Annotated in this window: 54 protein-coding genes, 1 riboswitch and 1 other annotated feature (2 of these 56 cut by a window edge); of the genes, 43 read left to right on the top strand and 11 right to left on the bottom strand. The window is 36.7% G+C overall.

Annotated features, from left to right (window positions below; genetic code table 11):
- The 3 genes from IGL28_RS11120 to IGL28_RS11110 all read left to right on the top strand — a co-directional run.
- A protein-coding gene (locus IGL28_RS11120; protein WP_010720818.1) for a ribose-phosphate diphosphokinase crosses the window boundary here: on the top strand, positions 1-56 show its end. 919 nt of this gene lie to the left of the window's left edge; the window shows 56 of its 975 coding nt (coding positions 920-975); its start codon lies beyond the left edge, outside the window; its stop codon occupies positions 54-56.
- A gap of 176 nt (positions 57-232) precedes the next feature.
- Positions 233-1,363, top strand: a complete 1,131-nt coding sequence (locus tag IGL28_RS11115; RefSeq protein WP_081128468.1) for a cysteine desulfurase family protein — start codon at positions 233-235, stop codon at positions 1,361-1,363.
- Between the two features lie 75 nt (positions 1,364-1,438).
- Positions 1,439-1,780 (top strand): DUF1831 domain-containing protein, encoded by a 342-nt coding sequence (locus tag IGL28_RS11110; protein WP_081128470.1) that lies wholly within the window; start codon positions 1,439-1,441, stop codon positions 1,778-1,780.
- Between the two features lie 124 nt (positions 1,781-1,904).
- Here IGL28_RS11110 and IGL28_RS11105 read toward each other — a convergent pair whose 3' ends face one another.
- Entirely contained in the window at positions 1,905-2,681 is a 777-nt protein-coding gene (locus IGL28_RS11105) for a hypothetical protein (protein ID WP_081128472.1), read from the bottom strand.
- A 95-nt stretch (positions 2,682-2,776) separates the two neighbouring features.
- Complete coding sequence (locus tag IGL28_RS11100; RefSeq protein WP_081128474.1) at positions 2,777-6,637, bottom strand: bacterial Ig-like domain-containing protein; 3,861 nt, start codon at positions 6,635-6,637, stop codon at positions 2,777-2,779.
- A gap of 698 nt (positions 6,638-7,335) precedes the next feature.
- Between IGL28_RS11100 and IGL28_RS11095 the strand changes: the two genes are divergently transcribed.
- A complete protein-coding gene (locus IGL28_RS11095; protein WP_081128476.1) occupies positions 7,336-7,947 on the top strand; it encodes a metallophosphoesterase in 612 nt (203 codons plus the stop codon).
- Positions 7,948-8,110: 163 nt separating this feature from the next.
- Here the strand turns inward: IGL28_RS11095 and IGL28_RS11090 are convergent, their stop codons facing one another.
- Entirely contained in the window at positions 8,111-8,272 is a 162-nt protein-coding gene (locus IGL28_RS11090) for a hypothetical protein (RefSeq protein ID WP_164885429.1), read from the bottom strand.
- Between the two features lie 655 nt (positions 8,273-8,927).
- Here IGL28_RS11090 and IGL28_RS11085 point away from each other — a divergent pair.
- The 9 genes from IGL28_RS11085 (at position 8,928) to IGL28_RS11045 (ending at position 17,017) form a co-directional block, all read left to right on the top strand.
- Positions 8,928-9,548, top strand: a complete 621-nt coding sequence (locus IGL28_RS11085) for a hypothetical protein (protein ID WP_081128478.1) — start codon at positions 8,928-8,930, stop codon at positions 9,546-9,548.
- A 478-nt stretch (positions 9,549-10,026) separates the two neighbouring features.
- Positions 10,027-10,557: a hypothetical protein gene (locus IGL28_RS11080; RefSeq protein ID WP_241547366.1), complete on the top strand. Its 531-nt coding sequence runs from the start codon at positions 10,027-10,029 to the stop codon at positions 10,555-10,557.
- A gap of 97 nt (positions 10,558-10,654) precedes the next feature.
- Positions 10,655-10,939 carry a hypothetical protein gene (locus tag IGL28_RS11075; protein WP_081128480.1) on the top strand — a complete coding sequence of 95 codons (285 nt, stop codon included), beginning with the start codon at positions 10,655-10,657 and terminating at the stop codon, positions 10,937-10,939.
- A 38-nt stretch (positions 10,940-10,977) separates the two neighbouring features.
- Positions 10,978-11,256 (top strand): hypothetical protein, encoded by a 279-nt coding sequence (locus IGL28_RS11070; protein WP_081128482.1) that lies wholly within the window; start codon positions 10,978-10,980, stop codon positions 11,254-11,256.
- 110 nt (positions 11,257-11,366) lie between these two features.
- On the top strand, positions 11,367-11,978 hold the full coding sequence (locus IGL28_RS11065) for a hypothetical protein (RefSeq protein WP_128427716.1): 612 nt from the start codon (positions 11,367-11,369) through the stop codon (positions 11,976-11,978).
- Positions 11,979-12,900: 922 nt separating this feature from the next.
- Positions 12,901-13,119, top strand: a complete 219-nt coding sequence (locus tag IGL28_RS11060) for a hypothetical protein (RefSeq protein WP_081128486.1) — start codon at positions 12,901-12,903, stop codon at positions 13,117-13,119.
- A gap of 134 nt (positions 13,120-13,253) precedes the next feature.
- Positions 13,254-14,375, top strand: coding sequence for a tRNA 2-thiouridine(34) synthase MnmA (gene mnmA / locus IGL28_RS11055; protein WP_010720804.1), 1,122 nt, complete (start codon positions 13,254-13,256; stop codon positions 14,373-14,375).
- Between the two features lie 432 nt (positions 14,376-14,807).
- The gene (locus IGL28_RS11050) at positions 14,808-15,935 is read left to right on the top strand and encodes an aminotransferase (RefSeq protein WP_034700652.1); all 1,128 of its coding nucleotides are present in this window, start codon (positions 14,808-14,810) and stop codon (positions 15,933-15,935) included.
- A 380-nt stretch (positions 15,936-16,315) separates the two neighbouring features.
- Positions 16,316-17,017 (top strand): hypothetical protein, encoded by a 702-nt coding sequence (locus tag IGL28_RS11045; protein ID WP_225792577.1) that lies wholly within the window; start codon positions 16,316-16,318, stop codon positions 17,015-17,017.
- 301 nt (positions 17,018-17,318) lie between these two features.
- Here IGL28_RS11045 and IGL28_RS11040 read toward each other — a convergent pair whose 3' ends face one another.
- Positions 17,319-18,620, bottom strand: a complete 1,302-nt coding sequence (locus IGL28_RS11040; RefSeq protein ID WP_081128488.1) for a multidrug efflux MFS transporter — start codon at positions 18,618-18,620, stop codon at positions 17,319-17,321.
- Positions 18,621-18,769: 149 nt separating this feature from the next.
- On the opposite strand from IGL28_RS11040, the gene IGL28_RS11035 reads away from it, so the two are divergent.
- The 3 genes from IGL28_RS11035 (at position 18,770) to IGL28_RS11025 (ending at position 21,842) form a co-directional block, all read left to right on the top strand.
- Positions 18,770-19,336 carry a TetR/AcrR family transcriptional regulator gene (locus IGL28_RS11035; protein WP_010720801.1) on the top strand — a complete coding sequence of 189 codons (567 nt, stop codon included), beginning with the start codon at positions 18,770-18,772 and terminating at the stop codon, positions 19,334-19,336.
- 123 nt (positions 19,337-19,459) lie between these two features.
- Positions 19,460-19,837 (top strand): DUF1033 family protein, encoded by a 378-nt coding sequence (locus IGL28_RS11030; protein ID WP_010720800.1) that lies wholly within the window; start codon positions 19,460-19,462, stop codon positions 19,835-19,837.
- Positions 19,770-21,842 (top strand): DNA topoisomerase III, encoded by a 2,073-nt coding sequence (locus tag IGL28_RS11025; protein WP_081128490.1) that lies wholly within the window; start codon positions 19,770-19,772, stop codon positions 21,840-21,842. The genes IGL28_RS11030 and IGL28_RS11025 overlap by 68 nt, the downstream gene beginning before the upstream one ends.
- Positions 21,843-22,073: 231 nt before the next feature.
- Here the strand turns inward: IGL28_RS11025 and IGL28_RS11020 are convergent, their stop codons facing one another.
- Positions 22,074-22,559, bottom strand: a complete 486-nt coding sequence (locus tag IGL28_RS11020; RefSeq protein ID WP_081128492.1) for a prolyl-tRNA synthetase associated domain-containing protein — start codon at positions 22,557-22,559, stop codon at positions 22,074-22,076.
- 92 nt (positions 22,560-22,651) lie between these two features.
- Positions 22,652-22,882 (top strand) — a binding site (T-box leader).
- A gap of 202 nt (positions 22,883-23,084) precedes the next feature.
- On the opposite strand from IGL28_RS11020, the gene IGL28_RS11015 reads away from it, so the two are divergent.
- From IGL28_RS11015 to rlmN, 6 genes are all read left to right on the top strand, one after another.
- Positions 23,085-23,726, top strand: coding sequence for an amino acid ABC transporter permease (locus IGL28_RS11015; protein ID WP_010720797.1), 642 nt, complete (start codon positions 23,085-23,087; stop codon positions 23,724-23,726).
- 11 nt (positions 23,727-23,737) lie between these two features.
- On the top strand, positions 23,738-24,373 hold the full coding sequence (locus tag IGL28_RS11010) for an amino acid ABC transporter ATP-binding protein (RefSeq protein WP_010720796.1): 636 nt from the start codon (positions 23,738-23,740) through the stop codon (positions 24,371-24,373).
- A 16-nt stretch (positions 24,374-24,389) separates the two neighbouring features.
- Complete coding sequence (locus IGL28_RS11005; RefSeq protein WP_010720795.1) at positions 24,390-25,208, top strand: amino acid ABC transporter substrate-binding protein; 819 nt, start codon at positions 24,390-24,392, stop codon at positions 25,206-25,208.
- A gap of 272 nt (positions 25,209-25,480) precedes the next feature.
- Positions 25,481-26,917 carry a glycoside hydrolase family 1 protein gene (locus tag IGL28_RS11000; protein WP_010720794.1) on the top strand — a complete coding sequence of 479 codons (1,437 nt, stop codon included), beginning with the start codon at positions 25,481-25,483 and terminating at the stop codon, positions 26,915-26,917.
- 346 nt (positions 26,918-27,263) lie between these two features.
- On the top strand, positions 27,264-29,705 hold the full coding sequence (locus IGL28_RS10995; RefSeq protein WP_034700630.1) for a DNA translocase FtsK: 2,442 nt from the start codon (positions 27,264-27,266) through the stop codon (positions 29,703-29,705).
- A gap of 250 nt (positions 29,706-29,955) precedes the next feature.
- Complete coding sequence (gene rlmN / locus IGL28_RS10990) at positions 29,956-31,029, top strand: 23S rRNA (adenine(2503)-C(2))-methyltransferase RlmN (RefSeq protein WP_010737151.1); 1,074 nt, start codon at positions 29,956-29,958, stop codon at positions 31,027-31,029.
- Positions 31,030-31,125: 96 nt separating this feature from the next.
- Here rlmN and IGL28_RS10985 read toward each other — a convergent pair whose 3' ends face one another.
- Entirely contained in the window at positions 31,126-31,281 is a 156-nt protein-coding gene (locus tag IGL28_RS10985) for a hypothetical protein (RefSeq protein WP_164885440.1), read from the bottom strand.
- Between the two features lie 655 nt (positions 31,282-31,936).
- Between IGL28_RS10985 and aac(6') the strand changes: the two genes are divergently transcribed.
- Both aac(6') and IGL28_RS10975 read left to right on the top strand, forming a co-directional pair.
- The gene (aac(6'), locus tag IGL28_RS10980; protein WP_081128496.1) at positions 31,937-32,485 is read left to right on the top strand and encodes an aminoglycoside N-acetyltransferase AAC(6')-Ii; all 549 of its coding nucleotides are present in this window, start codon (positions 31,937-31,939) and stop codon (positions 32,483-32,485) included.
- Between the two features lie 353 nt (positions 32,486-32,838).
- The gene (locus IGL28_RS10975; protein WP_081128498.1) at positions 32,839-34,503 is read left to right on the top strand and encodes a peptide ABC transporter substrate-binding protein; all 1,665 of its coding nucleotides are present in this window, start codon (positions 32,839-32,841) and stop codon (positions 34,501-34,503) included.
- A gap of 79 nt (positions 34,504-34,582) precedes the next feature.
- Here the strand turns inward: IGL28_RS10975 and IGL28_RS10970 are convergent, their stop codons facing one another.
- Positions 34,583-34,927 carry a DUF3899 domain-containing protein gene (locus IGL28_RS10970; RefSeq protein WP_010720788.1) on the bottom strand — a complete coding sequence of 115 codons (345 nt, stop codon included), beginning with the start codon at positions 34,925-34,927 and terminating at the stop codon, positions 34,583-34,585.
- Positions 34,928-35,010: 83 nt separating this feature from the next.
- On the opposite strand from IGL28_RS10970, the gene opp3b reads away from it, so the two are divergent.
- From opp3b to IGL28_RS10945, 5 genes are read left to right on the top strand one after another with little or no spacing between them, the layout of a single operon-like run.
- A complete protein-coding gene (opp3b, locus tag IGL28_RS10965) occupies positions 35,011-35,952 on the top strand; it encodes an oligopeptide ABC transporter permease (RefSeq protein ID WP_010720787.1) in 942 nt (313 codons plus the stop codon).
- On the top strand, positions 35,953-36,996 hold the full coding sequence (locus IGL28_RS10960) for an ABC transporter permease (RefSeq protein ID WP_081128500.1): 1,044 nt from the start codon (positions 35,953-35,955) through the stop codon (positions 36,994-36,996). It abuts the gene before it with no gap.
- A 5-nt stretch (positions 36,997-37,001) separates the two neighbouring features.
- Positions 37,002-38,078: an ABC transporter ATP-binding protein gene (locus IGL28_RS10955; RefSeq protein WP_010720785.1), complete on the top strand. Its 1,077-nt coding sequence runs from the start codon at positions 37,002-37,004 to the stop codon at positions 38,076-38,078.
- Positions 38,053-39,009: an ABC transporter ATP-binding protein gene (locus tag IGL28_RS10950; protein WP_010720784.1), complete on the top strand. Its 957-nt coding sequence runs from the start codon at positions 38,053-38,055 to the stop codon at positions 39,007-39,009. The genes IGL28_RS10955 and IGL28_RS10950 overlap by 26 nt, the downstream gene beginning before the upstream one ends.
- 13 nt (positions 39,010-39,022) lie before the next feature.
- Positions 39,023-40,030 carry an RNA-guided endonuclease TnpB family protein gene (locus IGL28_RS10945; protein ID WP_034700625.1) on the top strand — a complete coding sequence of 336 codons (1,008 nt, stop codon included), beginning with the start codon at positions 39,023-39,025 and terminating at the stop codon, positions 40,028-40,030.
- Positions 40,031-40,341: 311 nt separating this feature from the next.
- Here the strand turns inward: IGL28_RS10945 and IGL28_RS10940 are convergent, their stop codons facing one another.
- Positions 40,342-41,163 (bottom strand): NUDIX domain-containing protein, encoded by an 822-nt coding sequence (locus IGL28_RS10940; RefSeq protein ID WP_010737158.1) that lies wholly within the window; start codon positions 41,161-41,163, stop codon positions 40,342-40,344.
- Positions 41,164-41,265: 102 nt separating this feature from the next.
- Positions 41,266-41,544, bottom strand: a complete 279-nt coding sequence (locus IGL28_RS10935) for a hypothetical protein (protein WP_081128502.1) — start codon at positions 41,542-41,544, stop codon at positions 41,266-41,268.
- A 431-nt stretch (positions 41,545-41,975) separates the two neighbouring features.
- Here IGL28_RS10935 and metG point away from each other — a divergent pair, with 431 nt between their 5' ends.
- The 4 genes from metG to IGL28_RS10915 all read left to right on the top strand — a co-directional run bounded on the left by metG (position 41,976) and on the right by IGL28_RS10915 (position 46,481).
- Positions 41,976-43,985, top strand: coding sequence for a methionine--tRNA ligase (gene metG / locus IGL28_RS10930; protein WP_010720780.1), 2,010 nt, complete (start codon positions 41,976-41,978; stop codon positions 43,983-43,985).
- A gap of 571 nt (positions 43,986-44,556) precedes the next feature.
- The gene (locus IGL28_RS10925; RefSeq protein ID WP_081128504.1) at positions 44,557-45,150 is read left to right on the top strand and encodes a type IV toxin-antitoxin system AbiEi family antitoxin domain-containing protein; all 594 of its coding nucleotides are present in this window, start codon (positions 44,557-44,559) and stop codon (positions 45,148-45,150) included.
- 12 nt (positions 45,151-45,162) lie between these two features.
- Positions 45,163-46,005 carry a nucleotidyl transferase AbiEii/AbiGii toxin family protein gene (locus IGL28_RS10920; protein ID WP_034700623.1) on the top strand — a complete coding sequence of 281 codons (843 nt, stop codon included), beginning with the start codon at positions 45,163-45,165 and terminating at the stop codon, positions 46,003-46,005.
- Positions 46,006-46,283: 278 nt separating this feature from the next.
- A complete protein-coding gene (locus IGL28_RS10915) occupies positions 46,284-46,481 on the top strand; it encodes a P-loop NTPase fold protein (protein ID WP_081128506.1) in 198 nt (65 codons plus the stop codon).
- A 72-nt stretch (positions 46,482-46,553) separates the two neighbouring features.
- Here IGL28_RS10915 and IGL28_RS10910 read toward each other — a convergent pair whose 3' ends face one another.
- Positions 46,554-47,180, bottom strand: coding sequence for a helix-turn-helix domain-containing protein (locus tag IGL28_RS10910; RefSeq protein ID WP_232088600.1), 627 nt, complete (start codon positions 47,178-47,180; stop codon positions 46,554-46,556).
- 344 nt (positions 47,181-47,524) lie between these two features.
- Positions 47,525-47,658, top strand: a riboswitch (FMN riboswitch).
- Positions 47,659-47,767: 109 nt separating this feature from the next.
- Here IGL28_RS10910 and ribD point away from each other — a divergent pair.
- From ribD to ribH, 4 genes are read left to right on the top strand one after another with little or no spacing between them, the layout of a single operon-like run.
- Complete coding sequence (ribD, locus tag IGL28_RS10905) at positions 47,768-48,841, top strand: bifunctional diaminohydroxyphosphoribosylaminopyrimidine deaminase/5-amino-6-(5-phosphoribosylamino)uracil reductase RibD (RefSeq protein ID WP_081128508.1); 1,074 nt, start codon at positions 47,768-47,770, stop codon at positions 48,839-48,841.
- On the top strand, positions 48,826-49,446 hold the full coding sequence (gene ribE / locus IGL28_RS10900) for a riboflavin synthase (protein ID WP_081128510.1): 621 nt from the start codon (positions 48,826-48,828) through the stop codon (positions 49,444-49,446). Before ribD ends, ribE begins: the two co-directional genes overlap by 16 nt.
- The gene (gene ribA / locus IGL28_RS10895; RefSeq protein ID WP_081128512.1) at positions 49,443-50,618 is read left to right on the top strand and encodes a GTP cyclohydrolase II; all 1,176 of its coding nucleotides are present in this window, start codon (positions 49,443-49,445) and stop codon (positions 50,616-50,618) included. Before ribE ends, ribA begins: the two co-directional genes overlap by 4 nt.
- A gap of 18 nt (positions 50,619-50,636) precedes the next feature.
- The gene (gene ribH, locus IGL28_RS10890; protein WP_010720773.1) at positions 50,637-51,098 is read left to right on the top strand and encodes a 6,7-dimethyl-8-ribityllumazine synthase; all 462 of its coding nucleotides are present in this window, start codon (positions 50,637-50,639) and stop codon (positions 51,096-51,098) included.
- A 179-nt stretch (positions 51,099-51,277) separates the two neighbouring features.
- Here ribH and IGL28_RS10885 read toward each other — a convergent pair whose 3' ends face one another.
- Positions 51,278-51,865: a hypothetical protein gene (locus IGL28_RS10885; protein WP_010720772.1), complete on the bottom strand. Its 588-nt coding sequence runs from the start codon at positions 51,863-51,865 to the stop codon at positions 51,278-51,280.
- 172 nt (positions 51,866-52,037) lie between these two features.
- Between IGL28_RS10885 and IGL28_RS10880 the strand changes: the two genes are divergently transcribed.
- The 6 genes from IGL28_RS10880 to IGL28_RS10855 form a co-directional block, all read left to right on the top strand.
- Positions 52,038-53,357, top strand: a complete 1,320-nt coding sequence (locus tag IGL28_RS10880; RefSeq protein WP_010720771.1) for an APC family permease — start codon at positions 52,038-52,040, stop codon at positions 53,355-53,357.
- A gap of 162 nt (positions 53,358-53,519) precedes the next feature.
- The gene (locus tag IGL28_RS10875; RefSeq protein WP_081128514.1) at positions 53,520-54,296 is read left to right on the top strand and encodes a TatD family hydrolase; all 777 of its coding nucleotides are present in this window, start codon (positions 53,520-53,522) and stop codon (positions 54,294-54,296) included.
- Entirely contained in the window at positions 54,289-54,855 is a 567-nt protein-coding gene (gene rnmV / locus IGL28_RS10870) for a ribonuclease M5 (protein WP_010720769.1), read from the top strand. Before IGL28_RS10875 ends, rnmV begins: the two co-directional genes overlap by 8 nt.
- Positions 54,848-55,738 (top strand): 16S rRNA (adenine(1518)-N(6)/adenine(1519)-N(6))-dimethyltransferase RsmA, encoded by an 891-nt coding sequence (gene rsmA / locus IGL28_RS10865; RefSeq protein WP_034700610.1) that lies wholly within the window; start codon positions 54,848-54,850, stop codon positions 55,736-55,738. Before rnmV ends, rsmA begins: the two co-directional genes overlap by 8 nt.
- 317 nt (positions 55,739-56,055) lie before the next feature.
- A complete protein-coding gene (locus IGL28_RS10860; RefSeq protein ID WP_081128516.1) occupies positions 56,056-56,520 on the top strand; it encodes a hypothetical protein in 465 nt (154 codons plus the stop codon).
- Between the two features lie 706 nt (positions 56,521-57,226).
- Positions 57,227-57,671, top strand: the 5' portion of a protein-coding gene (locus tag IGL28_RS10855; protein WP_010720766.1) for a hypothetical protein. 182 nt of this gene lie beyond the right edge of the window; 445 of the gene's 627 nt are visible here — the first part of the coding sequence; its start codon is at positions 57,227-57,229; the stop codon falls past the right edge of the window.

Below are 57,671 nucleotides of genomic sequence, written 5' to 3'. Positions count from 1 at the left end.
ATGAAAATACACCAATGAGTCCATTGTTCCGTCTAGAAGAAAAAGTATTTGATTAATCATTTTTTGTTAAGTGATGAAATAAAATTCGTTCGACAATCGTGGTAGCACGAATTGTGGAACGAATTTTTTTCTAAAAGTTGGGAAACTATCCTGGTTTAGCGATTGTTTCTTTGGTAACTTGCTTATTTTATGCTAGAATGTGCCTAGTTCTATTTGGAAGGGATGAAAGAAGTTGGAAAAAATCTATTTGGATCATGCAGCGACGACGCCCATGCATCCCTACGTCATTCAAGAAATGACCACAATGATGCAAGAAACCTTTGGGAATCCTTCGAGTATCCATGGCTTCGGCCGAATTGCCCATGAAAAGTTAGAAACAGCAAGACAACTTATTGCTGATAGTTTACAAGTCAATGATCATGAAATCATTTTTAATAGTGGAGGGACAGAAGGCGATAATACAGCGATCCTTGAAACGGCTTTTTCACGAAAAAAAGACGGGAATCATTTGATCACTACCGCTATCGAACATCCTGCTGTCTTGAATACAATGAAATATCTGGAAACACAAGGCTTTGAAGTCACGTATTTACCAGTAGATGAAAAAGGCAATATTTCACTAACTGACTTTGATGAAGCATTAAGTGATGAAACGATTTTAGTCTCGATCATGTTTGGGAATAATGAAATCGGGAATTTGATGCCAATCAAAGAAATCGGCGAACGGTTGCGGGAACACCCTGCTTATTTTCATACCGATGCGGTTCAAGCTTATGGGAATCAGACGATTCATCCAAGGGAGTTAGGTGTTGATTTACTTAGCATCTCTGCCCATAAAATCAATGGACCAAAAGGCGTAGGATTTTTATATAAAAAAGATGGCATAAATATTCCTTCACTACTTTTAGGTGGAGAACAGGAAGAAAAGCGGCGAGCAGGTACTGAAAATCTCTCAGGTATTTGGGGAATGGCGCAAGCGGTCAAACTTTTAACTGCCGAAGAACGTGAAGCTCGAAGTGAAAAATATGCTGGATTCCAAGAATTGATTTTGAATACCTTGGAAAAAGAAGGAATTTCTTATCAAGTCAACGGCGATTTAAACAACAAATTACCACATGTGTTAAACCTTCGATTACCTGGTGTTTCGAATGACTTACTTTTGATGAAGTTGGATCTAAATGGGATTGCGATATCTACTGGGTCAGCATGTACAGCTGGTAATATCGAACCTTCGCATGTGCTGGAGGCAATGTATGGGAAAGATACACCAATCCTTAAAGAATCCATACGAATCAGTTTTGGTTACGGCAATACCAAAGAAGAAGTCCAACGTTTTCTTGATGTATTGATCCAATCAATCTAAGTTGGAAAAAACCTAGTAAATGATGCAAGAAACTTTTATAATAAAAGTAGAAATCAATTTACCGAGGTGAAAATCATGGCATTTGAAAAAACAGCCACAGTTTTAGGAGCAAAAACAAGTTATCGTTTACATCCAGATGCAAAACGTTACACTTTGAGAGACAATGGATTTATCGAAACAAATGGCGGTAACTATCAGTTGATCCGTCCGCTAGATGCAACCCCACAAAGCAAAGAAGGGTTTAAACTAAAAATCACTGTTTCGAAGGATATCCAAACACTAAAAATGTCTATTACGACAGCTAACGGATTGAAAGCAGTCAATATTTTTAAAGACGACCGGCAAAAAATGAGTCAAGATAAATTTTATTTTTTGATGGATGGTATGATCAGCCGAGGATTATTTGAAAAAGTCTAAGGAAGTCGAACGTATCTATCATTGTTGCCAGTAAAAAAAGCAAAGAGAACAGCTAGTAAAGCTGATTTCTTTGCTTTTTTACTATCTATTGAAACGGGACAATCGCTAGAGAATAACCATTCCTCTATTCTACTTTTGTCCACTCATCTAAGGATTTACCATTTTCATCAATGATTTCTAACCAGCTGTTTGTTCCACCGAAGTAGAGTAACAGACTTGCTTCATTGACGCTTTTGACGATAATATCTTTGATTGTTTTATTTCCTACAATGCTATCTTTATAATCATCACGTAATTTATCCCCATATTTTGCCGCATAACTGACGGAACCGTCTTTATTTAAAGGAGCTTCCGCTAATAGTATAGCCCCCTTTTTGATCAATAGTTCATTTCGACTGATCCAATAAAGTGTTGCCTGACTGTTTCTAAAATTAACGGTAAAAGGGATCTCACTAACTTCCTTTGTCCAACGATGTCTTGCTTTTGCCGGCTTTTTCTTTTGAGGACTGCTTTTTTCTAAAGAGTAACCAAATACTGCCAAGATTTTTGTGATTTCTTCGACTGGTTCCGCTAACTTTTTGACTTGTACTTGAGGGATCGTTTCTTTTGCGGAATCATCGATTTCTACTGTCAATCCCGTTGATTCTGCCTGTTCTTGAAGTAGGTAGCTTAGATGACTGGCTTCAAGATCCCAAGGAAGTTGAACCAATACGATGTGATCCCAACTTTTAGGTACCACGGTTTGACCGATTGCGATACATTGTTTGTTTTTGAAAAATAGATAAAGTGAATGATCAGGTAGAGCTGGTTTTTCTTTTGTGATAGTCATCTTCCCATGTTCATTTGGTAACGTAATCTCGATTGCTGAAGGAGTCAGAGTAGTATGAAAGCTGATAGGCATAATCAATACCTCCTGTTTTTCCTTAAGTTTACCATGATTCACACGCGCTGTCGGTTTTGACTAACTAATAATGAAGTTTGGATTCCTTTGCTTGTTTACTTTTCTTTCACAGTAACTGTAAAAGTAGAATCCGTTCTTTTGACGAGCCCTTTAAAGGTGTAAGTCAATTGATAGACGCCTGGTTTGCTTGTATCGATTTTAGCGCCATTCGTTGTGATGCGTCCATTTGAGTAAGGAACTGATTTCCCGTCTTCATCTGTCGCGCTCACAAAAGCATCTTGTTTATTCCATTTTTCGCCTACGAATACGACATTATCTTTTGTAACGATAGAAGACAAGTCTTCTTTAATCGTGATTTGCTGTCGGGTACTGTATTTCCAATTATTTGTTGCATCATAATAAGCGATTCTAATCGTGTGTGTCCCAGGTTTAGACGTGTCAAGCTCTTTTGTTTTGATTTCATCAATATAGTATTCTTCCACATCTTTTGCTTCAAGCTTTTGTCCATCTTTATCTGTTACGTTTTTAAATGGAGAATTTGGATCGAATGTTTGACCTGTATATAGTGTTACATCTTTTAACTCCAAGGTCGTTTGGTCTTCTACTACTGTGATTATCGCTGTGTCTTTGAACGTTTTTGATTTTCCTTGCAACGAATAGATGACTTCATAAACGCCTGGTTTAGCAGTGTTAGCGGCTCTGCTTATGAAAATTCTTTCATCATCTGCAGGAATTTCATTTCCGTCAGCATCGGTAGCGTATAGAAGATTATCTGCTTTAGTCCATTGTTGTAAAGTGTAAATACGACTGTCTTTTGTTTTAATCGAAGTCAAGTCTTCCTTGACTGTAACATTTGTGGTAGAAGTTACAGTTTTACCTTTATCAGTAAATTGATAGACAATGGTGTAGTCACCCGGTTTGTGAGTATCGACTGTGCCGTTTACTGAAATCCTAGGGTCATCGAAAGAAACAGTTTTTCCATCCGCATCAGTAGCAGAAAGGAAATTGACTTTTTTAGTCCAAGCTTCCCCAACGTATAAGACAGTATCTTTCGTATGGATGGAAGTTTTATTTTCTTTGACCGTAACTGAAAAAGGAGAATCCGTATTTTTGGCAATTCCTTTAAATGTGTAGGTTAAGTCATAAATACCTGGCTTATTTGTATCAACACTAGCATTGTTCGTTACAATCCGCTCGTCTTCAAAGGAAATCTCATTTCCATCTTCATCCGTTGCGTGAACGAAATTATCTTCTTGGTGCCATTTTTGTCCCTGATATAAGATACTATTTTTAGTTTGGATAGAGGAGTTGTCTTCTTTGACCGTAACTGTAAAAGTGGAATCCGTTCTTTTGGCAATTCCTTTAAACGTATAAGTTAACTCATAAACTCCAGGCTTGCTGGTATCAATACGAGCTCCATTTGTTGTGATACGCCCATCTTTGAATGGGATATCTTTACCATCTTCATCTGTTGCGTGAACGAAATTATCTTCTTTACGCCATGCTTGCCCCTGATATAAGATACTGTTTTTGGTTTGGATAGAGGAACGATCAACTGAGTCTACACTGATCTGTATTCCCGCATGGATCGGATTACCTTGACTATCTATAGGAACGATAACAAAGTGATGCGACATGCCTAAAGTTAAATTGACTAGAGAAGACGTTACTGACCCAGCGACAGATGTCATGCCACCGAATAGCCAACCTCCGCCACCAGAAAACCAACCAAAGATATTAAAACCTGATACGTTGAGTCCGCCGAAAAGGCCAGACCAATTAAGTGTTGCTTGAGAAGATGTGATATTTTCTGCTCTATCTTCATTTTGCTTTTCATCATGCTTATCCTCTGTTCGAATGATAACTTGATTACTTTGTTCTGACTCATTTCCAGCTTCATCAATAGCAGTCATATAGTAGGTGTAAGATTGCCCTTTTTCAACGGTGAAATCTGTATAGTAATTGGTGCCTTCGGGAACAATAAAAAATGTTTCATTTGTTGTTAAGAAAGACGGAGTATATTCGACTAGTAATGAAGAGGAGTGTCTTCGGTATAACCGTACTTCTTTTACTTTTTGATTATCTGTTGGAGGAGGCCAGCTAAACCTTGCGGCACTGCTTACTAAAGGTTGCCCTGTTAAAGGTCCAGTTAGTTTTGGTGGTTCAACGTCACGTGTTGTTACTTTTAGTATAGAACTTTTTTCAGATTCATTCCACGCATCATCAACTGCGACAACATAAAACTCATATTCTTTTGCTTGTTCAAGATCATCAAATGTTACTTTTAAATTTTGCGAGTGTTTTCCAGGATCAGGATAGGAAAGATCATTTGCATCTTTTGGAGCAAGTACAGTTTTAGTAAGTTCTCCATTTTTATAGATCTGATACTTTTCAACACCAGTATTATCTGTAGAATGATCAAAGGTTAAAGTGGCAGAATTACCACCGACTTCGATTGTTTTTAAATGATTAGGCGCTGATGGTGGTGCTTCATCAAATAAAATATCTAACATTCGATTTGTTTTCGGAACTTCCTGTTTAAAACGATTACTTATTTCCTTGTCAGGATTGAACTTTGCTGCGAAAGCTTCACAAATAAATTCTTCCCAATTGCTTTTTGCATAAGAACTATTTAACAATGCTACTAATTCATTTATTTCAGCTTCTTTCAGCTGTTTTATTTTAGTCTCAAAAGCAATGGGATCATCTTTGAAAAGTTCTTTATGTTTAAATCTATCTTTTAAATCAATAAGGTAATGAAAAATTTCGTGTATGACTGTAGATGATAAGGTTTTATTTACATCTAGTTGAGGTAAGTTATCGGTTGGTTCGTAATGAGAAAAAGTAATCACGCTGTCACTGTCACTAAAATAACCTTTATCGTCGTCCCATGATTGTGTAAGTCCCAAATGTTTTAGGTCATAGTTCTGTTCAAAAACTTGTTGCCATTGTTCCGCTGGATAGTACTGGTTTAACTTCTCTAATGCTTCTGTATGAACGAATAAACCATTTGTAAAATGAAGTTTTTCCTTTTCTAGTAAATTCTCAGTAAGAATATGATTCGAGCTTAAAGAATCCAAGGTGTGTGAAATGACGCGAATGCTGTTTGTAAGGACGAGTCCGGCATTTAAGCCTAGTGGAGTCAACTTAACAAGGTTAGAAGGAGTATTGTAAAGCGATTTCATTTCGTGGTTCAACTTATTTTCTAACTCGGTTGTCTCATGTTCAAGTTTACTTCGATCGACCAACAGTGCATTGATGGTGATAGTCTTATCTTTTTGATTAAAATTGGACAGGGTATAATGCAAAGTGCTTTCTCTTGGTAATACGTATTTTGAGTCTAAGAGCGTTCCAACCCTCATCATCTTCGTTCCTTTAGGTACAGTAATTTTCATCTGGATATACTCATTATTTTCAAGATTCAGTTTATTTTTAGTCAAACTGCCCAGAAGGTAACCATGGTCAATACCATAACGGCTATTTTTTAACATGGATTGATAGATTTTATCGGGATTGCTAATAAAATACTCTGAATTGATTCCGAAATCATCCGGTGTAAAGTTTGCGTATAAATTAATATCTTCTGATGCTTGTGTGAGAAACAGATCGTCAAGAAGTTTTATATTTTGCTGTGGTTGGTAGTACTCAGATCTGTTCAGGTATTTTATTCGTAATTTTTTGTTGATACCGGTTATAAATTTAATGTCTTCATTAAAAACTGTTGGAAAATGACGATTGCTCCAAGCTAATGCTGCTTTAGAATCATTAGCTAAATTTAACGCATCTACTGTGGTTTCTAGATTGTTCGAGTCTTTGACTTCTTGAAGTGTCTGTTTGTTGTTTTGGGTATATGAAATAAGCGGTAGAGTGACTTCATTCATCTCGTGTGTAATGACGGAGCTGGCAGGATTCAATAGCATCGTAAGCGGCAGTAAAGATAAGAGTAACTTTTTCATGAATTTTTCTCCTTATACTCAATTAAGTATTATTTATTTTTATTCTTTGGTCATTGATACCTTATAAAAAACATACTCTAGTCCTAAAAACAGAAAGTAAACATGGTACCTTCGCTTGGATTTTGGTTGAAAAATGGTGTTGTCTAAAAAAGAAATAAGCGTTTAATACTAAACTTGCAAGGACAATAGGGAAAGATTTTATAAGGTTATCGCACTAAACATTCAAGAGCACCCCTCCTTTGGTATTTCAACAATATAATAACATATAAAAATGATTTAATTACTTATATTTTATAGTTACAAATGTTTTTTATTCTGTCGGTTGTTATGCATAACAAGAATAAATAAATAGTTAGATCGAACATAGTTATATCAAAATTTAAGGTTTTGAAAAGGCGTTTTTGAATATATTGTGATTGTGACATTGTTTTTTTGACAATAATTAACAATGGCTTTTATATAGAGTGATTATTATATTTATTTGTTATTTTATAAATATTTAAAAATAACTTTTGTATAATTAGGTTTTGATGGTGAAATAATATTCGTTTTGAAAAAATGTGGAGGGGGAAGTGGAAATACGGTAAGAGACATCGTTTAGTTTGGTATGATTTGAGAGAGACTGTGGGAATCTAAACAGTTGTAACTTTGTCTTAGATTGTTTACCCTAAAAGAAAAGGAAGTAAGAAGGGGTCAATATGAATTTTTTTATTAGTGATATGCACTTTTTTCATAAAAACTTATTAGGCAATAATGATTTTGCCCCTCGTTTATTTGCTAGTGTGGAGGAAATGAATCAGCAGCTAATAGATAGTTGGAATAAAGTTGTCAAAGAAACCGATCACGTGTATCACTTAGGCGATCTGGCGATGCACCCACAATATGAAAAAGGTAGCCAAGACATACTGGAGCTGGTGCAACAACTCAATGGGACAATCCATTTAATCAAGGGAAATCATGACAGTCGTGCTTTTTTCAGGTATTTAGAAAAACATGATCCAGGAAACAAGGTTGGTTCAAAAAAGTTTTATTTTTATGATGTCGGAACCATCATCAAATTCAATCATCAGCAATACTATTTGACTCATTATCCAATGTTGCTGGGACCAAACGATAGTATCCGTAATCTTCACGGACATATTCATCATTATAGTGTACCGATCGGTAATGATGTGAATGTCGGTGTAGATGCGCCAGAAAGAGAACTGTTGAAAGTGCAACAACCCTTTGGCACACCGTTGTCAGAAGATGACATTGAAGAAATTTACGAAGCCAAACAACAAGAATTAGCACGTCTGAAACAAAAATAAGAGCATGAAATACTTCTGCTAGTCTATAAAAAATAGGCCTCTTAAGTTCGTCTGATAAGGCGAACTTAAGAGCCTTTTTAAATTCCGTTGGAGTTACTTCTATCGTTCGAATGTAACGAAAGTTTTTTTTCTTTGCCGTTAATCAGATATCGTAATTTGGCTTTTATTCAAAAGTTTGATCAAAGGGAGCATATTCATTTTTGGAAAAATAATTGTATTGAGTCAGCTGATCATTAGTCGTTGTATCTACATGGTCATTAGTGACAGAGACAGCAAACAAAAGTGTCCATAAACAGGTGACGATATAAAATAATTCAAATTCCACGGGTATTCCACTTAAGTTTTTATGGTAAAATAATAACAAGCGAAAAATAATTGTATATCTTTAAATTTATATTATATATGTTTTTTTAATAAGATGTAAAACAAAGGGTAACAGCTAGGACGAAATAAATTAAAGCATAATTATGAGCGGTGTTGTTTTAATTTTACAATAACATCAGAGGTTTTTCATAGATTTTTATAAATTTTATTTAGAGGGTTATAGAAGGGTGAATAAACTTAGTCAATAATTATAATGTTTATATGTTATTAAATTTTAGTTTTTATTTAATTTAAAATAACGTTTTTTTTGAAAAAAGTTTAACTTTTTTGCTGAATCTAGATTTTGTAATCGATTATTTCTAGAAAAAATGGTAAAAGGGTAGTTTTTTTTAAAATAAATACTTGATTGTTTTCTTCACAGATTATGACAATCTGTTCATTAATATAAAAGGAGAAGATGAGAATGAAGGCTTATCTAGTTGGTTTGGTGCTATCCATGGCGGTGTCTCTTAGGTGTGTGATAGCGCTTTACATGTATTATCTTGTTCTTAAAACTTTGGTTCCATTCTTTCTTATCATGGTGTCAGGATTGATCGGTTTATTTTTTGCTACATTTTAAAAAAATTAGTTAGGAAAATAAAAAAGGAGTGGTACAAATGCTATCGCTAGACAGTAAAACGTGTATAAAGGTTTCAAGAAATTTCTTAATCGGTAGTTTTTTCTTAATGATGTTGATGATTGTTGGTTTGCTTGGTAAAGTTTATGGATTTATTCCGTTAAGTGATCTTCCAGAAGGAAGTCTGATGATTTTCTATTATCTTAGCTGTTTGCTCAGTGGGCTCAGTTTGATTTTTTCTACAGGTACGCATTCAAAAATTTTAAAACGGACAGCGGCGATTATTCATTTTAGTAGTGTTTATTGGTTTTCTCTCTTTATTTTTGCTTTTCTTTTCCATGTACTTTTTTTAATCGTTCTTTATTTGTTCCTAGCTATCGTTTTACTGACAGCAAGCAAGCAGAAATGGCTAGCGATCACTTTCTTCGGGATACCGATGATTATTTCAACTGGCTTTTTTATCAAGCTCAATTATGAACTAATCCTTTATGGGGGACGATGGTCATGGGACACCATTGGATACATAGTCATTCTTCATTTATCAGGTTTAAGTGGTCTGATTCTTTCAGCGCAGCTCGATAAGGGAAAAGCCAAGTGGATACTTTTGGGTATTAATTATTTATTTGCAACTTATTACCATATCTACATCTTTCTTCATTGAGACGTCTTACATACATATCGATTACTGGAAAGGAAAGTAGCTTGTTAGAATATAAAAAGGTTTTTTTTTAGAAAGGAGTAGTGTGGATGTTGTCGCTAACAAGTAAGACCTGTACGAAGTATTCCATGATTTTCTTCGTCTGTAGCATTTTTCTAGGTACATTATTGGTAATGAGGGGCTCTGTTGGGATAATTGTGAAATCTTTTCACAACCTTTCAGAAGTAAGTTTAGTGTTAATCTATTGTCTTTGCTTTTTACTCAGTGGACTTAGTTTGTTGTTTTCTACCGGAGTGTATGCCACCCCTTTAAAAAAATGGACAGCTATCGTTCATTTTGGCTGTCTTTATTGGGTTTTATATATTTTTACCGGTTTTATTGGCATTCAAAGATATGATTTAATTGCCTATTTGCTACTAACAATTTGGCTACTGAAAAAAAGGATCAGAAACGCGAGGCGATCATTTGTTTGGGATTGCCAATGGCTTTGTCAGTCGGACTTTTTATAGAGATCAATCTAGTGTTCATCTATTATCTTTGTTGTTTACTCAGTGGACTCAGTTTGCTTTTTTCTACTGGTGTGCATTCAAAACTTTTAAAAAGATGGGCAGCTTTCATTCATTTTGCTTGTATTTTTGGAGTTGTATTTATTTTTATCGGCTTTGTTAGTATTGCAAGATTTGATTGGCTTATTGCGCTAATTGTTTATTTGCTACTATCTATCTGGTTACTGAAAACAAAAGATCAGAAACGAGTAGCGATCATTTGTTTAGGATTACCAATGATCTTGTCAGCTGGCTTTTTTATCAGGGTCCACTACAGTTACCTTACCTCTGGGGATTATTTGCGTACACTTGGATTTTTGATTTTACTAAGTTTGTCTGGGGTGGTTGGTCTTATTCTTGCGGCGAACCTCAAGAACGAGAATAGAAAAGTCAAGTGGGTTCTCTTAGGGATCAATTATTTTTTTGCAACCTATTTCCATATCGTCGTTTGGATTTTTGGTCTATAACTATCAGGTATTTGACAAAGGCAAGTGTTTAGGAGAGATGAGTATTCTTATAAAAAATACTAAAAAATGTGTTTGAAGAATGAAAAGGAGGAAGAAAATGATCCCATTAAAAAGTAAAACCTGTACCATCATTTCATTTGTTTTGTTAGCGTTATCTTTTAGTGTTGCTTATGTTGGCTATATCCAAACAGATGAGCTTAAGTTTCTATTGTTAGTGAGGATTACGTGTTGGTTATTAGGTGGCGTTAGCCTTTTCTTTGCTACCAAGATCAAATCTAATTATCTAAAAATAGTAGTGATCCTTCTAAATTTTATCAGTCTCTATAATTGGCTGTATAGCTGGCTTGATAATTGGTTTGATATTTGGCGAAGATTTAATTGAATCGGTTTGGCATTTTTAAAATTATTGAGGGAGAAAAGATGAAAAAAATAGTTGACCATAAAGGGCTATGTCTTGCTATGATTCTATCGATTAGTTGTTTCCTAACGCTGTACTATATTTATGATTTTTACTTAGATATCGAAGGGTTATTTTTAGAATTATTGATGATTATTCTTGGTATTACAGGAATTTACTTATCAATGAAGATCCGACAGACACGTTGGCGATGGTTCTTATTAGGGATCAATTATTTTTTGGCTACCCACTTGCAAATACTTGTCGTTTTCAATACCTTTGTGAAATTTTTTTGGCAATGAGCGTAAAAATAAGAGTAAACGAACTTAAATGAGTAAGAACCAAGCAATGAACGGTGAGAGAAATGTTTCTATTGAAATTAGATCCAGTCTATAAAAAAGGAGCTGTGTGGATGATTTCAAAAAATAGTAAAACCTGTACGATTGTTTCGTTGGGGTTGTTAGGTAGTTGTATCGCTTTAGGTGTTGTGCCATTCGTTATAAAGGAACAAGCAGCGTGGTTGCTCTTATCCTATTATTCTTGTTGCGTGTTGAGTGGAGTCAGCTTGATTTTTTCGAGAGGTAGCCGGTCTAAGTTCTTAAGAGGATTCGTCGTGATTGTCCATTTTCTTTGTGTCCATGGACTTGCCATTTTTATCGTTTTAGGACTTTTTATTTTTGAACCCTCTGGTTGGTTAATAATTATGGTAGGATTGTGCTATTTATTTGTATCAACGATGCTATTTTTTAGTTCACAAAAAAAATGGGGAAAAATGGTTATAGTTAGTTTACCATTGCTATTTTCACTTGCCTGTTTTATTTGGGGGAATTACTTATTAGCTGGACATTTTTCTTGGGAGATAATTGGGGCGTTGATTTTACTGACTTATTTTGGCTTGATTGGACTTATTCTTTCCGCACAACTCGAGGGTGGAAAAATTAAGTGGGTATTACTAGGGATCAATTACTTCTTTGCTACTTATTTTCACGTGGTTCTTGTGATTAACGAAATTTCTTGGCTATAAAGAATAAGTTAAGCGTGGGGGAAAAGCAAAAAATTAATTGGCTAACAGGTAGTAATTAGTTCTTCACCACCTACTTTAAGCAATTTATTTATTAATAGAAGGCTATATTTTTTAGGAATATCCCTTGGTTTTATTATGCTTATTGTACAAGATACAACGTTGATTTTCTTATGCGATCGATTGTTTCTTGTTGGAGATGTAGTAGAGGGAGCTTGCTTTTTTTGAAAGTATTGCTTCTCAAGGATTAAAAAGATTAGTGATTATACTTAATCTTATTTGTATCTATGGTTGGATTTGGCTTTATTGTCATAGCGGATGAAAGGAGGAAAAAAGTGAATAAAAAATTTTATTTAATATGTCTAGGTTTGTCTATGTTTTGGTCAATTAGTAGCTTAGTATGTGTGCATTTTTATTATGGAGTAAATAGCCCCCAAGGACTGTTTTTAATCATGAGTATGATTATACCTGGAATAATTGGGCTCTACTGCTCCACCAAGGTTAGCCATCAAAAAATAAGAGGGATCTTACTTTTTACCAACTATCTATTTTTTACATATTTCAATTTTATGCAACTTATGGAAATTATAGGTTATTTACTTAACTTTTTACAAAACAAATAAACAAAAAACATCACTTTTATTTCAAAGGAGAAAAAAGATGCCGTCATTAAAATTAAAAAAAGCTACAATGCTAACATCGTTTTTGTTACTTAGTCCAATTGTTTTGACTAGTTTGTACTTCATTCCACGTATCAACAACTATCATTACGTCTTTTTTATATTCGTGATGATGAGTTGTTGGATCATCGGAGGGGTTAACTTGTTTTTATCCACAAAAATTGAATCCAAATTCTTAAAAAGAATCATTATTTTCCTTAACCTAATCTGTATTTTGGGCTGGCTTTTTTTTGGGGGGTGAAAAAATGATACAAATTGAAAAGAAGAAAATCATTTTATTTAACGTATCAGGTATATCTTTTAACAAAGATGGTGCTATTAATCCTCAATTATTTGTTTGCTACTTATATTCTTTCCTTACGCTTATTTTCTTCATGTGGATAGTCTTTAACTATGATCAATCGACTGAACAAAAGCAAATGATAGAAAGACGATTCCAATTTTCTTTTTTTAAAAGTGATTAAAAGGCTATACTGATACTTTGATAAATAAGGGATGAAATTTTCAAAAATATATCGTATAATGTAAAGCACTGAAAAGTTGCGACCTTCAACTCGTAGATGATTTCAGAAAATCTAATTGAAATGATGGTGATACCATGAAAGACAACAGCAAGACACGTGTTGTCGTTGGGATGAGTGGCGGTGTCGACTCATCTGTAACAGCACTTTTACTAAAGGAACAAGGCTACGACGTCATTGGGATCTTTATGAAAAACTGGGATGACACGGATGAAAATGGTGTATGTACAGCTACGGAAGATTATAAGGATGTAGCGAAAGTTGCTTCACAAATCGGGATTCCTTATTATTCTGTCAATTTTGAAAAAGAATATTGGGATCGTGTATTTGAATATTTCTTAGCTGAATACCGAGCAGGACGGACACCTAATCCAGATGTGATGTGTAATAAAGAAATCAAATTTAAAGCATTTTTAGATTATGCGATGGATCTAGGTGCTGAATACGTAGCGACTGGGCATTATGCGCAAGTAGTGCGTGACGAAAATGGCGTAGCACATATGCTTCGCGGTGTAGATAACAACAAAGATCAAACTTATTTCTTAAGCCAATTGTCACAAGAACAATTAGCGAAAACAATGTTCCCACTAGGTGGTATGGAAAAAACACAAGTACGTGAAATTGCGGAACGTGCAGGTTTAGCAACTGCTAAAAAGAAAGATTCCACTGGGATTTGTTTTATAGGCGAAAAGAATTTTAAACAATTTTTAAGTAATTATTTACCAGCTAAAAAAGGAAATATGGTGACACTTGATGGTGAAGTCAAAGGTCAACATGCTGGATTGATGTATTACACGATCGGTCAAAGACAAGGCCTAGGGATTGGTGGTGGCGGTGCATCACAAGAACCTTGGTTTGTAGTCGGAAAAGATCTTGCAACGAATACGTTATATGTAGGACAAGGATTTCATCATCCTGCCTTATATGCAACAAGCCTTGATGCGAGCGAAATCCATTTTACAACGAATGAACCAATGCCAAAGGAATTTAAATGTACAGCTAAATTCCGCTACCGCCAACAAGATGTGCCGGTAACGGTTCGGTTATTAGAAGGCGATCGTGCCGAAGTGATTTTTGATGAACCTGTACGGGCGATCACACCAGGTCAAGCTGTCGTCTTTTATGATGGAATGGAGTGTCTTGGTGGTGGCTTGATTGATCATGCCTACAATAAAGAAAAAGTCTTGCAATATGTGTAAATCTTGCTTGCGAACAGCTCTTTGAACAACTTTCTTTTGTTAGAAGAACAAGAAAAGAGTTAAGACAAGTTTAGTTCTGAGAAATAAGCCGAAGAATCCGAAAATAGTTTCGCCTATTTTTGGTATTCCTCGGTTTTTTTTGCTAGAGTGTCTTCTGAAATATCAGTAAGGGGTTTTTGAAGCAAAGAGTTTTCAGATTTTTGTCTAATAATTTTTTCTGAAGAAAACAGTGTCAGGGGACTTTTTCAACAGGCGGTTCTATCTATTTGAAAGCGTTATTTTTAAAAAGAGAGTATAATAAAATCGGAAACCGATCGTTTATCTCATTTACATGGCATCTAGGAGCGACGAGTGTTTCTTGGTTTGTTTGAGTATCGATGAATAGAAAGTAGTGAATCAAAAATATTGAAGAAAGCAAAAGGAGCGAAAAAGATGGAAATCACACATTTTGGACTGGAAGAATGGTTGAATAAGTGGGAAAAAGAAGCAGTATATGACCTTGCACAAAGTTCCATCGAAGCACTGACGTTAGAAGAACTGATTGGGTTAGACGGAACGACAGTTACTGATTTTTTTCAATCTTTGAGTAAAACGTCGTTGGATTATGGGTGGAGCGAGGGGACGGCAACTTTCAAAAAAGAAGTCGCTTCTTTGTATCAATCGCTTTCTTCAGAAAACATTATTCAAACCAATGGGGCGACTGGGGCGAACCTTTTGGCGCTGTATGGATTGATTGAACCAGGAGATCATGTGGTCTCCATGTTGCCAACCTATCAGCAATTGTATGACTTACCCAAATCTTTAGGTGCAACTGTTGATTTCGTACCACTCACAGAAGAAGAGGAATGGCGTTTTGATAGTGTGAAATTAGTTGATGTGATCCAACCAAATACTAAAATGATTTGTTTAAACAGTGCCAATAATCCAACAGGTACATTGTTGGATCGCCAAACATTGGAAGAAATTATCGAAATTGCCGAAAAAGTCGATGCGTATATTTTGATGGATGAGGTGTATGCCCCATTAGCAGGGGGAGATTTTGTCTCAATCGTGGATCTGTATGACAAGGGGATCACGACTAATTCATTGTCAAAGACTTATTCTGTTCCTGGTATACGCATCGGCTGGGTAGCAGCGAATCAAGAAATCATTGAGCGTTTAAGAAAATACCATACCTATTTAGTACTTAGCGGTGGTGTTTTGTCAGATGCATTAGCGGTTCACGCACTGAGGAATAAAGAAAAGATCCTTGCACGAAATAAAAAAATCGTTTCGGAGAATTTAGCCATCGTTGAAAAATGGCTGGCTGATGAACCAAATGTCCAATTAGTGTTGCCGAATCACGTGTCAACGTCATTCATTCGCTTGAACATAACAGAAGATGATGAGCAATTTTGTATTGATCTTCTGAGAGAAACTGGTGTCTTACTGGTCCCTGGTAGTGCCTATGGGGTGCCTCAGCATGCGCGCTTAGGGTATTGTTGCAGGAAAGAAACATTAGAAAAAGGGTTAGCCTTACTTTCAGAATATCTAAAAGAACGTGGAAATAACAAAGCTTGAGAAATTGAAGAGATCTCCAAACGTTAGATTTTTTGGTCTATCTTTTGGAGGTCTCTTTAATTTAAGGTGTGTTTTTATCAATTTTGTTAGGAATAAAATAATTATTTTGGATGTTGCCAAACACGCTCTTTTTTATTTTTTGTTCTTCAAATTTTTTATAATATAAGTGATAGAGAGGACTACTAAAATAATAACTAAAAATGTAAAAATAAGTCTAAAAGATAACACGAGTTTTATAATTAAATTCCCCATTTTAATTATTCTCCTTTTTATAAAAAAGCTTTATTTTACTACAAGAGAGCGTTTTCTTTGTATATTTTTTAATAAGTGTTATTATAACCTTGTGGAAAATAATATCATATACTATAGGAGGAATGCAAATGTTTTTTAGGAAGATGGTTGGATTAGGAATATTAAGTGTTACAGCTTTAACATGTTTTAATGGTGTTACTAATGTTCATGCTTCAGATATAATTTCATCACAAGCCAATGAACCATTAGAATTAAGTCTTGATAATGTTTATAATTTGGAACAAAAAACTTCAAGAATAAGCAAATATGTGTTTGAAACAAAAAATTATACTAATAACAGAACGACAAGCACATTTGAAAAGATTCAGGTAGATTTTACGGATGCAGTATTTTATGATGAAGAGGGAAATATAGTCAATAAAAATAGTGTAATAGAAAATATCGCAAAGGATATTGAAGACTCTCAAAATACAAATCAAAAACGTAGTACTTGGAGAGAAGGTGGAAGTTGGACTAGCGGATCTGGGTATTCTATTTGTAAAGGGACAGCTATTCATGGATTTTCATTTGGGTTTGAATTAGTTTTTAAAGCTGATTATACAAGTGTGCAAGGTGGATATGATCAAATTGATAGAATCTATGGTGTAAACTTTGCTGGTTTTGGCTCTTGGTCTCCGATTTCTAGTGGGATATTTAGAAAAAAAGAACAAGCAGGTTATTCAGCATATGGTGGAGTAAAAGGTGCCTTGTCTAGCAATGGGCTCACTAAGTCAATGTACCTTTATCTTCGAGTAGGTAATGATACTGCTTGGATTGACAGTAATATGTAAAATGATCATTCATTTATAACTTAGAAAATATAAAATTTATGAGTGTGGAACAATAATCCTTTCTCAAAAAGAAGATAAGTCTAATTTTGATTTATAACATCAAAATTAGACTTATCTTTCCTATTATTGACACCTTGTCCTTTATTTTCCAAATTTTATCAATCTAAATCGATATCAATCGTTGCTCCTTGTTTCCAAATGTAAATAAAAGCAATGGAACGCCAATTGAGCTTTTGGGGGTCTCTTCAATCTGGAATATGACGATAGTTCTTGTTTATCCAGATTGACTATTAGTAAGCGATCAATGTCCATGAGGTTGTGTGTGTTTGTCTGAAGAAAGGACAGGTGTATCGGATGTTTCTGATGAGTCAACAAGCTCATTGTCATGGATTTCTTGTGTGTTACGACGTACTAGTAAGAAGTTCACTAAAACAAGTAAAGAAGTGGAAAGAAAGACTCCTCGGTAACCAAACACGCTTGAAACGCTCGAACCAATCATTGGACCAACGACATTCCCAGTTGCTTGGAAGGATTGATTGTAGCTAAAAATCCGACCGGCGGCGTGATGTGGGGAATATTTGGTGATCAAAGCTTGGACAGCTGGAAGCAAACAAGCATCTGAAATACCGATCAAAAAACGCAACGCAGCCAGTTCCCAGACATTCGTGACAAAGGCCATTGGGATATAAACTAAAATTGCAAACCCTAAGCCAATAGCTAAAATACGTTCACTCCCGATTTTATCGCCTAAGCGACCAAAACGAGGAGCGGCGATCAATGTGGCAATTCCTGGGATCGAAGCAATGATCCCACTAATCAGTGTGACACTGCCATGTCCATTTAGTAATTGACGAATATATAAACTAATGATTGGGCTAATAGAATTATTCGAAGCTTGAATAATCATTGTTGTGACGAACATACCAATCACGACATGGGGATACTTCAATTCTTTGAATATTTGTTTGGCAGAAGCCATATTTTCTTTTTTAATAGGTACAAATGTTTCATGAACAAAGAAGAGACTCAATAAAAAGACGAGAAATAAAATGATTCCTGTGATGAAGAAAGTTGGACGATAACCAAATGCTGAGGCTGAAATCCCCCCAAGTAAAGGACCAAGCAATGTTCCTGTGACGGAACCAGTAGCCAATGTTCCTAGGACTTGACCACTTTTTTCTTTCGGCGTACCAGTAGCGACAAGGGCAGTGGCATTACTGATGTAACCAGAAAAGATCCCTTGTAACAACCGAAGTGCAACAAGTTGATATACACTGGTCACACAACCCATCAAGGCAATAACGACAGCCATCCCTAAGGAAGCACGCAAGAGCATCAATTTTCTGCCTTTCTGATCGGCTAATTTGCCCCACCAAGGAGAAATCAATGTGGTGACGAAGAACGTAGAAGAAAAGGTCAACCCACTCCAAAAATTCAATTGCGACGTACTATAGTTACCTAACGTATCTATGTATAGTGACATAAACGGCATGACTAAGCTAAACCCAATTCCTGCCATAAAAGTCCCAAACCATAAGACAAATAAGTTTTGTTCCCAAGTTTCTCTTTTCCTAAATAATTTTTCTTTGATGCGTGTGGTCACTGTTATGTCCTTCTTTCTGAAAATTTTCATTTACATTCGCTTATTATAAACTACAATGTGTAGTTTATCAATGGAAGCCTCTTTTTTAAGTTCGTTTTTCATGGTAAACTAAAGTTGTTAAGTAGTTAACATACGAGAGGAACAACGAAATGAAAAAAAGAAATCTATCTCAAGAAAAAATCATCGCTTGCTTTCGTGGACTAGCGGAAGAGATGGATGTTCAACAAGTCACTTTTCAACACCTGGCTAAGGCGCTAGACGTCAAGTCTCCTTCCCTCTATAATCATTTTAAAAATATGCGTGATGTAAAGACCGCATTGACTGCAAAATTATTACAAGAGTTAAACGAAGCGTTGCGTCGTTCTTTGGTTGGAAAAAGTGGGGCAGAGGCGCTGCGTGTCTATGCACAAGTCTATCAGTCTTTTGCTTTTGCGAACCAGGCCGTTTACGAGTTGCTGATCAGTGTCCCTCACACCAATGAGGAGATTTTGTTAGAAGGAATCTATGAAACGAACCAGATCATTCTACAATTATTTGATGCCTTTGACTTGACCCGAAAAGAAAAAACGCATCGCAGCAGAGAATTGCGAAGTATCATCCATGGCTATTTGTCTTTACGATTTTTAGGCTATTTCACAAAGGAAGCAACTGTGTCTCCTGAAGAGAGTTATTCTTGGATGATCAATGACTTTATTGCCACTTTACCAAGTAAATAAGTAGTACGTTTCTTTAAAATAGACAAATTCATAAAATGTCCCTTTTATAAGAGAAATTTCTTGCAACTTTATTGAAAAGTGTCTAAGATGAGTCTAGTAAAATCGTAGAGAAGGAGCACGAGTATGTATCAAGTAGTGACAATGTTCGGAGATAATGAGCCTTGGTGGTTCTTTGAGAATTGGGAAGAGGATATCGAAGTAGAAGAAACATTTGATTCTTTTGAAGAAGCACAGGTTAATTATGAACAAAAATGGCTTGCAATCAAAAATAAATACGAATATATCCATGCAAAAAGCAACTTTCTAAGTGCCTTCTGGAATGACGGAGACGAGCGCTGGTGTGAAGAATGTGATGATGATCTTCAACAATATAAAGGGTTAGCCTTATTGAAAAATCATCAGCCAATCACTTTAGAAAGCAGAAAGGAATTTTATGAAACAACTAATTCTAGCGGAAAAACCAAGCGTTGCGAAAGACCTAAGCAAGGTGCTTGGTGCTAATCAAAAACACAAAAATTATTACGAAGGACCCAAGGTGATTGTTACTTGGGCCCTTGGTCATTTGTTAGGGCTGAAAATGCCTGAAGACCTCAATAAAGAATGGCAAAGTTGGCAAATGGAAACGTTGCCGATGATTCCTAAAAATTTAGGAATCAAACCACTGCCTAAAACAGGTCACCAATTAAAAACAATCAAGCAATTGGCGCAACGTAAAGATGTGTCAGAGGCTGTGATCGCTACGGATGCCGGAAGAGAAGGGGAATTGGTTGCTCGGTGGATCTTGGAATATGTCCGCTTCAATAAACCAGTGAAACGTCTTTGGATTTCTTCCCAAACAGATAAAGCAATCAAGACAGGATTCAAACAATTGAAGCCCGCAAAAGACTATGATGCACTTTATTATTCGGCGCTAGCTAGGGCAAAAGCTGACTGGTTAGTAGGATTGAACGTAACACGGGCGCTGACTGTGAAGTATCAAGATAATCTATCTGCTGGTCGAGTTCAAACTCCAACACTCGCATTGGTTAGAACACAAGAACGGAAAATTGAAACATTTAGACCACAAACCTATTTTTCAATTTTATTAGATGTGCAAAAACAACAAGCAAAGATGGTTCAAAAAAATCAGTTCGCATTGAAATCTCATGAAGAAGCTCAATCATTAGTGAAAGAGTTAGCTAAAAATAAAGGGACTGTGACAGCCATCCAAGAAAAAGTAAAAGTGGAGCCGGCACCATTACCTTATGATCTAACGGAGATCCAGCGAGAAGCAAACCAGCGTTATGGCTACTCTGCTAAAAAAACTTTGGGACTGGTCCAAAGTTTATATGAAACGCATAAAATCGTGACGTACCCTCGTACAGATAGCAAATATCTGACGAGTGACATGAAAAGTACGATGAAAGAACGTTTACAGGCAGTCAGCGATTTTTCACCAGAAGTGAAACAGTATTTAAAAAATGGGGCAGTTGTTCGACAAACAAAAGTCTTCCAAGACAGTAAAGTCACTGATCACCATGCGTTATTACCAACTGAAAATCGTCCACGCTATGAGAAACTTAGCAACGAAGAACAAAAAATCTATCAAATGATTGTTACTCGATTCTTAGGTTTATTCGCTGAGCCACACAAAATCAGTCAAACAAAAGTGACTGTGACATTTGGCAAAGAACAATTTGTATTCCATCAAAATCAAGTCCTTCAAGCTGGCTGGAAAGATGTCAGTCAAAAGGAGAGCAATGAAGTGGACTGGGTTGAGGGAATGCGTATCCAACGAGAATTTACGATCAAGAAAGAACTATCGGCACCGCCTAAGCCTTTGACAGAGGCGAGTTTACTAGGACTTATGGAAAAACATAGTTTAGGAACACCGGCAACTCGTGCTGAAATCATTGAAAAGTTGATCAAATCGGAATTGATGGAACGAACACCGCAAGGCTTGCAAGTCTCACCAAAAGGAAAGCAATTATTGGAATTAGTCAATCCTTCCTTAGTGACCCCTGATTTAACAGAAAGCTGGGAGAAAGACTTAGAAGCAATTGCAGCAGGTCAAAAACAAGCCAGCCAATTTTTAAGGGGCATTGAAAAAGAAACAAAACGATTGGTACAAGAAATCAAAACAAGTAAACAATCTTACCAAGATTTCTCGATCACACAGAAAAAATGTCCAGACTGCGGTTCCAATCTTAGAGAAAAAAATACTCGAGATGGCAAAATCTATGTCTGCACGAATCAAGATTGTCATTACCGTAGAAGAAAAGATCCAAAAGTCTCGAACCATCGTTGTCCACAATGTCATCGGAAAATGGAGATCATCGAAGGCAAAAATGGCGGTTATTTCCGTTGTAAATATGATGGGACGACCGAAAAAATGTTAGATAAAAAAGAACAAAAGAAAAAAATGACGAAGCACGAAGAACGTCGTTTATTGAAAAAGTACACGCAAGCAGAAGAACCGGAAGAAAGCCCACTTGCTGCAGCTTTAAAAGCAGCAATGAAGAAATAGCGTGTCGTTTGTTGAAAATCAGCAATGGTTTTTGAGACCACTATTGTATGTTAAAAAATGGTGATTGGTTTCAAGTGATTGCTGTTTATGTAACATGGTTTAGAGTGTGAAAGAAGCTTAGTCTGAGACATAAGTCATGAGGTTCCTCTTATAAATTGTTGTTTTTACGTACAATTTTTAGGAGGAACCTCATTTTTTGTATGTTGGGCTTTTTATCACAAATAGCCGTGCTTATAAATCTTCGTAGATAGGTGGATGTTCAAGGTATTCTAAAATCTTGATGAAATCTAAAAACGATAAGATCAATGTTGTTGTGTTGACATTTGGATGAAATCCTACGGTAGAGGTTTGATCAATGGCTGAGTCAATGACTACTTGAATCGCTTTTTCTTGATCATGCATCAATGCAAAAGGTGTAACAGTACCGGGAGCTACCCCTAATAAATCAAGGAGCTGTTCTTCTGAAAGAAAAGACAAACGCTTCTCATTCAGCTGTTCTGCAAGTTGTTTCAAATTTGCCTGCTTTTCATCAGGTAAGATAACAAGATAAATTTGTTTCCCTTTTTTTGCTTTTAATACGAGATTCTTCACTTGAGGTCCTGGTAGTGTAAATGGCAGATTTTTGACAGAAGTAATCGGTGGATGATCCACCTTTTGATAGGGAATGCCTAGTAAATCAAGTAATTGATAGGCTTCTTTTTCAGTAGCCAAAACCATCGATTGATCGCTTCCTTTCTTTTTCTTTCATTCATTATAAAAAAATAATTGACAAAAGAAAAATAATCGTGTAAATTACACGTAAGTTAAAATCAACGACATCGAAAAGAAGAGTAGCGATTAAATGTTTGAAGAGAGTCTCTGGCAGGTGGAAAGAGATAGCAGTTAATGGTGAAACACATCTTGGAGTCGATTTTCTGAAATACAGTAGGAAAATCCGGGAAGCCCGTTACAGCTGCGGTCATTGCTTGATGACCAGATAAGGTTAGTTTCCGTGAGGGACTAGCAAAAAAAGGTGGAACCACGTAATTTACGTCCTTTGGTCATTTGACCGAAGGACGTTTTTTTTTATTTTCGTGTGAAGTAAATGTCCAACAACAATTACTTTTGTTTTACCTCATTTTCTGGAATGACTGCGTGAGGTTTCTTTTGTGAAAAAGAAACAAACAGAGGTGGGAACACGTGTGATGCGTCCTCTTGACGAGAGTCAAGGGGATTTTTTTATTTAAAAGGAGGAAGAAAGAAATGAATTATTTGCTGGAAGTCATGCCACAACTATTAGTAGGGGCTCTTACAACGTTGAAATTATTTATTTTTACCTTGATTGGTTCATTGCCATTAGGGATCATTTTAGCATTAGGGTTGTCTTTACATTTTAAACCAATTCGTTATATCTTGCAGACCTATGTCTGGGTCATGCGTGGTACACCGTTATTACTACAATTGATTTTTGTTTTTTATGGATTGCCAACGATCGGGATCGTCTTTGACCGTTTTGAGGCAGCATTATTGGCTTTTGTTTTAAATTATGCCGCTTATTTTGCTGAGATTTTTCGTGGGGGGATTCAATCGATTCCCCAAGGACAATATGAAGCTGCGCAAGTGTTACAGTTGAGTCCTTTTCAAACCGTCACAAAAATCATTATCCCACAAGTGACAAAAATCGTTTTACCATCGGTTGGGAACGAAGTGATTAACTTAGTGAAAGACTCTTCATTGATCTATATCTTAGGACTAGGAGACGTTATGCGAGCAGGGAAGATTGCGATGGAACGTGATGCAACATTGCTACCATTACTAGGTGTGGCTTTCATCTACCTGGCACTAACCGGTATCTTAACGATCATCATGAAACAAGTAGAAGGAAAATTAAACTATTATCGCTAGGAGGAATGGACATGATTGAATTAAAGAAAGTAAGTAAAGCATTTGGAGAAAAGAAAGTAATCAACGCGTTAGATCTAGTCATTCCAGATGGTCAAACCATGGCGATCGTCGGTCCTTCTGGTGGAGGGAAAACGACACTTTTGAGAATCTTAGCAGGATTGGAAAAAGCAGACAGTGGGGAATTTTATCTGGATGGTGTAGCCTTTGACCCATTTGAATTGAAAACGAAAGAGCAAGTCGTAGGTGTTGTTTTCCAAGATTTTCAACTGTTTCCACACTTAAGTATTTTTGACAATATCACTTTAGCGCCTAAAATGGTGTTAAAGCAATCGAAAGAAACGTATACGAAAAAAGCACAGGAATTAGCCGATTCACTTGGGATCAGTGATTTACTCAACAACTATCCTTATCAATTATCTGGCGGTCAAAAACAACGGGTAGCGATCGCACGTGCCTTGGCAATGAATCCTCGAGTTCTTGCTTATGATGAACCGACAAGTGCCTTAGACCCTGAGCTGCGACAACAAGTAGAAAACTTGATCGTCTCATTGAAGGCAGAAGGTGTGACACAAATCATCGTAACCCATGATTTAGTGTTTGCGGAAAATGTGGGAGATCAACTCGTGAAGGTCATCCCAAACAAGTAAGAAGGAGGGACACTTGATGAAAAAAATCAGTTTGCTACTTGCGATAGTTGCAGGGATCGTCTTTCTTTCTGGTTGTAGGAATGAAAAGACAGATAAAGACAATTGGTCAACGATTCAATCAGAAAAAAAGATCATCATCGGGTTAGATGACACCTTTGTACCGATGGGGTTTCGTGATAAAGAAGGAAAACTAACAGGTTTTGATATTGACCTTGCTAGAGCAGTTTTTAGAGAATATGACATCAAAGTCGTTTTCCAACCCATTGACTGGTCCATGAAAGAGTTTGAATTGAATAATGGGACGATTGATCTCATTTGGAATGGGTATACTAAAACAGCTGAAAGAGCCAAAAAAGTCCAATTTTCAAAACCTTATATGCAAAACGAACAAGTCCTGATCACTACGAAAAAATCAGGGATCACCAGCTTTGCTCAAATGAAGGACAAAATCTTAGGAGCTCAAAATGGTTCTTCTGGTTATGATGCCTTTATCAAACAACCAAAAATATTAAAAGATATTGTAAAAAATCAGGATGCTGTTTTATATGATAGCTTTAATGAAGCATTGATCGATTTGAAGAGTGGACGGATCGATGGGTTATTGATGGATAAAGTATATGCTGGTTATTACTTGAAGCAAAAAAATGAGTTGGATCAGTTCAATATGATCAAAGGGGATTATCAAAGCGAAGATTTTGTCGTGGGTGCCCGAAAGAAAGACAAGGAATTAGTGAAGAAAATCAATGAAGGGATTGCGGAATTAGAAAAAACAGGAGAATTCCAACAAATCTCAGACAAATGGTTTGGTGAAGATGTGACACCCGTTCAGAAGTAAACAGGCAATCTAACATCATTGAGTATCTTAAAAAGAAGCGTGGTAATTTGAGTGTCTCTCAGTTCACACGATAAAACCTATGAAATTAACCTGCGCCAAATGAATAAGCAAGAATTTTTGAAACACATATTTTAAAAAATTCTTGCTTATTTTTTGTCTGAAAAATTCCAATGATCATAAAATTGTTCAATGATTGATTTCTCCTTTTGTATTGAAAGGGGTTTCGTGTTATCCTTTTTTAGTAAGGATTGAAGCAAGAAAGGAAGAGATTGATGGAACACCAAAAATTAACTGAATTTCCCCAAGACTTTCTTTGGGGATCAGCCTCAGCGGCTTATCAAGTTGAAGGAGCCTGGCAAGAAGACGGCAAAGGAGAATCGGTCTGGGATCGTTTTGTCCGTATTCCAGGGAAAACTTTTAAAGGAACAAACGGCGATCTAGCGGTTGATCACTATCATCGCTTTAAAGAAGATATTGCTTTAATGAAAGAACAAGGATTGAAAGCGTATCGTTTTTCAGTTGCTTGGACTCGCATTTTTCCTAATGGTCGTGGGGAAATCAATCAAGCAGGGTTAGCTTTTTATGAAGAGCTGATCGACGAGTTGATTGAAAACGGGATTGAACCAATGTTGACATTGTATCATTGGGATCTTCCACAAGCCTTGCAAGATGAGTATGCAGGTTGGGAATCACGCCAAATCATTGAAGATTTCACTAATTATGCTGAAACATTATTTAATGCTTTTCGAGGAAAAGTCCATTATTGGATCAGCTTGAATGAACAAAATATTTTTACTTCACTAGGCTATTTATTAGCTGCTCATCCACCAGGTGTTACTGATCCAAAACGGATGTATCAAGTGAACCATATTGCTAACTTAGCAAATGCAGCAGTGATCAATAAGTTTCATGAATTAGGAATGCCAGGTAAAATCGGTCCAAGTTTTGCTTACACACCTAATTATCCGATCAACAGCGATCCTAAAAATATTTTAGCTGCAGAAAATGCGGAAGATTTGATGGCTCATTACTGGATGGATGTCTACATGTGGGGCAAGTACCCGATCGCCGCTATGAAATTTTTAGAAGAACGTGGCTGGGCACCTGAAATGGTTGAAGGAGACGCAGAACTGCTTGAATCTGCTAAACCAGACTTCTTGGGGATCAACTATTATCAAACAGCGACCAATGCCTTTAATCCGTTGGATGGTGTAGGAGCTGGCAAAATGAATACCACTGGGAAAAAAGGATCTTCTGAAGAAACAGGCGTCCCAGGGATGTACAAAAAAGTCGACAATCCTTTCGTTGAACGTACGAATTGGGATTGGGAGATCGACCCAGAAGGATTGAGGATCGCTTTAAGAAGGATTACGAGTCGCTACCGGATGCCTGTATTGATTACTGAAAATGGTTTAGGGGAATACGATGAATTGACAGAGGATAAAAAGATCCACGATGAGTATCGTATTGCTTACCTTTCAAGTCATGTCAAAGCGATTAAAGAAGCGATCTCAGATGGTGCTGAAGTCCTTGGCTATTGTACGTGGTCTTACACTGATCTGTTAAGTTGGTTGAATGGCTACCAAAAACGTTATGGATTTGTTTATGTCGATCAAGATGAAACTCAAGCAGGATCATTGGATCGCTACAAGAAAGATAGTTATTATTGGTACCAACAAGTGATCAAAGAAAATGGCTCAACGATCTGACCTTTTTGATAGTAAACGTTCAGGGAAATAAAGCGTAATCGCTTTTTTCTAAAAATAGAAGCAGTGAGGATAAAACTTTCCAGCTTCATTGAGTTCACTGAATGAACCAAATGAATTGAATGAACCGAAATTCCCAAAAACTTTCTTGGTTTTTGTGGAATTTCGGTTTTTTTATCATAGTTTCTCGATAGGGGTGCAGGATCTAGCCATTGGTTATTTGAAAAAGTTTCTTAAAGTATTTGGCATAAATACAGTGTTCGAAAAGAAAAACTTTAAACTTAGAAACAAAACTTTTGTTCCCTCGCTTTTTTTTGTATAATGGAACTTGATGAAATGAGGGATAAAAATGGCAAAGAAAAAACGTCCTGCAAAGAAAAAGAAAAAGACGAAAAAGCAACAACAGCAGCAGGAACAACTTCTTGCGATCAGTATCGGATTTGCATTGATCTTATTTGCCGTATTTGGCTTTTTAAAACTAGGTTTTTTAGGTATTTTAGTGGCAAATGGTTTTCGGATCATTGCAGGGAACACTTATCAGCTTCTCTGTATATTATTAGCTATTTTAGGTTTTTGGGTCGTTGTAAAAAATACCGATTTTAAAATCGGAAAAAGCCGTCGGTGGTTTGGAGGCATTCTTTTTTACTTAGGAATTCTTCTCTTTTTACATGCCCATCTATTCGGAAAACTCCATAGTGGCGAACCAAACATTCTAGGAACCACTTGGGATCTGTTAGCAAGTGACATCCAGCATGCTCGAGTCAGCAGTAATGTTGGTGGTGGGATGGTTGGAGCAGCACTCTATAATTTTACGTATTTCTTGATTGCTCAACCTGGTAGTTACTTTGTTGCCATTTTATTATTAATAAGTGGTGCAATTTTATTTAGCAATATCGAAGGCTATCAATTAGTCAATAGCTTGCAAGTGATGGGAGAACGAATGCAAGAACTGCTGGAAGGAGATCCTGCAAAGCAAGCGAAGAAACAAGCGGCGAAAGAAGAACGGCAAAAGCAACGAGCGAAAGCACGAGAAGAGAAAAAATTAGCAGCAAAAGAAGCGGCAGAAGCTGAGATTGCTGAGCTGGAAAAACGTCGTTCCGCTGAACAACAAGCAAAGTCTGCGCCTTCTTATGAAAAAATAGCAGATGATGAACCCGAACAACTCAGTTTTGTACCGATCGATAGTTTTCAAGGAACTGTCCCATCTGCGACAATGGATATGCCAAAAGCAGAGCCAACGGTCACAACGCCTACTGCATCTGAACCGTTAGAAGCAGAGAGCTTAGAAGATGATGGGACAGCATTAGAATTTGAAATCGAAGCAGAGCAGGAAAATCAAGATTATGAGTTACCGTCAATCGATTTACTCGATTCAGTAAAAACGACGGATCAAAGTGACGAGTATAAAAAAATCGAGAAAAATATCGGAGTCTTGGAACAAACTTTTCAAAGTTTTGGCGTAGATGCGAAAGTCGTCAAAGCAAGTTTAGGACCCTCTGTGACAAAATTTGAAGTCCAACCAGCAGTGGGTGTCAAAGTAAGTAAAATCGTCAGTTTAACGGATGACATTGCATTAGCATTAGCGGCTAAAGATGTTCGGATGGAAGCACCGATCCCAGGTAAATCATTGATCGGAATCGAAGTACCGAATAGCAAGATCAGCATGGTGTCATTTAGAGAAATCATCGAAGCGCAACCCAATCATCCAGATAAGCTGTTAGAAGTGCCATTAGGAAGAGATGTTTCTGGGCGAGTCCAAACCGCAGATCTTTCTAAAATGCCTCACTTATTAGTAGCCGGATCGACAGGTAGTGGGAAATCGGTAGCAATCAATGGGATCATTACCAGCATTTTGATGAGAGCAAAACCCCATGAAGTCAAATTGATGATGATCGACCCCAAAATGGTGGAGTTGAACATGTACAATGGGATTCCTCATCTTTTGACGCCAGTTGTGACAAATCCGAGAAAAGCTGCTCAAGCGTTGCAGAAAGTCGTTCAAGAAATGGAAGAACGTTATGAAAAATTCGCTGCTACTGGTGTTAGAAATATTACTGGTTATAATGAATTTGTCCAACAAAAAAACTTGGAAAATGGAACGAAACATCCTACCTTACCATTTATCGTGGTGATCGTGGATGAATTAGCTGACTTGATGATGGTTGCCAGCAATGAAGTCGAAGATGCTATTATTCGTTTGGCACAAATGGCACGGGCAGCGGGAATCCATATGATTTTAGCGACCCAACGTCCAAGTGTGGATGTTATCACAGGGATCATCAAAGCAAATGTTCCTTCTCGTATGGCATTTGCAGTCTCTAGTGGAACGGACTCACGTACGATCATTGACTCCAATGGTGCGGAAAAGCTTCTCGGACGTGGGGATATGCTCTTCTTGCCAATGGGTGAAAACAAACCGATACGGGTTCAAGGTGCGTTTATTTCTGACCACGAAGTAGAACGAGTGGTCAACTTTGTAACAGATCAACAAGAAGCACATTATGAAGAAAAAATGATGCCTTCTGATGAAGTAGAATCAGGCGGTACCGCAGAACAACCACAAGATGAATTATTTGAAGAAGCTAAAGCACTTGTCATTGAAATGCAGACAGCAAGTATTTCATTATTGCAAAGAAGATTTAGAATTGGTTATAATCGGGCAGCACGCTTAGTCGATGAATTAGAAGCGCATGGCGTAGTAGGACCTTCAGAAGGAAGTAAGCCAAGAAAAGTCTTCATTGAGCAAGTCGAAGAACCAATGGATATGATGCCAACGGATCACGAAACATAGAAAAAGTGCGTATGTGCTTGTCAGTTCTAACAATGAAACCGAAGAAACGCCAAAAGTAATTTTGGGTGTTCTTCGGTTTTTTTATGAGATTGATCACTTATTCATAAAAATCAAAAAAACGATAGCTAAAAAAGGAGGAGCATTCATAAACAGCCTAAGATTTGGTATCTTTGTTTTGTGAACTATTGCATTAGTTGTGAGAATCAGTTATAGTATGTAGCGATACTTTGAAAAAAAGAGGGAAACGATTTTGGAAAAACAATCCATTTATGGTTTAACAATCGAAGAATTAACCAATTGGTTTTTAGAAAACGGCGAAAAAAAATTCCGTGCCGCCCAAGTGTGGGAATGGCTTTATCAAAAGCGTGTCAAAGACTTCTCCGAAATGACCAACTTGTCAAAAAACTTGATAACAAAGTTAACGGATCAGTTTGTGATCAATCCGTTAAAACAAATAGTGGTTCAAGAAGCAACGGATGGCACAGTCAAATATCTATTTGAATTACCAGATAAAAATATGATCGAAACAGTCTTGATGAGACAAGAATATGGATTATCTGTATGTGTGACGACACAAGTCGGCTGTAATATTGGTTGTACTTTTTGTGCAAGTGGTCTGTTAAAAAAGAATCGAGATTTGACAGCTGGAGAAATCGTGGCACAGATCATGATGGTTCAACACTATTTTGATGAACGACAAGAAGGAGAAAGAGTGTCCCATGTGGTTGTGATGGGCATTGGCGAACCGTTCGACAATTATGATAATGTCATGAACTTCTTACACATCATCAATGATGCCAAAGGGTTGGCAATTGGCGCACGACACATTACTGTTTCAACAAGTGGTTTGGCAAATAAGATCAAAGAATTTGCTGATAATGGGTTGCAAGTCAATTTAGCGATCTCATTACATGCACCAAATAACGAGATTCGGACCTCCATCATGCGGATCAATCGGAGTTTCCCAATTGAAAAATTGATGGCTGCAGTAGATGAATATCTTGAAAAAACCAATCGACGAATCACGTTTGAATACATCATGTTGAATCAAGTCAATGATCGTCCGGAGCATGCACAACAATTAGCGGATCTATTAAAAGACAAAAAGAAATTAACGTATGTGAATTTGATCCCTTATAATCCAGTCAGTGAACATGACCAATACTCTCGAAGTCCTAAAGCAGATGTGCTGAAATTTTATGATGTATTGAAAAAGAATGGTATCAATTGCGTGATCCGTAAAGAACACGGTACAGATATCGACGCTGCGTGTGGTCAATTACGGAGTAAACAAATGAAAAAAGAAAAAGCAACGACTAAATAGCATTAGCTAATATCCAACATCCATGGAGAAGAAACAACAAAGACGACAAAGCCTTATGCTTTGTCGTCTTTTGCTGAGTTTTCTTAGAACCTCAATTTACTGTTTGCTCTTGCGGTTCATCCCAATGCCATACAATATCCATGAGAGAACAAAACAGGATAATGCATACAGAATATCTTTTGTCACGTTCAAGACAGCGAGACTTGAGATGATTGATAATGATAAAAATAGTAACAGTTTCCGATCCTTCATAAGACTCCTCCATTATTTAGTAATTCTGCATACATTCTGATGCGTATAATCATTGAATCCTTTTTTATGCAAGTGAGGGGATTGAATGGAAACTAATGTTCCTAATCTGTCCCATTCGTTAGTGACTCATTGCATGATTGTTTGTAAAGGGTTGTTATTGATCCTAATCATAATACTATTTATTTAGCCATGGATGAAAAAGCTATTTGTTAACGATTGGAGTCTATAAGTAAATTAATAATTTTTATAAGAAATGATAGTTCATCAATTTATTCTTGAAATGTCAGTTAGCACAGCTGTTTCAAAAAATTCTTTCTTATTGTCATCGGAGCTACCCGATGTTTTTACGACCTTATCCACGGCGTTCAAGAAGCAACTCCTCAGCAATAAGCGATGATTTTCTAAAATATGAGAAGCTATTTTAAAAAATCCTCTCTTATTCGCTCGGAGCTGAACGCTTCTTTCACGACCTTATCCACGGCGTTCAAAGAGCTGCCCTTCGGTATTAAGTCAAAAAATCTAAAAACATGAAAAGCTGTTTCGAGATTTTCATCCTTAATACTCAGGGCAGACCGCTCTTTTCACGACCTTAAGCATAAACTTTTCTTTTTTCTTTCTAGTACTGCTAAAATAGGCAGAAAAGGGAGGGATAGCGATGATTATCAGTGAGTTTGATCGTGAGAATATTGTCTTGCGAGATCAGCTTGCAGATCTTTTAAGATTGACTTGGCCTGATGAGTATGGGACAGAGCCGATGAAAGAAGTCGAACAGTTGATGGTTCCAGAACGGATTGCTGTATCGGCGATTGAAGGGGAGGAATTGGTCGGTTTTGTTGGAGCGATCCCTCAATATGGCAAAACAGGGTGGGAGTTACATCCTTTGGTAGTAGCAAGCGCGCATCGCAAACAACAAATCGGGACACGATTGGTTTCCTATCTGGAAAAAGAAGTCGCTTCATATGGTGGCCTGGTCATCTATCTAGGGACAGATGATGTTGAAGGACAAACAAATTTAGTTGAAACGGATTTATTTGAAGATACCTTTGCAAAGTTACAAGAAATCAAAAATATCAATCATCATCCCTATACATTTTATGAGAAACTTGGCTATCAGATCATCGGTGTGATCCCAGATGCGAATGGGTGGAACCAGCCTGATATTTGGTTAGCAAAACGAGTGGCCAAAAGAGAGCCAACGGAATAAATTAAGACACTAATATTAGAGAAATGAACGATCCATTTTGTTCTCTAGTATTAGTGTTTTTTTGTTAGAATAAAAAATTATAATCTTTTTATGAGCTAAATCCGAACATTATAGCTGTTTTTACGATTTATTTTTTTTTGATGAAAATTATTTTATTTTTTTATCAAGTAGAAATAAAACCTTATAAAATAAGTGTATTTTCAGAAAAGAACAATAAATATTTCACTATAATGACATTATTTAAAAAAAAACCGAGAAAAAAGTATTGCTTTTTTAATAATTATTCATTAAACTCTTAAACAACTCAGAAAAAACTAATTATTCTGAAAATTTCGACAAAAGGGGTACGGGAAATGAAAAAGAAATGGGCATTTAGTGTTGTAGCCTTGAGTGGGCTGGTACTTGCAGGCTGTTATGGCGGAAGTGCAAATACAAAAAGTAGTAATTCAGCGAGTGGCAACTCTACAGATGGAGGCGGAGTATTCAATTTAGTCGTACCTCAAGAAATGCCAACAGCAGATTTATCTTTAGCAACGGATACAATTAGTTTCACTGCATTAAATAATGTGTATGAGGGAATCTATCGTTTAGATAAGGATAGTAAACCACAACCAGCAGGAGCGAGTGAACTGGCAGAAGTTAGTGAAGATGGGTTGACTTACAAGATCAAATTGCGTGAAGACGCTAAATGGTCCAATGGTGATCCAGTAGTTGCGGCTGATTATGTTTATGGTTGGCAACGTACAGTGGATGCTGCCACAGCTTCTGAATATGCGTATCTTTTTGCTCCAGTAGCGAATGCAGAAGAAATCACAGCAGGCAAAAAAGATAAATCAGAATTAGGAATCAAAGCAGTAGGCGATCATGAATTAGAAATCACATTAACGAAACAAACGCCATACTTCCAATATTTACTTGCTTTCCCATCATTCTTCCCGCAAAAACAATCAGTGGTGGAAGAAAACGGTGATGCTTACGCTTCAGCAAGCGATAAAGCAGTATACAATGGACCGTTTACCTTAACAGATTTTGACGGACCAGGGACAGATACCGAATGGTCATACAAGAAAAATGATAATTATTGGGATAAAGATGCAGTGAAGTTATCTGAAATCAAAGTTAGCGTGGTCAAAGAATCTTCTACAGCGTTGAATCTCTTTAAAGACGGTCAAGCAGATGACGTGATCCTTTCAGGGGAACTCGCTCAACAAAATGCGAATGATCCAGCTTATACGTCAGTCAAAGAAGCACGTACGAGCTATATTGAGTTGAACCAACGTGAAGCTGATTCACCATTTAAAAATGTCAACTTAAGAAAAGCTATTTCATACTCAATCAATCGTGATGCGTTAGTGAAACAAGTTCTAGGAGATGGATCGGTTGTGTCAACTGGCTTGATCCCAGCGGACATGTCTAAAAATCCAGAAACAAATGAAGATTTTGCGAAAGAAGCAGGAACGCTTGTTTCTTACGATAAAGACAAAGCAAAAGAATATTGGGAAAAAGCGAAAAAAGAACTTGGCATTGATTCCCTTGAATTCAATTTGATGGCTTCAGATGATGATGCATCGAAAAAAGTGATCGAGTATATCCAAAACTCAATCCAAGAAAATTTAGATGGCGTAAAAGTTAAACCAACACCAGTTCCATTCTCTGTTCGTTTAGACCGTTCATCTTCAGGTGATTTTGATACTGTATTAGGCGGTTGGGCAGCAGACTATGCTGATCCAAGCAGCTTTACTGACCTATTTGTTGCAGGTAACTCTTATAACCGTGGACAATGGAGTAATGCGGACTACGACAAAGTAGTAGATGACTCAGGGAATAAAGATGCCGGCGATGAGAAAGCACGTTGGGCGGATCTGCAAGAAGCAACTAAAATCATGGCAGACGATATGGGTGTGATCCCAGTTTACCAAAAAGCAGAAGGACACTTAGTCAATGAAAAAGTCAAAGGAATTGTCCACCACGCTGCAGGAGCTTCATGGGATTACAAATGGACTTATGTAGAAGAATAGGCAAACATTAAGACAAAAAAAGCGGACTAGAGATTAAGGCAGTTGTCTTAATCTCTCTCCACTTTTTAAAGGTTACGTATCATAGAAACGAAAAAATCACCAGCACGATAGAAAGAGCAAGCAAGATTCCGGCAATGATCAGCCAAAAGGTATACATACCATAGCTGGCAGACGAGAGTGAAGAAAATTCTGGTTTTTTCTTGCGGTTTCTTGTTCGGGCTAAATAGATCGATCGTTGAAAATGATCAAAGAAACCCGAGGAAAAAACCCATAAAAATCCGCCGATAATCAAAAACGGCATCGCACATAAAAATAAATCATTTGATAATTGAGTGAGTGTTAGTTGATGATTCAAACTATTTTTTACAATAATCAGGAGAATCAAGACACCAGCAATCAGGTAGGGAAGAGATTTCTTTTTCATCAGTTTGCTCCTTTATCTTTGGTTCATTCATTAATAATGTAGCGAAACATTTGTCAGAAGTCAAAAGCTAGGGGGAAACATTAGTGAATAGTTATCTAAAATATGTATTGAAACGTGTCTTCTTTATGGCCATTACGCTTTGGTTGATTGCCACAATCACGTTCTTCTTAATGCAATTATTACCAGGCACACCTTATACCAACCAAGAGCGCTTGAGTCCTGAAACGATCGCTATGTTGAATCAACAAGTTGGACTGGATAAACCTGTGATCGTCCAATATGGTATTTACTTGTCAAATTTACTTCAAGGAGATTTCGGTATCTCTTTCCAATTTAAAAATCAGCCTGTTGCTCATTTATTAGCTGGTAGAGTAGGTCCTTCATTACAACTCGGACTACAAGCAATTATTTTTGGAACAGTGATCGGTACGATCTTAGGAACGATTTCAGCAATGAAGCAAAACACTTGGGCAGATACTTCTTCCACGTTGGTTGCAATTTTGGGTCGCTCGATCCCTAACTTTGTTTTTGCAGTCTTATTACAATATATTTTTGCGATCCGCTTGCATGTACTGCCGATTGCTAAATGGGACGGCTTCATTTATACGATCCTTCCAACTATTGCATTGGCTATGTCACCTTTAGCCGACTCGGCACGTTTTATCCGAACAGAAATGGTCGAAGTATTACACAGCGATTATGTAGAGTTAGCGAGAGCCAAAGGATTAAGTCGTTGGGAGATCGCCTTTAAACATGGTCTTCGTAATAGTTTGATTCCATTAATGACATTGTTAGGACCGTTAGCAGTTGCTTTGATGACTGGTTCGTTAGTAGTCGAAAATATTTTTGCCATCCCCGGTATTGGTGAGCAATTCGTTAAATCGATCACGACGAATGATTATCCAACGATCATGGCAGTAACGATCCTTTACTCATTTATGTTGATCTTTGTGATTTTAGTCGTTGACCTGCTTTATGGTTTAGTTGATCCAAGAATCCGTGTTTCAGAAGGGAGTCGAAGCTAGATGGAACTGATACCAAAACGTTATGAAACAGTAGCAGATATTCCTGCAGATAAATTTCTTCCGCTACAAAAAAACACTGAAGAAGAACGAGAACAAATTGCAGCTCCATCGCTAAATTTCATTCAAGATTCTTGGCGACGTTTAAAGAAAAACAAAGCCGCAGTCGTTTCGATGATTTTACTATCAGTGATCATTTTGATCTCGATCGTTACGATCTTTGTTTCGCCACACAACCCAACGGCACAAAATATTGATTACATCAATCTACCCCCACGTATTCCAGGGTTAAATATCGATGGATTGAATGGAAAAGCGATGGTTGGTGGTGAGTTAGTCGATAAATATGCCCAAGCAAATGTTCCAGCAAATGTGAATTTCTTTTTAGGAACTGATGGTCTAGGACGTGATGTATTAAGTCGGCTATTCATGGGAACACGAATTTCCTTACTGATCGCTTTTATTGCTGCATTATTAGATGTGACGATCGGTGTTGCTTATGGGCTGATTTCTGGTCTGCTAGGCGGACGAATCGACAACGGAATGCAACGTTTCTTAGAGATCTTATCTGGGATTCCTAATCTGGTAGTCATGATTTTGATGTTGGTTGTTTTTGAACCAGGTATTTTTTCCATCGTGGCAGCAATGGCGATCACGAACTGGATTCCGATGGCTCGTATCGTTCGAGCGCAAACCCTGAAACTGAAAGATCAAGAATATGTGTTAGCTGGTATGACATTAGGTGAATCGAAATTGAAAATTGCCTTCAAACATATTTTACCGAATATTTCCAGTGTAATCATTATTCAAATGATGTTTAGTATTCCATCGGCAATTTTCTTTGAAGCCTTTTTAAGTTTCATTGGTTTGGGGCTAACGCCACCATCTGCTTCATTGGGAACAATGCTGAGTGATGGCTATAAAACTTTCTTGTACCTGCCATATCTATTATGGATCCCTGCGGCAACGTTATCTGTTATCATGATCGGCTTCAATTTACTAGCGGACGGATTACGTGATGCCTTTGACCCTAAAATGAAAGAGTGAGGAATATGACAAAAGTTCTTGAAGTTAAAAATTTGCAAATCTCATTTGATACGTACGCTGGGAAAGTCCGAGCGATCCGCGGTGTCAATTTTCATTTAAACAAAGGCGAGACTCTAGCAATTGTTGGAGAATCTGGTAGTGGGAAATCAGTCACTACCAGAAGTATCATGAGATTGTTATCAAGTAATGCTACGATCGATTCGGGCGAGATTTTATTCAAAGGAAAAAATATTGTCGATCAATCAGAAAAAGCCATGCAAAAAATTCGTGGGAAAGAAATCGCAATGATTTTCCAAGATCCAATGACTTCTCTCGATCCTACGATGACGATTGGGAAACAAGTGGCGGAATCCTTGAGAAAACACAATAAAGTTTCGAAAAAAGAAGGACAAAAAGCAGCATTGGAATTACTAAACTTAGTCGGGATTCCTGAGGCTGAAAAACGGATCAACAGTTATCCTCACCAATTTTCAGGGGGACAACGGCAACGGATCGTCATTGCGATTGCGTTGATCTGTTACCCGGAGATCTTGATCGCTGATGAACCAACAACTGCATTAGATGTTACGATTCAAGCCCAGATTTTAGAACTGCTAAAAGAAATCCAAACGAAAATCGATACCTCGATTATCTTTATCACACATGACTTAGGTGTAGTAGCAAATGTAGCGGATCGGGTAGCGGTGATGTATGGCGGAAAGATCATTGAAGTCGGTACCTCGGAAGAAATTTTTTATCATCCGCAACATCCTTACACTTGGGGCTTGTTAGGTTCGATGCCGACCTTAGATAGTGCGAATGAACGACTTTATGCGATCCCGGGTTCACCACCTGATTTATTGAACCCACCTAAAGGCGATGCCTTTTATCCACGGAATGAATATGCCCTGCAGATTGATGCAGAAGAAGAACCACCATTTTTTGAATTATCAAAAACACATCAAGCAGCAACTTGGCTTTTAGCACCTCAAGCACCAAAAGTAGAGCCACCTGAAGAAATCAAACGTCGTTGGGCGATTTTTGAAGAAAAGCAAAAAGCGAATGGAGGGATGACGAATGCCAAAAAAACTGCTAGAGGTTAATGGTCTAAAACAATATTTCAATATTGGAAAGAAAAATGAAGTTCACGCAGTCAATGATATTAGCTTTCATATTTATGAAGGGGAAACCTTTGGCTTAGTTGGTGAATCAGGTAGTGGTAAATCAACCACTGGGCGGACAGTCATTCGCTTAAATGAACCGACCGATGGCGAGATTTTCTTTGATGGAAAAGATGTCACCAAGCTAAAAGGAAAACAAGAAATGGCTAAGTTTCGCCGTGAGGTTCAGATGATCTTCCAAGACCCTTATGCATCATTGAATCCCCGAATGAAAGTTCGTGACATCATTGCAGAAGGGATCGATGTCAATGGATTGGTCAAGTCTCCTGAAGAACGTTCAGAAAAAGTGGATGAGCTTCTTCGAACGGTAGGATTGAATCCGAGCCATGGTACACGTTACCCTCATGAATTTTCAGGTGGACAACGACAACGGATCGGTATTGCACGTGCTTTAGCAGTTAACCCTCGTTTTATTATTTGTGATGAGCCGATTTCGGCTTTAGACGTATCGATTCAAGCACAAGTGGTCAATTTATTACAGGATCTGCAAAAACAACAACAACTAACGTACTTATTCATTGCTCATGATTTATCCATGGTCAAACATATCAGTGATCGGATCGGTGTCATGCACAACGGTCGTTTATTGGAAATGGGAACAAGTGATGAGATTTACCACCATGGGGTTCATCCTTATACGGAAAGTTTATTATCTGCAATTCCACTACCAGATCCCGATCATGAAAGACAGCGGAAAAGAATCAAGTATCAACCAGAACCAGAAGATGGGCAAAAACGGACATTAAGAGAAATTGCCCCAGAGCATTTTGTCTATGCGACAGAGCAAGAAGTGGCTTATTACGCAAAAAAATTGAAACGACAAAAAGAAGCGAGCTTACTTGTGACGTCTTAGGAGGTAAGTGCTGATGCTAAAAGCCTTTAAATTCCGAATTTATCCCACGGCTTCACAAAAGCAATGGTTTGTTCAAAATTTTGGCTGTGTTCGTTTTACGTATAACCACTTACTAAAAGCCCGTCAGGAAAGCTACGCTAAAACAGGTGTCATCGATTATACACTGACTCCTGCTTCTTTAAAAAAGCAATATGATTTTTTAAAAAAAGCAGACAGCTTAGCGCTTGCGAATGCACAACTAAATCTAGATCGTGCGTTTCGTAATTATTTTAAAAAACGTGCCAGTTTTCCAAAATTGAAAAATAAAAAAAGTATGTGGCAGTCTTATACAACAAATAATCAAAAAGGCACAATTTATTTGAAAGATAAGTATCTAAAACTGCCAAAACAGAAAGAACTCATTCAGGTAAACCTCCATCGACCAATCGAAGGAGAGATTCGTTCAGCGACGATCTCCTCACGTTATAATGAAGCTTTTTATGTTTCTTTACTCTGTGAGGTTTCAGCGAAAGAAATAACAGAGTCTCGTCGTTGGATCGGTGTGGCTTATGATCCGCAAAAACTAATCGAGACATCCTCTCCAGTTGATGTACCATTACCATTGTTGAAAAAAACTGAAAAAGAAATGCAGCTGGCTAAGAGAAAATTAGGGATTAAGGGACGGGCAGCTCAGAAACGAAAAGCTCGTTTGGAACGATCGAAGAACTATCAAAAACAAAAGCGTAAAGTAATGGATCTTTATTTAAAACAAAAATTTCAAAAAGAAAATTATTTGGAACAGTTATCTGGCAAATTGATTCGTTATTATGACTATTTGTTTGTAGAAGCTGTCCCTAATGAAACTTTCTTGTCAGACTTCTCACTTCAAGATTGGTATAAATTAGTGACTAAGCTGAGGTATAAAGCAAACTGGTATAATAAAACGTTGATTTTGATCAATATGAATGAACAAACCGATCCTTTAGTGATTAAAAAAAGTCTAGAACTAGAAAAAATCGGGAAACAAGTGATTTTTGAATAAATGAACTGGTAGGAGCGCTAGGGATCGCCTTGTTGATAAAAAACACTTGCTGTTTTTGTTTCTAGGAATTTTCTTCTCAAGAAAAGCTCACTAATTATGATAAACCAAACAAGGAGGTAATGACCTTTCTGGCTAACCTCTAAAATAAGCCGAAGAATACCAAAAGCATTGCTTTTGTGTAATTCTTCGGCTTATTTATGAGAAGTATTTATCCATCAGATGGTCATTAATGGGTGACTGCTCAGGTATTTGCTGATTGCAGAAAAATCGAATAAAAATCTTTGGTATTTCAGCTTTCTGAAATCTTCATCTTATTCATAGTTTCCAGGCTTCAACTGATAAATCTTGGATGGACGACCAATTCCTACTGGTCGTTCACCAATTTCATCAAAGTATTGCAACATCGCTTTTTTGAAATTTGAATGATCAATCATTTTAAAATCGATCCCTAAAAATTTTGCAAATACTTTTCGGGCTTCTGTGATCGTAAAATCTTTACCTAATACTTGTAAGACTTGTGGTTCATGTTCCATTTTATTTGTCACTCGATTAAATGCTTTCGTAATGATCTCACTATGGTCAAATGCTAAAGTATCTTTGCCAGAAGATTCACTTGTCAGTAAATCTAAAGAAATAGCAACTTCATCACTCGTTAGATGGATTTTGTTTCCTTGGCGTGTCAAGGTAAACCATCGGACTTCTTCTGCATCGTCACCAGCAATCAACGGTTCTTCACCAATAAAAGCCAAGTAACTGACAGTCACGACCCAGCCTCGAGGGTCTCGGTTCGGTGTGCTGAAGGTGTGTAGCTGCTCAATATTTTCCTGAGAAATCACGACACCCGTTTCCTCTTTGGTTTCACGTAAGACACTTTCACCAGTGGATTCATTCTTTTGGACAAAACCACCTGGTAAAGCCCATGAATTTCGGTAGGGATGCCCTTTTCTTTGGATCAGTAAAATTTTTAACTGATCTTCTTCCTTGTTGTAACACATCAACACGATATCAACAGTCAAAGAAGGTTTGTCATATTCTGGGCGTTCTTGCTTTTGATACCAGTCAAGAAAATCAGCTTCACTTGCTTCATGTTCATAATATAACTTTTCCTCTTCTTTAGAAGCAAATTGTTTCATCTTTTAACCTCCTGATGACGTTCTTGTTTAAATATACTTTTACCTTATTTTAGCAGACTCCAAAAAAAAACCAAAGTTTTCCTTGGAGAAAGACTTCTATACTTAGATAGGGAATAAAAACGGTAGGAGTAAATTGAAGAAGAAGAAAAGTAAATAGATTAGTAACAGTTTTCTATTTTCTTCACGAAGCGTTACATACCCACAAAAAATGATATAAAAATTGAGAACAAAACGAAAAACTTGGGTAAATAAAAGAAACTGATTCAAGCTTCCTTGGAGGTTAAAATAACCATATAATCGTATATAAAAATAGCTGAACAGCCAGTGTAACACTGAAAGCAGTGCAATACTGATTGTAAAATAAAGATGTTTTTTTTGCATAAAATTTCAGCCTTTCTTGGACAATGAACTGTCTATTAGTCGTAAACATAAACAACCTATTTCAGATCCACTTGCTTTTGGGTTGTTATAAAAAGGTTTATTTAGAAGGGAGAACGATGTATTCTTCCTATAAGCAGCTATTAAGTCGAAGCTATGTTTCGTCAAAATAAAACAACGGAACTGCTACAAAGTTCCGTGACATTGTGAGAGATAATCTACATGTAAACATGCTGCTTACTAAAAACGAAACTTACTGATTCCTAGGTTTCTTCTCACACACTATTAATTATTATAGCATGTTTTACTAGGAAAATAATAAAGAGGAAAGGCATTTGTTAGAGGGTAGCGAAAAAATCGTCGCAGTCTTTTTGATTTATGGTATACTAGCAAGGAAATGAATTCGCATCATGCGATAAAGGAGGAAGAGCCCCATGGCAGAAAAGGAAACTTTTTATATTACGACGCCAATCTATTATCCAAGTGGCAAACTGCATATTGGTAATTCGTATACAACGATTGCCTGTGATGCAGTTGCACGTTATAAGCGATTGATGGGCTTTGATGTGTTTTATCTAACTGGGGTGGATGAACACGGTCAAAAAATAGAAAAAAAAGCAGCAGAATTAGGTGTTGAACCACAAGCCTATGTCGATAAGATGGCTGCGGATGTGAAAAAACTTTGGAAAACGCTGGATATCAGTTATGACAAATTCATTCGAACAACGGATGATTATCATAAAGCGGCTGTTCAAAAAATCTTTGATCGTCTAGTTGAACAAGGCGATATTTATCTTGGCGAATATGAAGGCTGGTATTCTGTTTCGGATGAAGAATTTTTCACTGAAACACAATTAGCAGAAGTTTATAAAGACGAAGAAGGAAATGTAATCGGTGGGAAAGCTCCAAGTGGGCATGAAGTCGAATTAGTCAAAGAAGAATCTTATTTCTTCCGTATGAGCAAATATGCCGATCGTCTTTTAGAATATTACCAAGAACATCCTGAATTTATCCAACCAGAATCTCGTAAGAAAGAAATGATCAATAACTTTATCAAACCAGGGTTAGAAGATCTTGCTGTTTCCAGAACGACATTTAGTTGGGGAATCCCTGTGAAAGACGACCCTAAACATGTCGTTTATGTTTGGATCGATGCGTTATCCAACTATATTACTGCATTAGGTTACGGCTCTGATGATGATAGCTTATTCCAAAAATATTGGCCGGCAGATGTCCATATGGTTGGAAAAGAAATTGTCCGTTTCCATACGATCTATTGGCCAATCATGTTGATGGCATTAGATTTACCGTTACCGAAAAAAGTCTTTGGTCACGGTTGGTTGTTGATGAAAGACGGAAAAATGTCTAAGTCAAAAGGAAACGTGGTTTATCCAGAGATGCTAGTTGAACGTTATGGTCTCGATGCGCTGCGTTACTATTTACTTCGTGCTGTTCCATTTGGTTCAGATGGCGTATTTACACCAGAAGATTTTGTTTCTCGGGTCAACTATGACTTGGCGAACGATCTTGGAAACCTATTGAATCGTACCGTTGCAATGATCAATAAATATTGTGATGGAATCGTTCCTGACTATGCTTCTTTAGTGACGCCTTTTGATAGTGAATTATCAACAACAGCTGCAAATGTCGTCGGACGATATCATGATGCGATGGAAAAAATGGAGTTCAATACGGCATTAGCTGAAATTTGGGTCTTGATTTCTCGTGCAAATAAATATATCGATGAAACAGAGCCATGGGTTTTAGTCAAAGACGAGGACAAGAAAAAAGAATTAGCGAGTGTAATGATCCATCTAGCAGAATCATTACGGATCACTGCGATCTTATTGCAACCGATCATGACAGAAACGCCAATTAAAATCTTTAATCAATTAGGACTAGACCCAGAAACGATGAATCTTCAAGGCTTGCACTTTGGCGAATTTCCTTCTGGAACAAAAGTGGTTGCTAAAGGTACACCAATTTTCCCACGGTTGGACATGGAAGAAGAAATCAGCTATATCCAAGCGAAAATGTCTGAAGGAACACAAACGAATGAAGAATCAGTGAAATGGGACCCCGAAGAAACTGAGCTTGTTTCAACTAAAGACAAACAAATCAAATTTGATGTATTTGAAAAAGTGGAATTAAAAGTAGCTGAAGTCATCAACTGTCAAAAAGTTGAAGGAGCAGATAAGCTATTGCAATTCCGTTTAGATGCGGGAGATAACCAAGACCGCCAAATTTTATCAGGTATCGCTGAATTTTATCCTGATCCAAGTGAATTGATCGGCAAAAAACTAGTGATCGTAGCGAATTTGAAACCACGTAAGATGCGTGGACAAATCAGTCAAGGGATGATTCTTTCTGCAGAAGCACCCGATGGCACGTTACAAGTAGTCGAAGCGCCAAAATCAATGCCAAATGGTTCAGAAATTGGGTAAGATGAACATCCATATGATTTAGGTCAATAATCAGTAAGCGTGAATGGTGAGCCAATCATCATAAAAAGTAATGTAGTCAAATGATGTTGGTAAAGAATAATCTTAGAATAATTTGGACAGAAAGAAGAAATACTTCTTTCTGTCTTTTTTATTTGGTTGGTTTTAACATGACGAATCATAAAACGTCGCAATAACTGGACTTCTAACAAAAGATCCTAGAGGGGACGACAAATGACAATGTGGATATTCTTCGGGCGTGTATTGAAGAGTATCTTTGCCAATCAATTAAATTTGCCATTATATTTTTTTGTTAAATCATTTACCTCGAAATAGATAGTTAGGTTTAGAATATTTAAAGTCCTTCGATAAGCTGAGTATAAGCCATTTTGAGTCCTCCTATGAATTGATTCGTCAAATTAATTCTAAAGGATTCCAGGGTGTCTTTTTTACCCTTTTACATCATAAAAAAGATGTTGGCGAATTTCATCGACATCAAAGTTCATCTTGTTACGATTAAACTACCATGATATAATTTAAGTAGTGTATTTGTAACGAAAGAAGAGGTAAGTAAATGCAAGATAAATTGAAAGAATTGTTGGCTATTCGCGATGGAAATTTATCTATGAAGGAAGCCAGAAAATTTGGAATCGCAGCAACTACTGTACAAAGATTGGTGAATAAAGGAAAATTGATCAAAGTTGATCGTGGTTATTATGTAGAGGATGGTCATGGAATAGATGATTTATTTTGGCTTCAGCAACGATTTTCCAGGGGAATCTTTTCTCATGAAACGACTTTAGATATTTACCAGCTTTCTACGAATATGCCGAAATTCATTCATTTAACTTTTCCCCATGGATACAATGTTGATCGTTCAATTACAAAAGAGCAGCAGTTACAATTTCATTTCGTGAAGAAAGAAGTTTATGAGCTAGGAAAAATAGAGGGAACTTCCTTCCAAGGGAATCCTATTACTATGTATGATAAAGAGCGTACACTTTGTGATATTTGGAATCCGAGATATGAAATTGAATACGAAATGAAATTAGCAGCATTAAAAGAGTACATGGAAGATCCATTGAGAGATCCGAGCAAATTAAGAGATTATATGACAAAACTACATGTAGAAAAAGAAATGAAATACCACATGCAAAGCTTATATTAATGGAGGGAAAAGATGACACCGACACAATTTGCATCAAAAACCAGAAATTTAGCAAAGAGTACAGGGCTAAATGCACAGTTAGTACAACGGCATTTTATGATGGATCGTTTAATTGAACAAATTTCTGAATCAAAGTACAAAAATGACTTCATTTTGAAAGGTGGCTTTTTATTAGGATCAAAATATGGAATCGATAGAAGGACAACAATTGATATCGACACGACATTTAGAAATAGCAAATTAACTGAAGAAAAATTGAAGAATATTTTTAATGATTTGATTAGGAAGCCCACGAAAGAAGGTATTGTTTTCTCTATTCAAGGAATGAAGGAAACAAGAGAAGCCGATTTTTATCCTGGATTTCAAATTAAATTGGTGGCTAATTTAGAGAAAGTGCGTGTGCCGTTTAAAATGGACGTGACAACAGGAGATTCTATTTATCCTGAAGTAGATACACACTATCACCAATTAATGTTTGAAGATAAAAAAGTGGAGATTCCAGCTTATCCAACAGAACAAATTATTGCAGAAAAGCTAAGTGCTACGTTCAGCTTTGGTACAGATAATTCGAGAGTAAAAGATTACTATGACTTATTTACCATACCAAAATTAGAAAATATTGATACGAAAGAGTTATATAAAAGTGTTCGAAATACATTCACAAAACGTGGAGATACCGAATCTTTGTCTTTTTATTATGAAAGAGAAATGGAAAAGATCAGAGGAAATGACTACTTGGAAGAACAGTGGGAAAAATATCGTTCAGTTAACACGTTTGCGAAATCCATTTCATTTACAGATACAGTCAACGAAATTGAGCACCTAATGAAAAGCATGATTAAAATTGAAAATTGAGAAACGAAGAGATTAAGCTGATAAATAATGTAACTTTAGAACGTATAGTACCATAACTAAGTTGAGCAATAGGAAATAAATTGATAGTTAGTATTAGTACCAAATTGTGCTAAATTCTTATTTGGCAGCTATGTGAATCGCAAACTATTTTTACTATATATAATTCTAATGAACTGAAATATATTAAAAAAGATACACTTGGGAAATTTATTTCTTAGGAGGGGATTGTCATAAAGCAAATAGAGTTAGAAAGAATTGATACTACAGAAGCAGTAAAAATGTTTTCAAAATTAATTAAAGAAAAAAAGACATTTTTTTTAAATGGAACGTGGGGATCTGGAAAAACTGAATTTTTAAATAGGGTAAGCAATCAAGCAGAAGAAAAAAATTTTATATTTTTAAAATTGTGGGAGTTGAAAGATGAGATTGCCGATAGTCATTCAAGAATGTCGTTTTGGACACACCGACATTTTTGAATGACTATTGACAGTCTTTATCAAAATTAGGACTTATTAACTTGATTTTAAACTGACGAAATTAATAATAAATTAATTAGGAGAATAAGCGATATAAATATTTTTTAAGCGAGGGTATTCGATTAAATCGATAGTAAACACTCCATCGTATGGGATAAGTTTATTTGATTTCAAAGATTTATTTTTTGTTTTATAGAGGCTAACTGTCATTTCGTCAGCACCACTTTCTACATAATACCCAGCTTCATTTCCTGTGATATGTAAAATAATTTTTAATTGATGTTCTTCAAGAAAAACTTCCTTTATTTCATGTTTCTTTAAGGTGGAAATTTCAGAATTTTTTGGAAGAACATCCTTAACAAAACTTATCGTAGGTTTTTTTGGATATAAAAGAAAAATGATAGTCCCAATAGCCACTAATAGTAATCCAGCCAAAATAACAGAGATCTTTTTTATCTTTTTTTTCTTTGTTAAATCATTATCCACGGCTTCCATTATTTTTTGATCTTCATTCAAAGGATAATCAAGAGATACACCTAAAACATTAGATATATCAATAATTGTTTGAATATCGGGATAATTTCTACCAATTTCCCAATTTGAAATCGCTGAACGACTTACATTTAACTGTTCAGCCAAATCCGCTTGGGTCAAATTCATTTTCTTCCTTTCTTGTTTTAACAGTTTTCCAAATTCCATAAAAACCTCCTATATTTCTTTTTCCTTTTTAATTATATTTAAACATAAAAAGAGGTACAATTAGTCAGAAATTGTGGAATATGACTATTATCATGATGTCACAGATTGTGACTTCATACAATCGAGATAACTAAGTTTTTGTAAACGATTTCAAAAGACGTAAAATAACAAAGCTGATATTTAGGTAAAATGAATCAATTTTTAGGAGACTATTTTATAAATATGTAATACTTGTTCTAATCATATGATTAGCATTAAATAAACGAGGACGTCCATACGCCATTTTCTCTCTATTTTTTAGGTTGACACCATTAAGTTTTAAGAATATACTCTAAACGAATTGAATATTTCTTCGGGGCAGGGTGTAATTCCCGACCGACGGTGACGAGTTTACTCGAAGTCCGTGACCCACATTTTTGTGGTTGAGCCAGTGAGAATCTGGCACCGACAGTTAAAGTCTGGATGGGAGAAGAAAAATCGACTGAAGATCGGTTTTATTTGTATTAAAATCGATTATCTTTAGGTTTATTTAGTTATGCCCTGTGATTAATTTCGCAGGGCTTTTTTTGTTGAAAGGGGGAATTGATATGCACCAGTCTTTCATGATGGCTGCGATTGAAGAGGCAAAAAAAGGAAAGGGAAATACCTTTACCAATCCATTAGTTGGAGCAGCGATTGTAAAAGAAGGAAAGCTACTCTCACTAGGTGCCCATTTACAATATGGCGAGTCCCACGCTGAAGTAAATGCTATTCAAAATTGTGATTCCCCCGAAGAACTGTTTAATTCAACTCTATATGTTACCTTAGAACCTTGTAACCACCAAGGGAAACAGCCGCCTTGTACGCAAGCTATTATTCAGTCTGGTATCTCAACGGTAGTCATAGGTCAACTTGACCCAAATCCTTTAGTAGCAGGAAAAGGGAAAGAATCTTTACAAAATCATGGGATCAAAGTAATTGTAGGTGTGGAAGAAGAGAAATGTAGAGCACTGAACCCTTTTTATAACCATTTTTTTGAAATGGATCGTCCCTATATCACATTAAAACAAGCTATTACACTAGATGGAAAGATTTCTTTAAAGGAAGGTTCGCGGTACTCAATAACAGGTACAGAGGCAATCTCAAGAGTACGGAAAGAGCGAGGAGAACATCAAGGAATCGTAGTGGGAAGCGAAACCGTTCTAGTTGATGACCCTATTTTGTTGCCTGATATCGTAACTAACTTTCCATCAGTGCGCATTGTTTTGGATCGTAGAGGGCGAATTCTTAAAAATCCTAAACTCAATCTTTTTCAAACGACAACAAATCCAGTCTGGATATTTACGGAAAACCCTAAGATAAAGGAGCTGTTTCCCCATGTAACCATTTTTTATACGCCTAAGTTTTCTTTTACCTTCTTTATTGAGACCATGAGAAAAAGAGGTGTTCAGTCGCTGTATATAGAAGGTGGAGCGAAAATTCATGATGCTTTTTTAGCAGAAAATCTCTGGGATGAAGTCATCAGTTATATTGCGCCCAAACTTTTTGGTGGAAAAAGTCCGATGTCCTTTCATAGTGAACGTTTAGTTTCTAAAGAACAACAATTAGTATTTTTGGAAGTTGAACAGCTTGGAAAAGACATTCGAGTTAGGGGGAAACGAAAGCAATGTTCACAGGATTAATCGCCGAGCAAGGAAAAGTCAAAGAAATTAGACGAAACCAACAAATGATCCAACTCACTTTCCAAGCTTCAAACAGTATACTAAGTGATTACAAAATTGGAGATAGCATGGCAGTCAATGGCGTGTGTTTAACTGCTATTGAGGTTTCAAGCACATTTTTTAAAGCTGAAATAATGCCTGAAACTTTTAAACGGACTACTTTCTCCACCGTAAAAGTTGGAGAGAGGGTAAATCTAGAACGAGCAGTTTTGATGACGCAACGCTTTGAAGGACATTTTGTTTCGGGACATATTGATACTGTTACAAGATTGATCAAAAAAATAGAGAATCAAAACGCATTAATTTTGACGTTTGCTTATCCAACCAAATATGCAGGTGAAATCATTCCGCAAGGATCAATTGCAATTAATGGAGTAAGTTTAACGGTTACGGAAACAACAACAGCAAGCTTTTCTGTTAGCCTGATTCCACATTCTAAATCCTTAACAAATCTGGGGAATTTAGGTGTAGGACATCTTGTGAATATAGAAACGGATATCATTGGGAAATATGTAAAGGCACAGAGAAATAAATTTGAGATGTACAAGGAGAAGGACTTATTATGAGGAATATTACTGAAGCAATAAAAACCTTGAAAAAGGGCGGATTAATCATTGTAGCTGATGATGAAGATAGAGAATCAGAAGGAGATCTGGTTGGATTAGCCGAATATGTGACTCCTGAGGCAGTTAATTTTATGACAAAATTTGGTCGAGGATTAATCTGTGTGCCGATTTCTAATGACATTGCGCAACACTTATCTTTAGAAGAAATGACAACTCATAATACTGATGCATTTGGTACAGCTTTTACGATTAGTGTGGATCATAAACATACGAAGACTGGTATTTCAGTATTTGATCGAGCTACTTCCATTAAAGCATTGGCTGATCCTCATTCGAAAACAAGTGATTTTCTTAGACCAGGACATATTTTTCCTTTGATTAGTGTAGATGGTGGAACGCTTATACGTCGAGGACACACCGAAGCTGCAATTGATTTAGCCAAATTAGCTAATAGTGTAGAGGCTGCTTATATTTGTGAGATTCTGAAAGAAGATGGAACGATGGCAAGAATGAAAGATCTGACCCGTTTATCTGAAGAATGGCAATTACCCTTAATTACGATTGATGAGTTGGTAAATTATTTAGAAGAAAATAGTCATATAACCGTAAATTTACCAACAGATTATGGTGATTTCAAATTGACTATTTATGAAGACGGAGAAAAACGGGAGCATCTATTGTTAACAAAGGGAGATATTCAAAATAGTCAGTTTCCTACATTAGTCCGAGTTCATTCGGAATGTCTAACTGGTGATGTCTTCGGGTCTCAGCGTTGCGATTGTGGGGAACAGTTACATGAAGCGATGAGAATGATCGAGGAAGAGGGGACTGGAGCTATTCTTTATCTTCGTCAAGAAGGTCGCGGAATCGGATTGAGGAATAAGTTAAAAGCGTATCAATTGCAGGAAAAAGGATTGGATACTTATGAAGCAAATACTGAATTGGGCTTTGCTCCGGATGAACGGGATTATCACTTTGCGGCAGAAATTTTAAAATCAATTGGTGTAACGTCCATTCGTTTACTTACAAACAATCCCGATAAAGTAATAGAGTTACAACAAGATGGAATTACGATTGTCGATAGGGTACCAATTGAAACTGTTCCGAAAAAGGAAAACCAAGCCTATTTAAAAACAAAAAAAGATAAGTTTCACCATTACTTATCAGTATAAAAATAAAGGAGCAAGAAAATGACAATTTTTGAAGGAAATTATTCTCCAAAGGATCTTCGAATCGGAATTGTAGTCGCGCGTTTTAATGAATTTATCAATCAAAAATTATTACAAGGAGCATTGGATAATTTAAAAAGGCACGGTGTGAAAGAAGAACAAATTGATATTTATTGGGTACCAGGAGCTTTTGAAATTCCTTTTATTACCAAAAAGCTCAGCAAAAAGGACAGTTACGATGGGTTGATTACGTTGGGGACAGTTATCAGAGGTGCAACTACTCATTATGAATTGGTTTCCAATGAGGTAGCCAAAGGAGTCGCACATATTAACCTGGAGTCCAATATTCCAGTGATGTTCGGGGTATTAACCACGGAATCCATTGAACAAGCAATTGAACGAGCAGGGACGAAAGCAGGGAATAAAGGCAGTGAAGCTGCGCAAGGGTTAATTGAGATGATTTCTCTTTCACAACAAATTTAAGAATTCCTATTTTTTAGAGTATGATGAGTTTACTGTGTAAATAGCATTCTTCAGTTTACTAAATGTAACAAACGTAAATATTAATCTTAGTATGTTTTGCTTAAAATAGATACATTAAAGCGACCACCTAAAGTTAGAGCAAAAAATCTAACTTTAGGTGGTCGCTATACAAATTGACACTATTTTTTTGAGGGGATTTTTTTGAATCGCTCTTTTAAACGAGTTGGTAACAAGAAACTTAAAAGAGTAAAAGGTATCGATACAATGTACCAAAAAATCGTTCGGCCAATCCCATAGCGTTGGTAAAGTTTTTGCAACATCAAATGGAGTAGCACTAACCCAGCGAATAAACTGCTATAAAGGAACCAAGGATTATCGAGATGTGAGAGCGTCCTTAACGACATGATCATTGCAGGGTAAAAATAAAAGAAACCAGCAACTAAAGTGACTCGCCAATTTTTGGTGAAAGTACTGAGATTCAATAGAAAGAAAAGCGCAGATAAAATGATACCTAGAGGAGGGAAAAGGCTGATAAAAAAAGCATAAATGGCTCCCCATAGAATCATTCCGGGACCTTTGATCAGTGCAACGAGCAGAATCAAGCTAAACAACAAAAGCAACTGTTGAGTGAAAGTAGCAAGAATGAATGTCCCGAACAAAATCAGCGTGAACCAATGCCAAAGTGATTGTTGTTGTGATTTTCTGGAAATAGCAAAATGATCCTTTAGGAAAGATGCCAGTTTTGGGTAAGAACGATTAAATTCCATAATTGGTCCTCCTTTATCTAACCTACATTAATTATAAATGAGGAGAATGGAGGATTCATAGGTCTAAGGTGGTATCTTTCAATAAATTTACTGAAAAAAATGATGGTAAAACAAAATATTCTCCGTTATACTGAAAATTATATTAAAAACTGCGGGGAAAAGGGGAATGTGAATGAAAGGCAAGTTAAAACGAGAGATCAACTTATTTGGCGCATTAGCAACTGTTATGGGAACTGTAATTGGGGCAGGAGTTTTCTTTAAAACAGCGGCTGTTACGGCAAGTACACAATCGACTAGTTTGACCTTATTGGCATGGCTATTAGGAGGATTTTTAACGATCTGTGCTGGTCTAACGGTAGCTGAGTTGGCAACTGCGATCCCAGAAACGGGTGGTGCAGTCAAATATATTGAAGCCGCTTATGGAAAATTACCGAGCTTTTTACTGGGTTGGTCCCAAAGCTTGATTTATTTTCCAGCGAATATTGCGGCGCTTTCGATTATTTTTGCGACACAAATGACGAACTTATTACAAATATCTACGGATTATCTTCTATTAATTGCGATTATTACTGCTATTTCTGTTACTGGTTTGAATTTACTAGGAACAAAAGTGGGTACGACTGTCCAGTCTGCGACACTGATTATCAAATTGATTCCATTAGCTGTCATCGTTATTTGGGGACTGTTGACACCAGGTAGTGGAACGATCCAACTATTCCCATTTGAAGCAGGGAAAGATGTGTCGTTTGCAGAAGGCTTAAGTAGTGCTTTACTAGCAACTTTATTCGCTTATGATGGCTGGCTTGGTGTCGGCGCAATGGCGGGGGAAATGAAACGTCCCGAAAAAGATTTACCTAAAGCAATTATTTTAGGGTTAAGTTTTGTAACAGTGGTTTACTTATTGATCAACTTTGTTTTCTTAAAAACTCTGCCAATTGATCAGATTGCAGGTAACCTTAATGCCGCATCTGATGCATCAGCGGTTATTTTTGGAAATATCGGTGGAAAGATCGTGACGATCGGTATCTTGATTTCTGTTTATGGGGCACTGAATGGGTACACGTTGACCGGCATCCGTATTCCTTATGCGATGGCTTTGGAAGGTGAGTTACCTTTTAGTAAACAGTTAACGAAATTATCAAAAAAATTCACAGTGCCATATGTTCCAGCACTTTTTCAATTAGTGATTGCGTGCATTATGATGAGTTTAGGTTCATTCGACTTTTTAACTGATATGCTAATTTTTGTTATGTGGCTGTTTAGCTTATTGATATTTATCGGTGTATTTGTTTTAAGAAAAAAACAACCAGACTTACCAAGACCATACAAAGTACCTTTGTATCCAGTGATTCCATTGATTGCAATCTTTGGCGCTGTCTTTATTTTAGGGATGACTTTATTTACTCAAACAGCTTTGGCAATGATCGGGATCGTTGTCACATTACTAGGTATCCCAGTGTATTATTACAAGAAAAAACAAGACGAGCGTTAATTTAATAGTCATGTAAAAGGACTTAAGAGAGGAAACTTGCTTAAGTCCTTTTATTTACAACTAGAAATTTGCATTTCAATAAATTTGACCTGATTTTTGTCTTTCCTACTTCTGCCATAGCCACTTATATGCTAAAGTAATGAAGAAAAGGAGAGATAAAAAATGATATTTGATTCTCATACCCATTTGAATGCGGAACAATTTAATGATGATATTCCTGAAACTATTGAACGGGCCAAAGAATTGGGCGTGACAAAAATGGCGGTAGTAGGTTTCGATACCCCAACGATCGAAAAATCATTACAGCTTAGTCACGATTATTCAAACATATATAGTATTATTGGTTGGCATCCTACTGAAGCAGGAAGTTATACTAAAGATATTGAGAAAAAATTACAAGAGCAATTAACGATGCCGAAAGTGGTAGCGTTAGGTGAAATCGGCTTAGATTATTACTGGATGGAAGATCCGAAAGAAGTGCAAGCTGAAGTTTTTCGTAGACAAATTGCGATTGCGAAAGAAATGAATCTGCCGATCAGTATCCATACCAGAGAAGCGTTAGCAGATACTTATCAAATTTTAAAAGAAGAAGATATTCGTGATATTGGTGGAATCATGCACAGTTTTAGTGGCGATTTTGAATGGGCCAAACGATTTCTTGATTTAGGAATGCACATTTCATTTAGTGGGGTCGTGACTTTCAAAAAAGCGCAAGATGTTCAAGAAGCAGCCACTCATGTTCCACTCGATCGATTGCTAGTAGAAACGGATGCGCCTTACTTAGCTCCAGTACCTTATCGTGGGAAACGAAACGAGCCAGGTTATACCCGTTATACAGTTGAAAAAATTGCTGAATTACGTCATCTTCCGGTAGAAGAAGTGGCGCTCCAAACCTGGAAAAATGCTCATCGTCTATTTAGGATCGCTGAAAATGACTAAATTAAAAATCCAAGAAATTGTAGTCGTTGAGGGAAAAGACGATACTAGAAGACTCCAAGAAGTAGTCGACGTCGACACGATCGAAACGATTGGTTCAGCGATCAATGATGAAATACTCATGCAGATTGAACATGCGCAGGAAACACGTGGTGTAATCATCTTTACTGATCCTGATTTTTCGGGTGAGAAAATCCGTAAGACGATCATGGAAGTCGTTCCTCAAGCAAAACATGCTTTCTTACCTCGTCAACAAGCACGTCCCAAAAAACAAGGAAGTCTTGGCGTTGAGCATGCTAGTGATGAGGCCATCTTAGAAGCATTGAAAAAAGTAATCACCCCATCTTTTGAGGAAGACGAAACGGAAATTACTAGACAAGTGCTGATTTCTCATGGTTTAATAGCGGGAGCGCAAGCAAAAGAAAAACGTGAAAAATTAGGGGACGAATTAAGAATTGGTTATACCAATGGGAAACAACTTGAGAAGCGTTTAAAAATGTTTCGGATCACACCAGAGGAATTTGCCCAAGCAATGAAAAAAGTGGAGGAACAACATGAGTGAACAGCGTGATATTGCGACACCTTCTAGAACAAAAGAAATCTTATTGAAACATGGATTTTCATTTAAAAAAAGTTTAGGTCAAAATTTTTTGACTGAGCCAAATATCTTAAGAAAAATCGTGGAAACTGGCGAAATCGATCAACAAACAAATGTCATCGAAGTTGGTCCAGGTATTGGAGCGTTGACGGAACAACTAGCACGTAATGCCAATCAAGTCGTTGCCTTTGAAATCGATGATCGCTTGATTCCTGTGTTAAAAGATACGTTAGCTCCTTATCCTAATGTGACTGTTGTTCATCAAGATATTTTAAAAACTAATTTAGATCAGGCAGCAACAACCTATTTTGAACAAGCTTTACCGATCAAAGTTGTTGCAAATTTACCTTATTATATTACGACACCGATCATGATGCATTTTTTAGAATCAGATCTGCAAGTAGAAGAAATGGTTGTGATGATGCAAAAAGAAGTTGCTGATCGTATTTCTGCTAAGCCTGGTACAAAAGCATATGGCTCATTATCAATCGCTGTACAGTATTATATGGAAGCATCTGTTGCTTTCATCGTACCTAAGACTGTTTTTGTTCCACAACCGAATGTCGATTCAGCTATCTTGAAACTAACCAGAAGAAAGCAACCAGCTGTAGCGGTTACTGATGAAAAGGCATTTTTCCGATTGACAAAAGCAGCGTTTCAGCAACGAAGAAAAACATTATGGAATAACTTACAATCTTCATATGGCAAAGATGAAGCAACGAAAGCTTGGTTAACGACTAGTTTAGAAAAAGCTAACATCGATCCTAAACGTCGTGGAGAAACCCTCTCATTAGCCGAATTTGCTGCATTAAGTAATGCAATGGAAGAGCTGAGCGAGAAAAATTAAGTTCTAATCTAATTCAATAAAGAAAGCAAAACGCCTAAAAGTCTAGCATGCTAGCTTTTAGGCGTTTTGTTTATCTAAGTTCAGGATAGTCATCACTAATTGAAAAAATAAGTAAATGACTCCTGTAGCCCGATTCCTGTAATCTCAGTTTAAGATCATAATCGTTCATGTATTTAAGAATGGCTAACGGTTTAGACCGAAAAATAGTTTCTTATGAAAATAAATTTTTTTAGAATAAAACGATACTATAATCATAAATGAACACGATGAATTTTTAGAACTTATTTTGATTACTAAGGAGAAAGAAGGGTGAGTTAATGAACAAAATGAACCAATCGATTGTTTTGGGGTTAACATTGATTACCGTTGGCGGATCAATTGCCCCTGTTACCAATGTATTTGCTTCAGAAAAAGCTACGAACTTTACTGCCACAAACGAATTTGATAAATACTACAACGATTTATCAAATGAAAAGAAAGTAGAATTTGAACGATTAGTATCCGGTGCTCACTTATCCCAAGTGGAGCAATTACAAATATTAAAAGAAAAATACGAGTCCGATAGACAACCAACTCCTCGCTGGAAAATTGCCGTCATTAAAAAGATAGCCAAATGGTTAGTAGCTAAAACAGGTGAAAAAACGGTAAGTGATGTTACTAATTACTTATTCGAATGGCAAGATAATTTAGAACAAGGTGCAGAAAATTGGTTAGTGAATCACGGGTGGAATAGAACCGCAGCTCATTGGACTGTTAAGACTGCTAGCTTCATTTTCTTATAGGATGAGTGTAAGAAAATGAAAGGAACAAAGAGACTGATTTTTTGGGGACTGACACTATTTTTTTGTGTATCTAATTTCATTAGATTATTCATTCATGATGATTTTGGAAAAACAGTAAGAGTTTATTTCAGGGATGTTCCTGCCTATCTAAAAGTAATTTTTTTTATCGTGTTCATACTGTTGTTTTGGTGGAGCTATCCTTATAAAAAAGAAAAAAATTTTTTTGATTGAAGTAAAACAACCAAAAATAAACCTGTCATAAACTTCAGTGAGGGTAGACGGGTTTATTTTTGTATTAAAATCAGCAACCATTAAAATGGACTATACTTCAAGAGGGTGAGCCCAGTGTATCTCGTTGTTTTAGTGTGTATACCTTAGGGTAGGAAATTAGAATGATACTGGGGCTAAATAGGGTTCCAGGAAATATTGTTGTTGACATGTACATAGGGCGTACTTCTTTTTTGTATTTATCTTTCATCTATATAGACAAAAATTGAAGGAGATGATGTAGCTAGCAGAGACTGTAGTTTAAAACATATTTCTTGTATAAGCTTCATTCAAAATTTACTTTATCTGGTGTCGGATAATTGAATACATGAAAAAGGCTCATTCAACATTTTTCTGATTGATGTGTCTTGACACATCTTGTTGTTAAAGTTAAAATAAGAAATCATAAAGGTGTCAAGACACATTAGGAGAGAAAAAAATGAAAAAAAAATCAGTACGATCCCTGACTATTTCTGCCTTGTTGATAGCTATGGGGGTTATTATTCCAATGGTTATGCCAAAAATCATGATTCCACCTGCTTCTTTTACTTTGGCTTCTCATGTACCCATATTTATTGCGATGTTTTTTTCACCAGGAATTGCGATTACCGTTGCTTTGGGTACAACATTTGGCTTCTTTTTGACCACACCAGTAATTATTGCGCTGCGTGCATTATCTCATTTGATTTTTGCAGTGATTGGTTCTTGGTATTTGCAAAAGAAACCAGAAATCGTTTTAAAAAATGGCCAATTTACTTTAGCCAACTGGCGCTTCCAAAGTTTCAATTTTGTGATAGGTATCATTCATTCGATTGCGGAAATGTTAGTGGTTAGTGTCTTTTTCTTTGTAGGGAACATGCCAGAAACTTATTATTCTGAAGGCT

This window comes from Enterococcus sp. AZ077 (assembly GCF_051714965.1).
GTDB lineage: Bacteria > Bacillota > Bacilli > Lactobacillales > Enterococcaceae > Enterococcus_B > Enterococcus_B hirae.
The sequence above is the reverse complement of the archived record's forward strand: the minus strand, read 5'-3'. Positions and strand labels throughout refer to the sequence as shown.

Excerpts from the sequence above, each read along its gene's own strand:
- IGL28_RS11110 (WP_081128470.1), top strand. The coding sequence starts at position 1,439 with ATGGCATTTGAAAAAACAGCCACAGTTTTAGGAGCAAAAACAAGTTAT.
- IGL28_RS11105 (WP_081128472.1), bottom strand. The coding sequence starts at position 2,681 with ATGCCTATCAGCTTTCATACTACTCTGACTCCTTCAGCAATCGAGATT.
- IGL28_RS11100 (WP_081128474.1), bottom strand. The coding sequence starts at position 6,637 with ATGAAAAAGTTACTCTTATCTTTACTGCCGCTTACGATGCTATTGAAT.
- IGL28_RS11095 (WP_081128476.1), top strand. The coding sequence starts at position 7,336 with ATGAATTTTTTTATTAGTGATATGCACTTTTTTCATAAAAACTTATTA.
- IGL28_RS11085 (WP_081128478.1), top strand. The coding sequence starts at position 8,928 with ATGCTATCGCTAGACAGTAAAACGTGTATAAAGGTTTCAAGAAATTTC.
- IGL28_RS11080 (WP_241547366.1), top strand. The coding sequence starts at position 10,027 with ATGGCTTTGTCAGTCGGACTTTTTATAGAGATCAATCTAGTGTTCATC.
- IGL28_RS11075 (WP_081128480.1), top strand. The coding sequence starts at position 10,655 with ATGATCCCATTAAAAAGTAAAACCTGTACCATCATTTCATTTGTTTTG.
- IGL28_RS11070 (WP_081128482.1), top strand. The coding sequence starts at position 10,978 with ATGAAAAAAATAGTTGACCATAAAGGGCTATGTCTTGCTATGATTCTA.
- IGL28_RS11065 (WP_128427716.1), top strand. The coding sequence starts at position 11,367 with ATGATTTCAAAAAATAGTAAAACCTGTACGATTGTTTCGTTGGGGTTG.
- IGL28_RS11060 (WP_081128486.1), top strand. The coding sequence starts at position 12,901 with ATGATACAAATTGAAAAGAAGAAAATCATTTTATTTAACGTATCAGGT.
- mnmA (WP_010720804.1), top strand. The coding sequence starts at position 13,254 with ATGAAAGACAACAGCAAGACACGTGTTGTCGTTGGGATGAGTGGCGGT.
- IGL28_RS11050 (WP_034700652.1), top strand. The coding sequence starts at position 14,808 with ATGGAAATCACACATTTTGGACTGGAAGAATGGTTGAATAAGTGGGAA.
- IGL28_RS11045 (WP_225792577.1), top strand. The coding sequence starts at position 16,316 with ATGTTTTTTAGGAAGATGGTTGGATTAGGAATATTAAGTGTTACAGCT.
- IGL28_RS11035 (WP_010720801.1), top strand. The coding sequence starts at position 18,770 with ATGAAAAAAAGAAATCTATCTCAAGAAAAAATCATCGCTTGCTTTCGT.
- IGL28_RS11030 (WP_010720800.1), top strand. The coding sequence starts at position 19,460 with ATGTATCAAGTAGTGACAATGTTCGGAGATAATGAGCCTTGGTGGTTC.
- IGL28_RS11025 (WP_081128490.1), top strand. The coding sequence starts at position 19,770 with ATGAAACAACTAATTCTAGCGGAAAAACCAAGCGTTGCGAAAGACCTA.
- IGL28_RS11020 (WP_081128492.1), bottom strand. The coding sequence starts at position 22,559 with ATGGTTTTGGCTACTGAAAAAGAAGCCTATCAATTACTTGATTTACTA.
- IGL28_RS11015 (WP_010720797.1), top strand. The coding sequence starts at position 23,085 with ATGAATTATTTGCTGGAAGTCATGCCACAACTATTAGTAGGGGCTCTT.
- IGL28_RS11010 (WP_010720796.1), top strand. The coding sequence starts at position 23,738 with ATGATTGAATTAAAGAAAGTAAGTAAAGCATTTGGAGAAAAGAAAGTA.
- IGL28_RS11005 (WP_010720795.1), top strand. The coding sequence starts at position 24,390 with ATGAAAAAAATCAGTTTGCTACTTGCGATAGTTGCAGGGATCGTCTTT.
- IGL28_RS11000 (WP_010720794.1), top strand. The coding sequence starts at position 25,481 with ATGGAACACCAAAAATTAACTGAATTTCCCCAAGACTTTCTTTGGGGA.
- IGL28_RS10995 (WP_034700630.1), top strand. The coding sequence starts at position 27,264 with ATGGCAAAGAAAAAACGTCCTGCAAAGAAAAAGAAAAAGACGAAAAAG.
- IGL28_RS10985 (WP_164885440.1), bottom strand. The coding sequence starts at position 31,281 with ATGAAGGATCGGAAACTGTTACTATTTTTATCATTATCAATCATCTCA.
- IGL28_RS10975 (WP_081128498.1), top strand. The coding sequence starts at position 32,839 with ATGAAAAAGAAATGGGCATTTAGTGTTGTAGCCTTGAGTGGGCTGGTA.
- IGL28_RS10970 (WP_010720788.1), bottom strand. The coding sequence starts at position 34,927 with ATGAAAAAGAAATCTCTTCCCTACCTGATTGCTGGTGTCTTGATTCTC.
- IGL28_RS10960 (WP_081128500.1), top strand. The coding sequence starts at position 35,953 with ATGGAACTGATACCAAAACGTTATGAAACAGTAGCAGATATTCCTGCA.
- IGL28_RS10955 (WP_010720785.1), top strand. The coding sequence starts at position 37,002 with ATGACAAAAGTTCTTGAAGTTAAAAATTTGCAAATCTCATTTGATACG.
- IGL28_RS10950 (WP_010720784.1), top strand. The coding sequence starts at position 38,053 with ATGCCAAAAAAACTGCTAGAGGTTAATGGTCTAAAACAATATTTCAAT.
- IGL28_RS10945 (WP_034700625.1), top strand. The coding sequence starts at position 39,023 with ATGCTAAAAGCCTTTAAATTCCGAATTTATCCCACGGCTTCACAAAAG.
- IGL28_RS10940 (WP_010737158.1), bottom strand. The coding sequence starts at position 41,163 with ATGAAACAATTTGCTTCTAAAGAAGAGGAAAAGTTATATTATGAACAT.
- IGL28_RS10935 (WP_081128502.1), bottom strand. The coding sequence starts at position 41,544 with ATGCAAAAAAAACATCTTTATTTTACAATCAGTATTGCACTGCTTTCA.
- metG (WP_010720780.1), top strand. The coding sequence starts at position 41,976 with ATGGCAGAAAAGGAAACTTTTTATATTACGACGCCAATCTATTATCCA.
- IGL28_RS10925 (WP_081128504.1), top strand. The coding sequence starts at position 44,557 with ATGCAAGATAAATTGAAAGAATTGTTGGCTATTCGCGATGGAAATTTA.
- IGL28_RS10920 (WP_034700623.1), top strand. The coding sequence starts at position 45,163 with ATGACACCGACACAATTTGCATCAAAAACCAGAAATTTAGCAAAGAGT.
- IGL28_RS10915 (WP_081128506.1), top strand. The coding sequence starts at position 46,284 with ATGTTTTCAAAATTAATTAAAGAAAAAAAGACATTTTTTTTAAATGGA.
- IGL28_RS10910 (WP_232088600.1), bottom strand. The coding sequence starts at position 47,180 with ATGGAATTTGGAAAACTGTTAAAACAAGAAAGGAAGAAAATGAATTTG.
- ribD (WP_081128508.1), top strand. The coding sequence starts at position 47,768 with ATGCACCAGTCTTTCATGATGGCTGCGATTGAAGAGGCAAAAAAAGGA.
- ribE (WP_081128510.1), top strand. The coding sequence starts at position 48,826 with ATGTTCACAGGATTAATCGCCGAGCAAGGAAAAGTCAAAGAAATTAGA.
- ribA (WP_081128512.1), top strand. The coding sequence starts at position 49,443 with ATGAGGAATATTACTGAAGCAATAAAAACCTTGAAAAAGGGCGGATTA.
- ribH (WP_010720773.1), top strand. The coding sequence starts at position 50,637 with ATGACAATTTTTGAAGGAAATTATTCTCCAAAGGATCTTCGAATCGGA.
- IGL28_RS10885 (WP_010720772.1), bottom strand. The coding sequence starts at position 51,865 with ATGGAATTTAATCGTTCTTACCCAAAACTGGCATCTTTCCTAAAGGAT.
- IGL28_RS10880 (WP_010720771.1), top strand. The coding sequence starts at position 52,038 with ATGAAAGGCAAGTTAAAACGAGAGATCAACTTATTTGGCGCATTAGCA.
- IGL28_RS10875 (WP_081128514.1), top strand. The coding sequence starts at position 53,520 with ATGATATTTGATTCTCATACCCATTTGAATGCGGAACAATTTAATGAT.
- rnmV (WP_010720769.1), top strand. The coding sequence starts at position 54,289 with ATGACTAAATTAAAAATCCAAGAAATTGTAGTCGTTGAGGGAAAAGAC.
- rsmA (WP_034700610.1), top strand. The coding sequence starts at position 54,848 with ATGAGTGAACAGCGTGATATTGCGACACCTTCTAGAACAAAAGAAATC.
- IGL28_RS10860 (WP_081128516.1), top strand. The coding sequence starts at position 56,056 with ATGAACAAAATGAACCAATCGATTGTTTTGGGGTTAACATTGATTACC.